The organism is Streptomyces sp. NPDC036813 (genome assembly GCF_055609245.1).
This window is the reverse complement of sequence record NZ_JBVJPV010000001.1, coordinates 95,883-152,648: the sequence shown is the minus strand read 5'-3', so window position 1 is coordinate 152,648 and position 56,766 is coordinate 95,883. Positions and strand designations below refer to the sequence as shown.

General features: G+C 72.5%; 51 protein-coding genes (2 of these 51 running past the window's edge). 30 read left to right on the top strand and 21 right to left on the bottom strand.

Annotation, left to right across the window (positions count from 1 at the left end):
- Window positions 1-866 carry the 5' portion of a LysR family transcriptional regulator gene (locus ACZ67Q_RS00590; RefSeq protein ID WP_471175959.1) on the bottom strand. 1 nt of this gene lie to the left of the window's left edge, so 866 of the gene's 867 nt are visible here — the first part of the coding sequence; it begins with the start codon at window positions 864-866; only part of the stop codon is in view: it crosses the left edge, with 2 bases visible at window positions 1-2.
- Between the two features lie 88 nt (window positions 867-954).
- Between ACZ67Q_RS00590 and ACZ67Q_RS00585 the strand changes: the two genes are divergently transcribed.
- Both ACZ67Q_RS00585 and ACZ67Q_RS00580 read left to right on the top strand, forming a co-directional pair.
- Complete coding sequence (locus ACZ67Q_RS00585; protein WP_471174701.1) at window positions 955-1,689, top strand: CTP synthase C-terminal region-related (seleno)protein; 735 nt, start codon at window positions 955-957, stop codon at window positions 1,687-1,689.
- Between the two features lie 110 nt (window positions 1,690-1,799).
- On the top strand, window positions 1,800-2,732 hold the full coding sequence (locus ACZ67Q_RS00580) for a hypothetical protein (protein WP_471174699.1): 933 nt from the start codon (window positions 1,800-1,802) through the stop codon (window positions 2,730-2,732).
- 60 nt (window positions 2,733-2,792) lie between these two features.
- On the opposite strand, the gene cyc2 is transcribed toward ACZ67Q_RS00580, so the two are convergent.
- Window positions 2,793-4,949 (bottom strand): germacradienol/geosmin synthase Cyc2, encoded by a 2,157-nt coding sequence (gene cyc2 / locus ACZ67Q_RS00575; protein WP_471174697.1) that lies wholly within the window; start codon window positions 4,947-4,949, stop codon window positions 2,793-2,795.
- A gap of 154 nt (window positions 4,950-5,103) precedes the next feature.
- On the opposite strand from cyc2, the gene ACZ67Q_RS00570 reads away from it, so the two are divergent.
- Together ACZ67Q_RS00570 and ACZ67Q_RS00565 are read left to right on the top strand one after the other, a co-directional pair.
- Complete coding sequence (locus ACZ67Q_RS00570) at window positions 5,104-5,979, top strand: alpha/beta fold hydrolase (RefSeq protein WP_471174695.1); 876 nt, start codon at window positions 5,104-5,106, stop codon at window positions 5,977-5,979.
- Complete coding sequence (locus ACZ67Q_RS00565) at window positions 5,976-7,238, top strand: cytochrome P450 (protein WP_471174693.1); 1,263 nt, start codon at window positions 5,976-5,978, stop codon at window positions 7,236-7,238. Before ACZ67Q_RS00570 ends, ACZ67Q_RS00565 begins: the two co-directional genes overlap by 4 nt.
- A 27-nt stretch (window positions 7,239-7,265) precedes the next feature.
- On the opposite strand, the gene ACZ67Q_RS00560 is transcribed toward ACZ67Q_RS00565, so the two are convergent.
- The 6 genes from ACZ67Q_RS00560 to ACZ67Q_RS00535 form a co-directional block, all read right to left on the bottom strand.
- Entirely contained in the window at window positions 7,266-8,447 is a 1,182-nt protein-coding gene (locus ACZ67Q_RS00560) for a damage-control phosphatase ARMT1 family protein (RefSeq protein ID WP_471174691.1), read from the bottom strand.
- Between the two features lie 184 nt (window positions 8,448-8,631).
- On the bottom strand, window positions 8,632-9,285 hold the full coding sequence (locus ACZ67Q_RS00555) for a ScbR family autoregulator-binding transcription factor (RefSeq protein WP_471174689.1): 654 nt from the start codon (window positions 9,283-9,285) through the stop codon (window positions 8,632-8,634).
- Between the two features lie 328 nt (window positions 9,286-9,613).
- A complete protein-coding gene (locus ACZ67Q_RS00550) occupies window positions 9,614-10,564 on the bottom strand; it encodes an ABC transporter substrate-binding protein (protein WP_471174687.1) in 951 nt (316 codons plus the stop codon).
- Between the two features lie 88 nt (window positions 10,565-10,652).
- On the bottom strand, window positions 10,653-11,321 hold the full coding sequence (locus tag ACZ67Q_RS00545; protein WP_471174685.1) for an ABC transporter permease: 669 nt from the start codon (window positions 11,319-11,321) through the stop codon (window positions 10,653-10,655).
- Complete coding sequence (locus ACZ67Q_RS00540) at window positions 11,318-12,022, bottom strand: ABC transporter permease (protein WP_471174683.1); 705 nt, start codon at window positions 12,020-12,022, stop codon at window positions 11,318-11,320. Before ACZ67Q_RS00540 ends, ACZ67Q_RS00545 begins: the two co-directional genes overlap by 4 nt.
- Complete coding sequence (locus ACZ67Q_RS00535; RefSeq protein ID WP_471174682.1) at window positions 12,019-13,149, bottom strand: ABC transporter ATP-binding protein; 1,131 nt, start codon at window positions 13,147-13,149, stop codon at window positions 12,019-12,021. Before ACZ67Q_RS00535 ends, ACZ67Q_RS00540 begins: the two co-directional genes overlap by 4 nt.
- Before the next feature lie 220 nt (window positions 13,150-13,369).
- On the opposite strand from ACZ67Q_RS00535, the gene ACZ67Q_RS00530 reads away from it, so the two are divergent.
- From ACZ67Q_RS00530 to pdxR, 3 genes are read left to right on the top strand one after another with little or no spacing between them, the layout of a single operon-like run.
- Complete coding sequence (locus ACZ67Q_RS00530) at window positions 13,370-13,966, top strand: LysE family translocator (protein WP_471174680.1); 597 nt, start codon at window positions 13,370-13,372, stop codon at window positions 13,964-13,966.
- 2 nt (window positions 13,967-13,968) lie between these two features.
- On the top strand, window positions 13,969-14,670 hold the full coding sequence (locus tag ACZ67Q_RS00525) for a B3/B4 domain-containing protein (RefSeq protein WP_471174678.1): 702 nt from the start codon (window positions 13,969-13,971) through the stop codon (window positions 14,668-14,670).
- Window positions 14,671-14,694: 24 nt separating this feature from the next.
- Window positions 14,695-16,149 carry a MocR-like pyridoxine biosynthesis transcription factor PdxR gene (pdxR, locus tag ACZ67Q_RS00520; protein ID WP_471174676.1) on the top strand — a complete coding sequence of 485 codons (1,455 nt, stop codon included), beginning with the start codon at window positions 14,695-14,697 and terminating at the stop codon, window positions 16,147-16,149.
- Between the two features lie 3 nt (window positions 16,150-16,152).
- Here pdxR and ACZ67Q_RS00515 read toward each other — a convergent pair whose 3' ends face one another.
- From ACZ67Q_RS00515 to ACZ67Q_RS00490, 6 genes are all read right to left on the bottom strand, one after another.
- Window positions 16,153-17,373: a PP2C family protein-serine/threonine phosphatase gene (locus ACZ67Q_RS00515; RefSeq protein WP_471174674.1), complete on the bottom strand. Its 1,221-nt coding sequence runs from the start codon at window positions 17,371-17,373 to the stop codon at window positions 16,153-16,155.
- Window positions 17,374-17,419: 46 nt separating this feature from the next.
- Complete coding sequence (locus ACZ67Q_RS00510) at window positions 17,420-18,169, bottom strand: PP2C family protein-serine/threonine phosphatase (protein WP_471174672.1); 750 nt, start codon at window positions 18,167-18,169, stop codon at window positions 17,420-17,422.
- A gap of 94 nt (window positions 18,170-18,263) precedes the next feature.
- Window positions 18,264-18,671, bottom strand: a complete 408-nt coding sequence (gene msrB / locus ACZ67Q_RS00505; protein ID WP_471174670.1) for a peptide-methionine (R)-S-oxide reductase MsrB — start codon at window positions 18,669-18,671, stop codon at window positions 18,264-18,266.
- Window positions 18,672-18,685: 14 nt separating this feature from the next.
- On the bottom strand, window positions 18,686-20,074 hold the full coding sequence (murC, locus tag ACZ67Q_RS00500) for a UDP-N-acetylmuramate--L-alanine ligase (RefSeq protein ID WP_471174668.1): 1,389 nt from the start codon (window positions 20,072-20,074) through the stop codon (window positions 18,686-18,688).
- A gap of 190 nt (window positions 20,075-20,264) precedes the next feature.
- Entirely contained in the window at window positions 20,265-20,738 is a 474-nt protein-coding gene (locus ACZ67Q_RS00495; protein ID WP_471174667.1) for an indole-3-glycerol phosphate synthase, read from the bottom strand.
- A 214-nt stretch (window positions 20,739-20,952) separates the two neighbouring features.
- On the bottom strand, window positions 20,953-21,741 hold the full coding sequence (locus ACZ67Q_RS00490; protein WP_471175956.1) for a pyrimidine reductase family protein: 789 nt from the start codon (window positions 21,739-21,741) through the stop codon (window positions 20,953-20,955).
- A 271-nt stretch (window positions 21,742-22,012) separates the two neighbouring features.
- On the opposite strand from ACZ67Q_RS00490, the gene zapE reads away from it, so the two are divergent.
- The 15 genes from zapE (at window position 22,013) to ACZ67Q_RS00415 (ending at window position 37,787) form a co-directional block, all read left to right on the top strand.
- Window positions 22,013-23,125 (top strand): cell division protein ZapE, encoded by a 1,113-nt coding sequence (zapE, locus tag ACZ67Q_RS00485; protein ID WP_471174665.1) that lies wholly within the window; start codon window positions 22,013-22,015, stop codon window positions 23,123-23,125.
- Window positions 23,126-23,683: 558 nt separating this feature from the next.
- A complete protein-coding gene (locus ACZ67Q_RS00480) occupies window positions 23,684-24,079 on the top strand; it encodes a hypothetical protein (RefSeq protein WP_471174663.1) in 396 nt (131 codons plus the stop codon).
- A 108-nt stretch (window positions 24,080-24,187) separates the two neighbouring features.
- Window positions 24,188-24,769: a carbonic anhydrase gene (locus ACZ67Q_RS00475; protein WP_471174661.1), complete on the top strand. Its 582-nt coding sequence runs from the start codon at window positions 24,188-24,190 to the stop codon at window positions 24,767-24,769.
- An 8-nt stretch (window positions 24,770-24,777) separates the two neighbouring features.
- Entirely contained in the window at window positions 24,778-26,244 is a 1,467-nt protein-coding gene (locus tag ACZ67Q_RS00470) for a SulP family inorganic anion transporter (RefSeq protein WP_471174659.1), read from the top strand.
- A gap of 105 nt (window positions 26,245-26,349) precedes the next feature.
- Complete coding sequence (locus ACZ67Q_RS00465) at window positions 26,350-27,312, top strand: slipin family protein (RefSeq protein ID WP_471174657.1); 963 nt, start codon at window positions 26,350-26,352, stop codon at window positions 27,310-27,312.
- Window positions 27,313-27,444: 132 nt separating this feature from the next.
- Window positions 27,445-28,812: a PhoX family protein gene (locus tag ACZ67Q_RS00460; RefSeq protein WP_471174655.1), complete on the top strand. Its 1,368-nt coding sequence runs from the start codon at window positions 27,445-27,447 to the stop codon at window positions 28,810-28,812.
- 50 nt (window positions 28,813-28,862) lie between these two features.
- On the top strand, window positions 28,863-30,383 hold the full coding sequence (locus ACZ67Q_RS00455) for an FAD-dependent oxidoreductase (protein WP_471174653.1): 1,521 nt from the start codon (window positions 28,863-28,865) through the stop codon (window positions 30,381-30,383).
- Window positions 30,384-30,608: 225 nt separating this feature from the next.
- A complete protein-coding gene (locus ACZ67Q_RS00450; RefSeq protein WP_471174651.1) occupies window positions 30,609-31,487 on the top strand; it encodes a polysaccharide deacetylase family protein in 879 nt (292 codons plus the stop codon).
- A gap of 48 nt (window positions 31,488-31,535) precedes the next feature.
- A complete protein-coding gene (locus ACZ67Q_RS00445; protein ID WP_471174649.1) occupies window positions 31,536-31,727 on the top strand; it encodes a hypothetical protein in 192 nt (63 codons plus the stop codon).
- Window positions 31,728-31,772: 45 nt separating this feature from the next.
- A complete protein-coding gene (locus tag ACZ67Q_RS00440; RefSeq protein WP_471174647.1) occupies window positions 31,773-32,489 on the top strand; it encodes a peptidyl-tRNA hydrolase in 717 nt (238 codons plus the stop codon).
- 80 nt (window positions 32,490-32,569) lie between these two features.
- On the top strand, window positions 32,570-32,893 hold the full coding sequence (locus ACZ67Q_RS00435) for an SAM-dependent methyltransferase (protein ID WP_471174645.1): 324 nt from the start codon (window positions 32,570-32,572) through the stop codon (window positions 32,891-32,893).
- A gap of 19 nt (window positions 32,894-32,912) precedes the next feature.
- Window positions 32,913-34,235 carry an MbnB/TglH/ChrH family RiPP precursor modification enzyme gene (locus ACZ67Q_RS00430; protein WP_471174643.1) on the top strand — a complete coding sequence of 441 codons (1,323 nt, stop codon included), beginning with the start codon at window positions 32,913-32,915 and terminating at the stop codon, window positions 34,233-34,235.
- 121 nt (window positions 34,236-34,356) lie between these two features.
- Window positions 34,357-35,169, top strand: a complete 813-nt coding sequence (locus tag ACZ67Q_RS00425; RefSeq protein ID WP_471174641.1) for a DUF4142 domain-containing protein — start codon at window positions 34,357-34,359, stop codon at window positions 35,167-35,169.
- Window positions 35,170-35,213: 44 nt separating this feature from the next.
- Window positions 35,214-35,993 (top strand): TIGR04222 domain-containing membrane protein, encoded by a 780-nt coding sequence (locus tag ACZ67Q_RS00420; protein ID WP_471174639.1) that lies wholly within the window; start codon window positions 35,214-35,216, stop codon window positions 35,991-35,993.
- Window positions 35,994-36,125: 132 nt separating this feature from the next.
- Window positions 36,126-37,787, top strand: a complete 1,662-nt coding sequence (locus ACZ67Q_RS00415; protein WP_471174637.1) for an alpha/beta hydrolase — start codon at window positions 36,126-36,128, stop codon at window positions 37,785-37,787.
- A 113-nt stretch (window positions 37,788-37,900) separates the two neighbouring features.
- On the opposite strand, the gene hemQ is transcribed toward ACZ67Q_RS00415, so the two are convergent.
- Both hemQ and hemG read right to left on the bottom strand, forming a co-directional pair.
- Entirely contained in the window at window positions 37,901-38,632 is a 732-nt protein-coding gene (gene hemQ / locus ACZ67Q_RS00410; RefSeq protein ID WP_471174635.1) for a hydrogen peroxide-dependent heme synthase, read from the bottom strand.
- 4 nt (window positions 38,633-38,636) lie between these two features.
- Window positions 38,637-40,082 (bottom strand): protoporphyrinogen oxidase, encoded by a 1,446-nt coding sequence (gene hemG, locus ACZ67Q_RS00405; RefSeq protein ID WP_471174633.1) that lies wholly within the window; start codon window positions 40,080-40,082, stop codon window positions 38,637-38,639.
- 149 nt (window positions 40,083-40,231) lie between these two features.
- Between hemG and ACZ67Q_RS00400 the strand changes: the two genes are divergently transcribed.
- Complete coding sequence (locus ACZ67Q_RS00400) at window positions 40,232-41,158, top strand: DUF4349 domain-containing protein (protein WP_471174631.1); 927 nt, start codon at window positions 40,232-40,234, stop codon at window positions 41,156-41,158.
- Between the two features lie 33 nt (window positions 41,159-41,191).
- On the top strand, window positions 41,192-42,586 hold the full coding sequence (locus ACZ67Q_RS00395) for an FAD-dependent oxidoreductase (protein ID WP_471175953.1): 1,395 nt from the start codon (window positions 41,192-41,194) through the stop codon (window positions 42,584-42,586).
- A 64-nt stretch (window positions 42,587-42,650) separates the two neighbouring features.
- Here the strand turns inward: ACZ67Q_RS00395 and ACZ67Q_RS00390 are convergent, their stop codons facing one another.
- Window positions 42,651-42,917 carry a hypothetical protein gene (locus ACZ67Q_RS00390; protein WP_471174629.1) on the bottom strand — a complete coding sequence of 89 codons (267 nt, stop codon included), beginning with the start codon at window positions 42,915-42,917 and terminating at the stop codon, window positions 42,651-42,653.
- Between the two features lie 125 nt (window positions 42,918-43,042).
- Between ACZ67Q_RS00390 and ACZ67Q_RS00385 the strand changes: the two genes are divergently transcribed.
- Window positions 43,043-43,867: a rhomboid family intramembrane serine protease gene (locus ACZ67Q_RS00385; protein ID WP_471174627.1), complete on the top strand. Its 825-nt coding sequence runs from the start codon at window positions 43,043-43,045 to the stop codon at window positions 43,865-43,867.
- Window positions 43,868-43,874: 7 nt separating this feature from the next.
- Here ACZ67Q_RS00385 and hemE read toward each other — a convergent pair whose 3' ends face one another.
- Window positions 43,875-44,942: a uroporphyrinogen decarboxylase gene (hemE, locus tag ACZ67Q_RS00380; protein WP_471174625.1), complete on the bottom strand. Its 1,068-nt coding sequence runs from the start codon at window positions 44,940-44,942 to the stop codon at window positions 43,875-43,877.
- Between the two features lie 118 nt (window positions 44,943-45,060).
- On the opposite strand from hemE, the gene ACZ67Q_RS00375 reads away from it, so the two are divergent.
- The 5 genes from ACZ67Q_RS00375 (at window position 45,061) to ACZ67Q_RS00355 (ending at window position 51,984) form a co-directional block, all read left to right on the top strand.
- The gene (locus ACZ67Q_RS00375) at window positions 45,061-45,732 is read left to right on the top strand and encodes a DUF3000 domain-containing protein (RefSeq protein WP_471174623.1); all 672 of its coding nucleotides are present in this window, start codon (window positions 45,061-45,063) and stop codon (window positions 45,730-45,732) included.
- Window positions 45,733-46,135: 403 nt separating this feature from the next.
- On the top strand, window positions 46,136-46,798 hold the full coding sequence (locus ACZ67Q_RS00370; RefSeq protein ID WP_361624703.1) for a helix-turn-helix transcriptional regulator: 663 nt from the start codon (window positions 46,136-46,138) through the stop codon (window positions 46,796-46,798).
- A 223-nt stretch (window positions 46,799-47,021) separates the two neighbouring features.
- Window positions 47,022-48,302 carry a ribonuclease D gene (locus ACZ67Q_RS00365; protein WP_471174620.1) on the top strand — a complete coding sequence of 427 codons (1,281 nt, stop codon included), beginning with the start codon at window positions 47,022-47,024 and terminating at the stop codon, window positions 48,300-48,302.
- Between the two features lie 335 nt (window positions 48,303-48,637).
- Complete coding sequence (locus tag ACZ67Q_RS00360) at window positions 48,638-49,858, top strand: thiolase family protein (protein WP_471174618.1); 1,221 nt, start codon at window positions 48,638-48,640, stop codon at window positions 49,856-49,858.
- Window positions 49,855-51,984 (top strand): 3-hydroxyacyl-CoA dehydrogenase NAD-binding domain-containing protein, encoded by a 2,130-nt coding sequence (locus ACZ67Q_RS00355; RefSeq protein ID WP_471174616.1) that lies wholly within the window; start codon window positions 49,855-49,857, stop codon window positions 51,982-51,984. Before ACZ67Q_RS00360 ends, ACZ67Q_RS00355 begins: the two co-directional genes overlap by 4 nt.
- Window positions 51,985-52,057: 73 nt before the next feature.
- Here ACZ67Q_RS00355 and ACZ67Q_RS00350 read toward each other — a convergent pair whose 3' ends face one another.
- The 3 genes in view from ACZ67Q_RS00350 to ACZ67Q_RS00340 are tightly spaced (each overlapping or abutting the next) and all read right to left on the bottom strand, a layout consistent with a single transcriptional unit that may run on beyond the window.
- Entirely contained in the window at window positions 52,058-52,807 is a 750-nt protein-coding gene (locus ACZ67Q_RS00350; RefSeq protein ID WP_471174614.1) for an Ig-like domain-containing protein, read from the bottom strand.
- Window positions 52,804-53,595, bottom strand: coding sequence for a rhamnogalacturonan acetylesterase (locus tag ACZ67Q_RS00345; RefSeq protein WP_471174612.1), 792 nt, complete (start codon window positions 53,593-53,595; stop codon window positions 52,804-52,806). The genes ACZ67Q_RS00350 and ACZ67Q_RS00345 overlap by 4 nt, the downstream gene beginning before the upstream one ends.
- Window positions 53,585-56,766, bottom strand: the 3' portion of a protein-coding gene (locus ACZ67Q_RS00340; protein WP_471174610.1) for a bifunctional glycosyltransferase/CDP-glycerol:glycerophosphate glycerophosphotransferase. 1,300 nt of this gene lie beyond the right edge of the window; 3,182 of the gene's 4,482 nt are visible here — the last part of the coding sequence; its start codon lies off the right edge, out of view — the gene reads right to left on this strand; it ends in the stop codon at window positions 53,585-53,587. Before ACZ67Q_RS00340 ends, ACZ67Q_RS00345 begins: the two co-directional genes overlap by 11 nt.

Genomic DNA, 56,766 nt, shown 5'->3' with positions numbered 1-56,766 from the left:
CACGGCCGTGTCCCGAGGGCGTCCGCCAGGGCCGCCGCCGCACCCCGCGGGCGCCCCGCGTACAGCAGTTCCGTCCGGTGCACGAGCCGGGGGCTGCCAACCGGCACGCCGACCGCCCCGGGCGCGGCCCCGGCCGCCGTACGGGGCAGCAGGGTCAGCCCGTGCCCGGCGGCGGCCAGCGCGGTCAGGGCGCGCACGTCGGTGCCCTCGTAGCGCAGGGAGGGGCGGAAGCCGTGGCCGCCGTGCGCGGCCCGCAGGTGGGCGAGCGGCAGGCCCGCGTCCGGCGCGTCCAGCCACCGCGCGTCGGCGAGGTCGTCCAGCCGCAGCTGCGGGCGGCGGGCCAGCGGGTGCGCCGCCGGCAGCAGCACACACACGGGCTCCTCCCCCACGCCGTACGCGGTCAGGGGCGCCACGTCGGGCAGCCGGAGCGGGTCGCTGGGCGCGGCGAGACCGTCGGCCAGGCCCAGGTCGGCCGCGCCGGTGGCGACCGCCGCGGGGACCGCGTCGCGGGGCAGCACCCGGACGGTGACGCCCGCGCTCGGCAGTGCCGCCACGACGGCCGGCCCGAGCGCGGTGGCAGTGGCCGCGAGGGTCAGCCCCTGGTCGGGGGCGGCCGCGATGCGCTGTACGTCGGCGCGGGCGGCGTCCAGGCGCAGCAGCAGGCCGCCCGCGTGCTCCAGCAGCCGCTCCCCGGCCGTGGTCGGGGCGACAGGGCGGCGGGTCAGCAGCGGAGCACCGAGGTCCTGCTCCAGCGCCGCGATGTGCTGGGAGACGGCCGACTGGGTGTAGCCCAGGTCGCGGGCCGCCTCCGAGAAGGAGGCGAGGCGGGCGACGGCGACGAAGGTGCGCAGCAGGTGCGGGTCCATGCCGCCCAGCATGGCATCAGCGTTCCTTATGGATGGTGAAGGGATCATCGTTGGACGTGAACCAGGGCGCGAACCGAGGATGAGGCCCATGACCGACACCATCAGCCCTGTCGCGAAGGTCGCCCTGGTCGGCGACCGGTCCCCCGACGTCGTCTCGCACACCCGCATCCCCGAGCTGCTGCACGCGCTCGCCGCACACGACCGGCTCGTCCTGGACGCCTACTGGATCCCGTCGCAGGACGCCGTGGCCGAGGGCGCCGTGCGCGGCTTCGACGCCGTATGGGTGGTGCCGGGCAGCCCGTACCGCAGCGAGGCGGGTGTCCTCGCCGCGATCCGCGCCGCGCGCACGGAGGGCATCCCGTTCCTCGGCACGTGCGGCGGCTTCCAGCACGCGCTGCTGGAGTTCGCCCGGGGCGTCTGCGGGCTGACCGGGGTCGCGCACGCGGAGAACGACCCCGACGCCGACGACTTCCTCATCGAGCCGCTGGCCTGCTCACTGGCCGGTCACGAGGACACCGTCGTCCTGGAGGCGGGGTCGCTCGCCCAGTCGGTGATCGGCGCGGAGCGGACGGTGGAGCGCTACAACTGCCACTACGGCCCCTCCCGTCACCTCGACACCCTGCGGCAGCACGGGCTGCGCTTCAGTGGTCACGACACGCAGGGGCAGATCCGCATCGCCGAACTCCCGCACCACCCCTTCTTCCTGGCCTCCCTCTTCCAGCCGGAACTGTCCGGCGACGGCTCGCACGCGCACCCGATGATCCGGGCCCTGGCGCGAGCCGCGGTCGACCATGCGGCCCGCAGGACCCGTCAACCCGCGTGACGTGCGGTCCCGATGAGGGACACGCGCCTCAGCGGGGCGACGAGCGGCCGCGGGGCGGCACGGAGTCACGCCGAGCGGCGTTGTCAGTGGGTCCTGTTACGTTCTGTGACATGACCGATCACGCGCTGCGGAAGCTGCGGGACACCCCGCGACTGGCCGAACTGGCCGCCTTCCCCTTCGACTTCGACGTGGACCGCGCGGCTCACGGCCATGTGGAGCCGGTGCGGCTGGCCTCGGGCGGTCCCCTGACCGTGGTGGCCGGGGACGACACGGGCGGCACCTACTTCGTGTGCGGCGACGGCTGCGTGCTGCACGCCGACTCCGAGGGCGGGGCGTGTCTGATCGGCACGAGCGTCGACGAGGCACTCGAGGTGGTCGTCGGGCTCGCCGACTGGGGCGCGTTCGCGGATCTGACGCCCGAGGACGGCGAGGAGCGGATCCTCGCGCGCAAGGCGAAGGTCGAGGAGGAGATACGCGAGCACTACGGCATCGACGACGAGCGCGAGGAGCTGCTCGCCGGGCTCGGCCTGCCGCGGCGCTCCCCGATGGAGCTGGTGGCCGTGCTGCACCGGGCGCTGACGCGCACGGAACCCGACCATGTGCTGCTCAACGCCCATGAGCTGAACGCCTACCGCTTCCTCCACGACCACGACGGCCTTCCGCCGCTGTGGGAGTACCTGGGCGTCGGCACCCAGGGGTACGCGGACCCGGCCGCGCAGCCGACGGCGACCTGGACCCGTCCGGTCCTCGCCCGGGGCGGCACGGAGGAGGTGCGGGTCGCCCTGATCCGCCGCCTGGACGCCTTCGTCACGAACCAGAGCCTGCTGGGCGTACCGGGGGCGCCCGGGCGGCTGGACCCCTCACCGCTGCGGGAGCTCGCCGAGGAGTTCGAGCACCTCGGCGACCTCCCCCAGGCGCTTCGCGCACAGCGCCTGTACACCGCGCTGCAGGACACCCCGCAGGAGCTCGCGGCCGCCACCGCGATACGCGACCGCCTGGAGGAGCGGGTGCGCCGGGCGCCCCAGGTACCGGTCGTCGGCTGAGCGGCAGGGCACGCGCGTGCCGGTCGTCTGCTGAGCGGCAGGGTGGGCCCGGCGGCGGCGTCAGCCGAGCGCCGGCACGGCGGGCGGCCGGTCGGGCAGGAAGCCGTGGGCGCGGCGGGCCAGCCACTCGGCCTTGTAGCGGTCCACGCTGCGGTGCCAGTTGAGGATGCCGGCCATCCAGTTCTGCAGGTCCGTGACATAGCCGCGCATGGCCGCGCGGGTCTCGGCGGTCAGCGCCAGGTCGTCGTACAGCACGGGCAGTTCGTGCGCGGCCACATGCTCGAACTGCTCCATGCGCTGGGTCATCAGGTCGTGGACCACGCCGAGCGCCTGCGGATAGTCGCAGCCGAAGAAGTTCTGCACGACAAGGATCGCGTTGTGGATCTCCCCCTCGTACTCGATCTCCTTCTGGTAGGAGAAGACGTCGTTGAGCAGGCACGCGTAGTCGACCGCGGCGTTCTCCAGGGAGCGCACCGGTCCGGTGGCGTACACCTCGGGCGGCACGGCGGGGCCGTACCCCGTGCGGCACAGGCTGAGAGTGAGGTCGGCACCGAAGGTCCGGCGGCGCATCTCCAGGTAGTCGACCGGGTCGGGGACGCGGTTCTGCAGCTGGTTGGACAGCTCCCACACCCAGCTCTCGGTCATCACGTCGACGGACGCTTTCATCGTGCGCCGCTGCTCGGGCGTCATCCGGGCCGTGGTGCGCGCCCACAGGTCGACGAGGCCGCGCTCGAGGGCGTTGGCCGGGGCGAGCGGTTCCCCGCCGTCGACGGGCATGCACGCCGACAGCCGGGCGGTGGTCAGCCGGGCGCCGGCCAGGTCGCGGCGGTGGCCGTGGAAAAGCGGGTAGTAGTCGTCGCCGTAGGTGCCCCAGGCGAGCCACCGGGCGCTGAGGTCGAGGGCCTCGGGGGTGGCGTCGGGGTCCAGGCCGGCCGAGCACAGGGCGAGGTCGTAGGCGCGGAGCTTGTCCTCGTCCCAGACGCCCTCGCTCAGGATGCCCATCGCCCGGCACCAGTCGACCAAGCTCACACGCGTTCGGTCCAGATGCGGGCTGAGTGCGAGCGGGAAGGGCATGTACAGGTCGGGGATGCGGGACGGTCCGACCTTCTGGAAAGGCACGTTCCGGTAGGCGCGCAGCCGGTCCTGGGCGGCGGAGGCGAGCAGCGCGCCCACGTCGGCGGCGGAGGTGCCGCGCCCGGTCAGGGCCTGCCACGGCGGGTCGGTCCGGGCGCCCTTGTTCATGTAGCGGCTGGAGCGCATGTGCCACTCGTGGCCGCCGGACTGCCAGTCCTGCAGCCCCTTGGTGTAGGCGGCGACGGCGGCGACCTCGGCCGGGGTCAGCCCGTGTTCCAGGGCCAGCGGGGGCACCTCGGTGAGCGCCGTGTGCTCGAACTGGTGCAGCCGCGAGGTGAGGATGTCGTTGACGATGTCGGCGGCCTCCTGGGTCGTGCAGCCGAAGAAGGTCTCCAGCACGAGCACGCCGTTGCTGTTCTCGCCCTCGTCCTCCACCTCGCGCTGGTAGGAGAAGAGGTCGTTGCGCAGATGCACGGCGTCGGAGAACGTCTCCATCAGCACCCGCAGCGGCCGCGCGAGCGCCACCGACTCCGGGACCTCCGCCGCCGCGTACTCCACGAGCCCGGCCGACCAGGGCGCGCCGCCCACCTTGCGGCGCATCTCGATGTACTCGACCGGGTTGGCGATCCGGCCCTCGTTGATGTTGGACAGCTCCCACATCGACTCGTTGAGCAGATGCTCGGTGGCGACGGAGAAGCGGCGCCGCCAGTCGACGGACATGGACGGCACGGTGCGCTGCCACAGGTCCTTGAGCCCGGCCTCCACCGGGTTCTCCGGCGCCGGCACCTCCGCGGCGGTGTCCAGCGGCATGAACAGGGGCAGCCGGTCGAGGTGGGCCTTCCCGGCGGCGCGGTCCTGGGTGCGCTTGAACATGTCCAGGAAGTGGTCGTCGAAGAAGAACACCCACACGTACCAGTCGGTGATCAGCGACAGGGCGGGCCCGTCGCAGTCGGGGTGGGTGTAGGCGCAGAGCAGCCCGTAGTCGTGCGCTTCCAGGTCGGACTGCTCCCAGATCCCCGACCCCTCCAGCATGCCCATCTCGCGCGCCCACAGCGTGGAGTGCGCCCGGGCCTCCTCCAGGTGCGGGTTGAGCCGCGCGGGATACGGCATGTAGAAGTGCGGGAGTGCGAACGGCTGCGTCATGGCCGGGCCCTACCCAGGGCCCTCGGGAGGCATCCGGACGGGCGGACATGATCACACCATCGCGTGAACCAGAGCCCGAACAGGCCCGAACGAGCCATGGAGTTGCCCCCTCACGCCCCTGGACGCCGCGCGGCCTTGCGTCCACCGTGGTCGCATGACGACGTTCACGCTCCCGCACGAGCTGCTCGGCGACGGCGCCCACAAGGTGTTCGCCGTGCACGGCTGGTTCGCCGACCGCTCCGCCTTCGCACCCGTACGCGCCGACCTCGACAGCGCGTCCTTCACCTATGCCCTGGTCGATCTGCGCGGCTACGGCGGGGCGCGGGACGCCGACGGCCCGTTCACCACCGGGCAGGCCGCCCGGGACCTGGTGGCGCTGGCCGACCGGCTCGGCTGGGACCGGTTCTCGGTGGTGGGCCACTCGATGGGCGGCGCGGTCGGGCAGCGGCTGCTCCATGTCGCCCCGCACCGCCTGCGCCGGCTGGTCGGGGTGTCCCCCGTGCCCGCCTCGGGGCTCGCGCTGCCGCCGCAGCAGTGGGAGCTGTTCGCGGACGCCGCGCACCGGCCGGAGAACCGGCGCACCATCATCGACATCACCACCGGCGGACGCCGCCCGGCGGCCTGGCTGGAGCGGATGGTCGAACGCTCGCTGGAGCGCAGCGACGACAAGGCGTTCCGGGCCTGGCTGGACTCCTGGGCCGGGGAGGACTTCCACGCCGAAGTGGAGGGTGCGGAACACCCCGCGCTCGCCGTCGCCGGGCAGCTGGACCCGGCACTCTCGGCGGACCTGCTGCGCCGGACGTGGTGCGCCTGGTATCCCCGCGCGGAGGTCCACGAGCTGCTGGGCGCCGGACACTACGCCATGGACGAGACACCGCTGGAACTGATCCGCGTCGTCGAGGACTTCCTACGGGCCGACGACCCGCAGCACGGCAGCGCCACGCGGGACGACTCACAGGACGGCGACGGCACGCGGGACACGAACGGCCCCCGCGCCGCGGACGCGGCCGGCGAGGGCGAGGACGCGTGACCGCGCCCACCGCGCCACCCGTGCCCGACGTGTTCGATCCCCGGCAGTACGCGGACGGCGTTCCGTACGCCGCCTACCGCGTACTGCGCGACCACCATCCGGTGGCCTGGCAGGCGGAGGCGGAGGTGCTGGGCTGGCCCGCGGGCCCAGGGTTCTGGGCGGTGACCCGGCACGCGGACGTGGTGCGGGTGCTCAAGGACGCGACGACGTACTCCTCGCACCTGGGCGCCACCCAGATCCGCGACCCCGACCCTGAGGATCTGCCGTTCATCCGGCGGATGATGCTCAACCAGGACCCGCCCGGGCACGGCAGGCTGCGCCGCCTGGTCAGCCGGGCGTTCACCCCCGGCCGGGTCGAACGCTTCACGCACGTCGCCCGGGACCGGGCCCACAAGCTGCTCGGCCGGGCGTCGGCCGAGGCCCCGGCCGGCGGCGGCGCCGTTGATCTGGTGGCGGCAGTGACCGACGACTACGCGCTGCTCAACCTCACCGATCTGCTGGGTGTACCCGAGAGCGACCGCGGGCTGCTGCTGCACTGGACGCAGCGCGTCATCGGCTACCAGGACCCCGACGAGGCAGGCCCGGCCGTGCGGGACGCGGCGGGGCGCCCGGTGAACCCGCGCTCACCGGCGATGCTCGGGGACATGTTCGCGTACGCCCGGCAGCTCGCCGCGTACAAGCGCCGCCATCCGGCCGACGACATCATGACGACCCTCGCTCACGACGCCGAACTCACCGGGCCGGAGCTGGAGATGTTCTTCTTCCTGCTCACGGTCGCCGGCAACGACACCGTACGCAGTGCGGCCCCCGGCGGCCTGCTGGCGCTCGCCGGGCACCCGGAGCAGTACGAGGCACTGCGCACCGGGAAGGCCGGTCTCACCACGGCCGTGGACGAGTTGCTGCGCTGGCACCCGCCGGTGCTCACCTTCCGCCGAACCGCGCTGCGGGACACCGAGCTGGCCGGGCGGCGCATCCGCGCGGGCGAGAAGGTGGTCGTCTTCCACGCCGCCGCCAACCGCGACGAGCGGGTCTTCGCCGAGCCCGACCGGCTGGACCTCTCCCGTTCCCCGAATCCGCATGTGTCGTTCGGGAACGGCCCGCACGTGTGTCTGGGCGCGCACTTCGCGCGGCTGCAACTGCGGGTGCTGTACGACGAGGTGGTGCGGACGCTGCCCGTACTGCGCACGGCGGGGCCCGAGAAGCGGCTGGTGTCGAACTTCATCAACGGCGTCAAGGCGCTGCCGGTGCACACCGGTTGAGCGCCCCTCGCACCCTCGGCCCGCGCGTCACCGCCGGACCTGGATCAGCGCATGCGTACCACTGGTCCGCCATCCTGGCCCCTCGGCCGAGTCGAGCGCGGCCACGGTGGCGGCGTCGAGTCCGGTCACCACGTCCGACTTCAGGGTGCGCAGAGCGGCGACCGGCCCCGGGAAGTGGGCGGTGACCTCGGCGAACGCCGTGGTGGCGGGCCACATCCGGTCACCGACCAGGCGCCGGTAGTTGAGGTCGCCCTTGACCACGGTCACGGTGCAGGCGGCGAACTCGGCGCGCAGGTCGGCGGGCATCAGCCCGTACGGCAGCGGACCGGAGGAGAACGGGTGGGCGCGCACGGCGAGGGTGCCGTCGGTCATGGCCTGCCACAGCCGCCGTCCGTGTTCTCCGGCCGCGCCCGGGGCGGCGGTGAGCCGGCGCAGGGCGTCGACGACATCGGCGGTGGTGGCGTCGGAGACGTAGTACGGATGCGGTTTGACGTGCAGCAGGACGCGCGCGACGTGGCCGTGGGCGAGCAGGTGGGAGATCAGCAGCAGGTCAGGGACGAGTTCGCGGCCGGCGTTGTCGGCGACGAGGCAGAGGGTGCCGTCCGCGCGGCCGGGCGGGAGCAGCGCCCACAGGGCCGCGCTGTCGTCGGCGAGCAGGGCCGGGGTGGTGTCCCGGGCGGCACCGGCGGCCGTCTGGAGACGGAAGCTCAGGTCGGCGCGGTTGCCCCACAGGGAGCCGTGCAGCAGGGCGGTGGCCTGCTCGTCCGGGGGCAGGCCGGCGAGCCGGTCGAGCGCGGCGAGTTCCTCGTCGGTCTCAGGGGCGTCGAGTTCGGCGCGTTTGGCGGGCCGGAACGGGTCGATGCCGCGCCAGGGGCCGTCGCCGAAGTAGCCGACGGCCTCCAGGAGCAGGCGGTAGAAGTAGCTCTCCGACCACAGCCACGGCACGTCGAACCAGGACCGGCCGGAGTACGTGCGAAGTCCCCAGGCCAGCCAGCGGTCGCGGTCCGGGGCGTGGGCCGGGAGCGGTTCGATCACGCCGTCCGCGCACTGGGCGAGCAGCGCGTCGAGGGCGGCGTGCAGGTCGGGGCCGTAGGGGAAGGAGTCGCGGACCTGCCGGACGATCGCTGGGTGCCGTTCGGCGAGCACGCTGTGCGGGAAGGAGCCGGGCTCGTCGGCGCGCAGCTCCGGGGGCTGCGGGGTGTCGGGCATGCCGCTCACCGTACCTCCGGCCCCCGGCCGGGCCGTACGCGCCGCACACCGTGCCGCCGGGTGCCGGCGGTCCGGCACTGCGACGGCTCGGCAGTCCGGCACTGCGACGGCTCGGCGGTCCCGCACTGCGACGGCTCGGCACTCCGGCATTCCAAGGGTCACGCACTCCCGCCGGGGGCCGGTGTCAGACCGCGGCCGCCGCGGTCTCACGCTCCAGGCGGGTGACGAGCGTCAGATAGCGCGGGCGGCGCGGTACGGGCACCAGGCCGCGGATGAGAAGGTGCCACATCTCGGCCATCCGGCGGGGCAGCCGGGTGACGGGCTCCAGGGAGCGGCCGACGACTCGGGTGCCGACGAAGAAGGAGACCAGGGAGTGGGTGACGGCATCGATGTCGACGTCCGGGTGGAGGTCGGACTCGCGGACCGCGCCGCGCAGTCGCCGGGAGACCAGCTCGCGCCACTCGGTGAAAGGGTGACGCAGCGGCGGGCGGACCGGGACGGAACCGGTGGCGAGCCGGAGACCGGCCCGGGCGATCGGGCCCTCCAGGGACAGCCGGGCGAAGCCGAAGGTGATGCGCATCAGGGCTTCCAGGGACGGATAGCCGTGAGTGTCGACGTCACCGGCGACTTTGCGGGATGCCTCGGACTGGATCTCCAGGATGGCGTGGGCGAGGTCTTCCTTGGCGGCGAAGTGGAAGTAGAGGGCGCCTTTGGTGACCTTGGCGTGCTCGACGATGTCGCTGAGGCTCGTCGATTCGTAGCCCTGCCGGTCGAACAGGTCGGCTGCGGCGGTGAGGATCGTCGCGCGGGTCTGTTCGGCGCGTAACTGCCTCGGCATCGACAGGTCACTCCTGGGGGTACGGAAGAGAGAACGGACCATGCCGTTTGTTTACGGGGTACTCACTCCCCGTACATGCTAGCTCACCGGCCACCCGAGCCCACACGGCCCCAGATCTGCACCGGCCCGAGCCCCGACGCGAGCCCCGGCTCCCGCGCAGAGCACGGAAGACACAACCGCCCTCAACTCCCTCTGACCGCACGGTATTCCGTAGCAGAAGAGAAGGGGGCGGCATGCCCACGCATGTGCCGCCCCCAAGCTGATACCCACTCAACTCCCGGTCGAACATCGCCGGAAGTACGGGGCGGAAGGTCTGTTTCCGGGCCGCTCAGCCCAGCCCCACCGACTTCAGCCAGGCCTGCGCCACGTCGAGCGGGTCCTTCTTGTCCAACTGGACCTGGGCGTCCAGGGCGAGCAGCGTCTTCGTGTCCAGCTTGGCGGAGACGGCGTTCAGCGCGTCGACGCCCGGCTGCGGCAGGCCCTTCTTGTAGACGAGGGGCTGCACGTTCTGGAAGCCGAAGAGGTTCTTCGGATCCTGCAGGACGACGAACTTCTCCTTCTGGACGGTGGGGTCGGTGGAGAAGAGGTCCGCGACCTGGACGTTGTTCTGCTTCAACGCCGCCTGGGTCAGCGGGCCGCCCGCGTCGAGCGCCTTGAACGACTTGAACTCCAGGCCGTACACCGACTTCAGGCCCTCCAGGCCCTGCTGCCGCTTCTGGAACTCCGGCGAGGCGCCGACGACCAGGTCTCCCGCGATGTCCTTGAGGTCGGCGATGGTCGAGGAGGACGTGAGGTGGTACTTGGCCGCCGTTTCGGCGTTGACCGCCAGCGCGTCCTTGTCCTCGGCCGGAGAGGGCTGCAACAGCGTCAGCTCCGGGTCGAGCTTGGCCGCGATGGCCCGGGTGGTCTCCTCGGCCGTCTTCGGCGTGGCCTTGCGGTCGAGATAGGCGAGCAGCGCGCCGTTGTACTCGGGCAGGACGGTGAGGGAGCCGTTCTTGATCAGGCCGTACGTCGTCTCGCGGGTGCCGATGTTGGGCTTGTAGGTGACCTTGACGCCCTTGGCCCGCAGGGCCTCGCCGTAGATGTCGGCGAGCAGCGTGGACTCGGGGAAGTTGTTGGAGCCTACGACCACCGTCTTGCCGTCGGAGTCGTTCTCCGCGAGCGGGTTGTCACCCTTGCTGTCGGAGGAACACCCTGCCAGCAGCACGGAGGTCGCGGCGAGCACGACGGCGGCGGCGAGGGTCCTGCGGGCCTTGCGGTGCTGGGCGGTAGTAGTCACCCACTGATCCAATCCAGCCACTTCTCCTCCGTCAAGGGCATTTGTGTTACCAATGCGCTTCGTCACGGCGCCCGTTGGGGGCGCCCTCTCAGCCCCGTCGGCGCACCCCCGGCGACACCGCGTAGCGGCCGGCGGCCCAGAACAGTGCGAGGGTGACGAGGGCCAGCCCGGCCACCAGGGTGGCGCCGCCGACGACCTTCTCGTAGTCGTGCTGGTACAGGCCGTCGATGACGTACCGGCCGAGCCCGCCGAAGCTGACGTACGCCGCGATGGTGGCCGTCGAGACGATCTGGATGGCCGCCGAGCGCAGACCGCTCAGGATCAGCGGGAGCGCGACGGGCAGTTCGACCCGCAGGAGGATGCTTGTCTCGGGCATGCCCATGCCCCGTGCCGCGTCCACCGGGGACGGGTCGACGGAGCGCACCGCCTCGTAGGTGGTGACGAGGATCGGCGGGATCGCGAGGACCACCAGCGGGATCATCACGGGCAGCAGCCCGAAGCCGAGCAGGATGAACATCAGCACCAGCAGGCCGAAGCTGGGCAGGGCGCGGGCGGCGGTGGCGATCAGTGCGAGCGCGTTGCCGCCCCGTCCGGTGTGCCCGGTGAGCAGCCCGGCCGGCAGTCCGACGGCGGCGGCGATCACCAGCGCGAGCAGCGAGTACTGCACGTGTTCGCGCACGCGGGTGGGGATGCCGTCGTAGCCGTGCCAGTGCGAGCTGTCGCTGAAGAAGGCGTTGACGAAGTGGAGGATGTTCACCGCGCGGCCTCCTCGGTCGCTGACACCGCCGGTTCGGGGCGCGGTCCGGCGACCGAGCCGGTGCCGCGCGGCATCCAGGGCGTGAGCAGCAGGCGTACGGCGACGAGGACGGCGTCGGCGAGGACGGCGAGGACGGCGGTGCCGATGACCGAGAGCCACACCAGCCGGGGCTGCTGGTAGGTCATGCCGTCGTTCAGCAGGTTGCCGAGGCCGCCCTGGTTGCCGATCAGCATGCCGACGCTGACCAGGGAGATGCTGGAGACCGTCGCGACGCGCAGCCCGGCGAGGATCGCGGGCACCGCGATCGGCAACTGCACGGTCAGGTAGCGGCGCACGGGCCCGAAACCCATGGCGGTCGCGGCGTCCAGGGTCTCCTGCGGCACCGAGCGGACGCCGTCGACGACGGCCGGGACGAGGACCACCAGGCTGTAGAGGCCGAGCGGGATCATCACGGTCGTCTCGCTCTGGCCGGTGTAGTCGATCAGGAAGACGATGAGCGCGAGGGAGGGGACGGCGTACAGCACGGTCGCCGCCCCGAGCACCGGCGGGTACAGCCAGCGCAGCCGCACGCACAGCTGGGCGAGGGGCAGCGCCACCAGCAGCCCGGCGAGGACCGGGATCAGCGCCTCGCGCAGATGCATGCCGACCAGGCCGAGGTAGGTGTTCTGCAGGTCGCTGGGGAGGTGGAACAGCCCGTTCACCGCAGGGCCTTCGGTGCGCTCGGGGTCTGGGCGTGGGCGGCCCGGATCGCCGCCCCGATGGCCTGCTGCGACACGACACCGCGTACGCGCCCGGTGTCGTCCACGGCGACGGCCCAGCCGGTCGGCGACAGCACGGCGCAGTCGAGCGCGGCTCGCAGCGAGTCGGTGCCGGCGACGAACGGCCGCCCGTAGGGCAGCAGCCGGGCCGGGTCGACGCTCCCGGCGGTCAGCTCACCGGGCTCGCCCCAGCCGAGCGGCCTGCCGTCGGCGTCGGTGACGAGGAGGTAGGGCGACTCGCCCCCGTCCGCGGCGGCGATCTGCTCCGCTGCGGCGTCCAGGGCGACGACCGGCTCCGTGAGCAGCCCGAGGCCGGCGGAGGAGAAGAAGGACAGGCGCCGGATGCCGCGGTCGGCGCCGAGGAAGTCCTCGACGAAGGCGTCGGCCGGGTGGGACAGCAGCTCGGCGGGCGGCGCGTACTGGGCGAGCCGGCCGCCGGTGCGCAGGACGGCGACCATGGTGCCGAGTTTGACGGCCTCGTCGATGTCGTGAGTGACGAAGACGATCGTCTTGCCCAGCTCGTCCTGCAGGCGCAGCAGTTCGTCCTGGAGGCCCTTGCGGACCACGGGGTCGACGGCGGAGAACGGCTCGTCCATCAGCAGCACCGGCGGGTCGGCGGCGAGCGCCCGTGCGACGCCGACGCGCTGTTGCTGGCCGCCGGAGAGCTGGTGCGGGTAGCGCCGGGCGAGCGAGCCGTCGAGGCCGACGCGCTCCATCAACTCCCGGGCCCGTTCACGGGACTTGGCCTTGCCCCAGCCGAGCAGGCGCGGGACGGTGGCGATGTTGTCGACGATCGTGCGGTGCTGGAAGAGCCCGGCGTGCTGGATGACGTATCCCATGGACCGGCGCAGGGTGTGCACCGGCTGCTGCTGGAGGTCGGTGCCGTCGAGAAGGATCCGGCCCTCGCTGGGCTCGACCATCCGGTTGATCATCCGCAGAGTCGTCGTCTTGCCGCAGCCGGAGGGGCCGACGAGGACGGTGATCGCCTTCTCGGGTATCTCCAGCGTGAGCCGGTCGACCGCCACCGTGCCGTCCGGGTACCGCTTGGTGACTGATTCCATCCGTATCAAAACGCCGAACGCCCTTCGGTTTGGCAGCACGTGCCTGGCGGCGGGCGCCTTTCCGTACGTGCGTACGGACGCCCGCTGCCGGGAGAGTCTAGACGTCGTGAACTTCCCTACCCCGGAAGGCCGCTGTTATGGACCGGTGAACGGTGCCGCCTTTGGCCCTGTCCGGCGGGCCAAGGCGCGGGCAGGGTGGGACACCTCGCCCTTCTCGCGGAGGTTTCCTTTGAGCGTCACGTTCCTGCTGACCACCCTGGTCGTGGTCGTCACTCCCGGCACCGGCGTGGTGTACACGCTGGCCGCCGGGCTCACGCACGGCCGGCGGGCCGGTGTGGTGGCCGCGTTCGGCTGCACCCTCGCCACCCTGCCGCACCTGCTGGCCGCGGTGACCGGACTGGCCGCCCTGCTGCACGCGGGCACCGTCGCCTTCACCGTGGTGAAGTACCTCGGTGTCGCCTACCTGCTGTACATGGCGTGGGCGATGCTGCGCGACAGCTCGGCCCTGGTGGTCGACCGGGAGGCCGCACCGCGCTCGGCCTCCCGCCTGATCGGCTCAGCGGTCCTGGTCAACCTGCTCAACCCCAAACCGGCCCTGTTCTTCCTGGCGTTCCTGCCTCAGTTCGTCGCGCCGGGCGACGTGGGGGCGATGCTCCGGCTGGGCGCCGTGTTCATGGCCCTGACCTTCGTCGTCTTCACCGCGTACGCCCTCGGCGCCGCCGCGCTGCGGGAGCGGCTGCCGGAGCGGCCCGGACTGCTGACGGGGATGCGCCGGGGTTTCGCCGCCTGCTTCGTCGCCCTGAGTCTGCGGCTGGCGGTGGCGTGAGCATGCGTTTCCGGCACGCGGACGCGATCTGGTCGGCCCACCCGCGGCTCGCCGCCGGCGTGCTGTACGCCGACGGGGTCGACGCCCGCGTGGACACGGGCCCGCGGGCTGCCACCCACACCGCCCGGGCCGCGGCCCGCCTGGCCGGGGCCCCGGAGGGCGAGTTCCCGGAAGTGGCGGCCTGGCGCCGCACGTACTCCCGGCTGGGTCTGCGACCCACGCAGTACCGATGCGCCGCGGAGTCGCTGCTGCGGCGGCTGCGCAAGGAGGGCGGCCTCCCGCGCATCCATCCGGTGGTGGACCTGTGCAACGCGATCTCAATGGCCCACGCCGTCCCGGTCGCCGCGCTCGACGCCGACCGCATCGCCGGCCCCCTGCTCGAAGTACGGCCCGCCCGGGGCGACGAGGTGTACACGGCCTTCGGCGGCGCCACGGAGCATCCCGCGCCCGGCGAGGTCACGTTCGTCGACTCAGCCGGACGTGCGCACGCCCGCCGCTGGACCCACCGGCAGAGCGGGTACTCCGCCGTCGGCCCGGACACCCGCCGCATCCTGGTGGTGACCGAGGCGATGCACGACGGCGGCGCGCAGACCGTGCGGGCGCTGCTGAAGACGGTCGCGGAGGAGCTCGCCGCGCACTGGCCGGTCCTCACCACGGACGCCGTACTCACCGCCGGGGAGCCGGAGTTCGCCTTCGGAGGCTGAACGGCACGTGACAGCATGAGTGCGATGAACGCAGCGCCTGGCGGCTCCGACTTCCTGCAGCTGGACATCGGTACGGCACCGGCCGGGGGCAAGGCTCAGTGGCTGACCGAGCGCCTGCGCCGGGCCATGGCCGACGGCCGGCTCACGGTGGGCAGCACGCTGCCGCCCACCCGGGTGCTCGCCGCCGAACTGCGCGTCTCACGAGGCGTGGTGACGGAGGCGTACCGGCGACTGGCCGAGGACGGCCACCTGGAAGGACGGCGGCGCGGTGGCACGGTCGTGGTCGCGGTCCCCCACGAGCGCGTACGTGGCGAGACCCCCGGCACGGCCGGCCCGGGCACGGCTCCGTTCACCGGCGAACCGGGCCCGGAGGTCTTCGACGCGCTGCGCGCGGCCCCCGCCCCGTTCGACTTCACCCCCGGCCGGCCCGACCTGACGGCCTTCCCGCGCGCCGCGTATCTGCGCGCCGAACGGGCGGTGCTCGCCGGGCTGTCGGCCGACGGCCTCGGCTACGGCGACCCGCGTGGCACGCTGACCCTGCGCCGGGCCGTGGCCGACTGGCTCGCGCGCAACCGGGGGGTGCGGGTCGCACCCGACGACGTACTGATCGTGGCCGGGACCGCGCAGGCGCTCACCCTGCTGCACGCCGTCCTGCGAGCCGACGGCATCGACGCCGTCGCGCTGGAGGACCCCGGTTCGCTCGGCTCCCGCCAGCATCTGCGCAACGGCGGGCTGGCCACACCCCCGGTACCGGTGGACGAGGCCGGGATCCGCGTCGACGCCCTGCGCGCCTCGGGCGCCCGCGCGGTCCTGCTCACCCCGGCCCACCAGTTCCCCACCGGGGTCGTCACGAGCGGCGAACGCCGCCGTGAGCTGCTGCGCTGGGCGCAGGACGGCGGGCTGATCCTGGAGGACGACTACGACGCCGAGCACCGCTACGACCGGTCGCCGGTGCCGGCGCTGCGCGAGCTGCTGGCCGACCGCGTCTGCTACATGGGCAGCGTGTCGAAGCTGCTCGCGCCCGCACTGCGGATCGGCTGGCTGATCCCCCCGCCCGCCTACCGGGGCGCCCTCACCACCGCGAAACGCTTCACCGACCTGGGCAACGCGGTGCTCCCCCAGCTCACCCTGGCCCGGCTGATGGACTGCGGGGACCTGGAACGCCACCTCCGGCTCCTGCGCGGCCGTCACCGCCGGCGCAGGGACACGATGATCGGCGCCCTGGCCGCCCACCTGCCGGGCGCGGTGGTGCACGGTGCGGCAGCCGGCCTGCACCTGACGGTCACCTACGCCGCGGACGTCCCGGACACCGACCTGGCCCGGGTCGCACTCACCCACGGCGTCAAGTGCCACCCCCTCTCCTGGCACCGCCAGCGTCCCGGCCGCCCCGGCCTGGTCCTCGGGTACGCGGCGACACCGACGGGAGTGATCACGCAGGGAGTGGCGGGGCTGGGCAGGGCACTGCGCGAACTGAGCTGACGTCTACTCCCCGCCCCGCCCCCGCGGCCGGGCCCCCAGCACCGCCACGTCGTCCTCGGCATGCCGTGCGTCCATCCGGACCAGAACGGTGTCCAGAATCTCCTCCAGGGTGGCCCCGGCAGGGAACCGCACCTGCGCCAACCGCTCCAGCCCCCGGTCGATGTCCTCCCCGCGCCGCTCCACCAGCCCGTCCGTGAACAGCAACAACGTGTGGCTGCTGTCCAGGTCGTAGGTGGCGGACTCGTACCCGCCGAGCCCGGTCCCGAGCGGCGGCCCGACGGGCAGCGGCAGCAGTCGGCTGCCGGCGCCCTCGTCGATCACGACCGGCGGCAGATGTCCGGCCCCGGCCAGCGTGACCTGCCCGCGCGCGGGATCGACGCGGGCGATCAGGCACGTGGCGGGCCGCATGTCGGGCTCCCCGGCGGCGAGGTCGTCCATCTGCCGCAGTACCCGGTGCGGCGGCAGATCGGTGGCGGTGATCGACCGCAGCGAGGAGCGGTACGCGGCCATGTCGACGGCGGCCTCCACTCCGTGGCCCATGACGTCGCCGACGACGAGCAGGGTCCGGCCGAAGGGTAGCCGCACGGTCTCGCACCAGTCGCCGCCGACCAGGGCACGCCGCCCGGCGGGCAGATAGCGCACGGCGACGTCGAGGTTCGGGTGCGGCCGTCCCGGCTCGGCGAGCAGCGCGCGCTGCAGGTCGCCCATGGTGCGGCTGACGCGCGCGTATTCGTCGGCGTGCCGCAGATACGGTCCGACGGGTGCGGCCAGCAGCGCGAGCAGTTCCGCCTCCTGCGAGGTGAGGGGCGGCGCCGACCGGGCGCACACCAGGACGCCGTACGTCTGCTCGGGCGTGGCGAGCGGGAGGCAGACGACGGCCCCAGCGAAGACCGCTCCCCGCAGGAGCGGCCCGCCCTCCCGCACCGCCTCGGTGATCCGGCGTACGTCCGGCAGCGCGTCGGCGTCCCCGCTGATCGCCTCGTACCCGGAGACGGTCCCACCGGTGATCCGGACGACCGCCGCCGTGCACCCGGCGAACACGCTCGCGGCGTGGGTCAGCTCCGCGCAGGTGAGGTCCGCGTCGAGCGTGGTGCCGACCCGGGTCAGCAGCGACCGCAGCCCGGCGAGCCGCCGGTCGGCGGCGCCGGTGCCCCGGGCGGTCGCGGGCCGGCCCGGGGAGGCCGGCCGGCCGAGCGCTCTGATCCGTCGCACAACGCTGAACACGATCAAATCGTGACAGCGCCCGCCCGGCCACGCACAACCGGGATCATCACGGGCCCCCGTCCCCTCCCACGCGCACGACCGCCAGGGTGATGTTGTCCGGTCCGCCCGCCTCGATGGCCGCGCGCCACAGCTCGAAGGCTGCCCGGCCGTCGTCGCTCTCGCGCAGCACCGCCTCGAGCACGTCCTCGGGCACCGGGTCGGTCAGCCCGTCGGTGCACACGAGGTAGCGGTCGCCGGGGCGCAGGGGCACGGCGGTGACGTGCGGCCGGACGTCACGGTGGGCGGCGGAGCCGCCCAGGCACTGGGTGACCAGGGACGTGGTGCGCTGACCGGGTTCGAGGGGCGGGCTGTCGTCGACGCTCACCTGGCGCAGCCCGTCGGAGGAGGTCGAAAAGACCCGGCTGTCGCCGACGTTGAAGACGAGCACCGAGTCGTGCAGCAGGACCAGACCGGCGACGGTCGTGCCCATGGCGGTGAGGTCGCTGCCCTCGGCGGCCTGGTACACGGCGCGGTTGCAGTCGTTCAGCGTCTCCCGTACGGCGTCCTCGTCGTCCAGCACGGGCCCGGCCCGGGCGAGCAGGCGGGCGACGAGGGCGCTGGCCACGTCACCGCCGGGGTGACCGCCGAGCCCGTCGGCGACGGCGACCACCACGGGCGAGCGCAGCGGGAAGACCAGCGTCTGCGGGCTCTCGGTGACGGTGGCGCACAGGGTCCACGGTCCGGCGACGAGACTGTCCTCGTTGCGTTCACGCAGCAGCCCCGGATGGCTCAGCGCGCTGACGGCGACGTACGGCATGCAGGTCCACCGCCTTCCCGCTTCGGACCATGCCGGTCTGCGCCGGCCGTGGGCCGGGCCTTCCTTGTCAGTCTAGGTCGGCCCGGTGACGCGCTCAGCCCTCCTCGGGCTCCAGGCGCAGCGCGATGCTGTTGATGCAGTAGCGCTGGTCGGTGGGGGTCGGATAGCCCTCCCCCTCGAAGACGTGCCCGAGGTGGGAGCCGCAGCGGGCGCAGCGCACCTCGGTGCGGACCATGCCGTGGGAACGGTCCTGCACCAGCTCCACCGCGTCGGTGTCCTTCGGGTCGTAGAAGGACGGCCAGCCGCAGTGGGATTCGAACTTGGTCTGCGAGGTGAACAGTTCGGCGCCGCAGGCCCGGCAGGAGTAGACGCCCTTGGTCTTGGTGTCCGTGTACTCACCGACGAACGCGGGCTCGGTGGCGGCCTGGCGCAGCACCGCGTACTCGGCGGGGGTCAGCTCCGCGCGCCACTGCTCGTCCGGCTTCTCGACGTCGTACGACATGTCGGCCAACCCCTTCACTTCTGCGCGAGACGGTCCAGGATGCGCGGTCCGAGGTCCGTGACGTCGCCCGCGCCCATGGTGAGAACGAGATCGCCGGCCTGTGCCATTCCCGCGACCACGTCCGGCACCTCCACCTTGTCGTGGACGGCCGTGACATCGGCGCCCGCGGCGCGCGCGGCCTCGATGATCAGCTCGCTGGTGATGCCGGGGATCGGGTCCTCGCGGGCCGGGTAGATGTCGAGGACCACGGAGGCGTCGGCCAGGGACAGCGACTGGCCCATCTCCTTGCCCAGCTCCTGCGTGCGCGAGAACAGGTGCGGCTGGAAGACGACGAGGATGCGCGCGTCTCCAGCGGCTGCCCGCATGGCCTCCAGGTCGGCGGTCATCTCGGTGGGGTGGTGGGCGTAGGAGTCGATGACCTGGACGCCGGCCGCCTCGCCCTTGAGCTGCAGGCGCCGCTTGACGCCCGTGTACGCGGCGATCGCCGGGGCCAGCTCGGCGGCCGGGATGCCGAGGGCGGCACCCGCGGTGAGCGCGGCGACCGCGTTGAGGGCGTAGTGACGCCCCGGGACGGAGACCTCGAAGGTCAGCTCCTGACCGTCGAGGACGACCGTGACCTGGCTCTTGAGGCCCTGCGGGACGATCGACAGCACGCGTACGTCGGCGTCCTCGGCCTCGCCGTAGGTCACCACGCGCACGTCCTTGACGCGCCGGGTCAGCTCACGCGCGCCCTCGTGGTCGGCGGAGATCACCAGCGTGCCGCCGGGCACGATCTTCCCGGCGAAGGTCTCGAAGGACTCGTAGATCTCGTCCATCGAGGCGTAGTTGGCGTGGTGGTCCAGCTCGACGTTGAGGACGATGGCGACCTCGGGGGCGTACTTGTGGAAGCTGCGGTCGCTTTCGTCGGCCTCGGCGACGAAGATCTCGCCGTCGCCGTGCAGCGCGTTGGAACCGGGCGCGTCGAGGTCGCCGCCGATGGCGTACGACGGGTTCAGACCCAGTGCGGTCAGGGAGACCGCGAGCATCGACGTGGTGGTCGTCTTGCCGTGGGTGCCGGCGACGGCGATCGGGCGCAGGCCCTCCATCAGCGCGGCGAGCGCGTCGGAGCGGTGCACGACCGGGACGCCCAGCTCGGCGGCGCGCAGCAGCTCCGGGTTGTCGCCCCGGATCGCGGAGGAGACGACCACACAGCTCGCGTCGTCGGCGAGGTGCTCGGCGGCGTGCCCGATGTGCACGGTCACGCCCAGCGCGCGCAGCGCCTCGGCGGTGGCGGAGTCCTTGGCGTCGCTGCCGGCCACCTTGGCGCCGCGCTGCGCGAGGATCTTGGCGATGCCCGACATCCCGGCGCCGCCGATGCCGATGAAGTGCGGTCGGTCCATGGCGGTAGGAAGGCCGGGTGCCATGCGTTCTTCTCCCAGATACGGTGCGGACTGGAGCGTGCCTAGCCTATGTGCTCAGGCACCGGGCTCCTTGCAGCGCGGGCCACCGGTCCGACGCAAGGGGCGCGGGGAACTGCGCGACCAGCCACAACGAGCCCGCACCCGGACAGGCGCCGCGCCCGAAACGGCGCGGACCGGCCACACCCGCGGAGCGCTACGCCTTGCTGTGGGAGAAGAGCTTCAGTACCGGCACGCCCACCTTGTGCCGCGCCCGCGAGGCCCAGTCACGGTGGAAGAACTCCTCCACGTAATGCGGATCGGTGAGCACGATCACCTCGTCCGCGGCGATCTCCTCCACCAGCGTCCGCAGCGCGTCCAGCGGGTGGTCCTCGACGAGCCGGCCCTCGGCTGCGCTGCCGGACGAGCGCAGGGCGGTCAGGGACACGTCCAGGGCCTGCCGGCCGACGCTCTTGGCCTCGTCGCCCTCGGGTGTCTCACCCTCGCGGGCGGCCACGTCGATCTCGCCGAGCGCGATGTCGTCGATGGCTCTCAGCAGCCGGTCGGCCTGGTCGCCTCTGGGCTGGAGCAGGACGTGGAAGGTGACCGGCTCGTCCCCGTGCAAGCTGGTGACGAACTCCACGTCGGCGGACGTCAGGGCCTTCTCGATCATCAAAACGCTTGTGAACACCAGGCGCCCCTTCTGCTGCGGGGGCCCGGGCCCCCTGTCCTCCGTGGGCCGTACCAGGCCCTGCGGAAACCATCCTGCCCCGTGATCGCACGGGTACTGCCGGATTTAGTGTGCCCGCCCGGAGGGAAACGGAACGACTGATTCCGTTGATGTCGGCCCCCCGGGCCGCCGCCCGCCCGCAGGGGGCCCGGCGAGCGGCTCCCCGGCGCCGTACTCAGGGCTGTGACCTGCAATAACGACTGTAGAGGAAGCCGTCCTCCTCCAGTAGGGACACCAGTGCGAAGCGGTGCGGAACGGTGACGGAGGGCCCTCCGGCGATGCGCTGGGCGTCTCCGGCGGTGAGCATCGGGGAGATCGTCAGACACAGCTCGTCCAGCACCTCGGCGGCCACCATCTGCCCGAGCAGCCGCGGCCCGCCCTCGGTCAGCAGGCGGGTGTGGCCCAGCTCGGCGAGGGCCTGCACGACGCGGACCGGATCCACGCCGACGCCGTCGCCGGCGATGACGACCTTGGCGCCCGCCTTCTCGGCCGCCGCCCGGCGCTCCGGGGAGGACGCGGCGCCGGTGAGCACGATCGTCGGCACCGCGGGCGAGGTGAACAGGGGCAGCGAGAAGTCCAGGTCCAGGCTCGCGGTGATCACGGCGATCGCGGGTACCGGGTCCTGCCCGGCGGCCTCTCGCATCTGAGCGAACTCCGCACGCACGCGTGCCGGGCGGTAGCCCTCCTGGCGCACCGTCTCGGCCCCGACGACCACCACATCGGCCAGGGCCCGCAGCGTGCCGAAGATCCGCATGTCGGTGGCGTTGGAGATGGGCTGGGAGCGGCCCTCGTGCTGGGCGGCTCCGTCGAGGCTGGAGACCATGTTGGCCCGCAGCCAGGGCTGGCGCTGCCCGGCGGGCGGCTCGGGGTAGGCGTAGGCGGCGGCCAGCTCTGCGAAGCTCCACTCACGGCCGTCGGCCCCACCGGCGAACGTCGGGAGCCCTACGGCGCCCGCACCGGACACGGGGCCCTGACCGGACACGGGGGCACCGGAGGGCCCACCGTCCGCGCCGTCCGCCGCCGCGCCCTCCACGACCGCCCCGCCGGCGATCGCCGCGGTCGCCCTCGCCGTCCCGGGAGTCCCTTCACCATCAAAGGCCCCGGGCACCCCCGAAGCCCCGGCGACCACCCCCTCCTCGGAAGCCCCCCGCAGGGTCTGGACTGCTGTTTCTTCGGTCACAGGGAACAGGCGTCGCATGTCGTGCAGTCTGGCACGCCCCTTAAGCTGGGGAACCGTGTCGTCCTCCACCTCCGCCTCCGGCCTCGCCCCGATAGCCGACGCGGCCCCGCTGTCCCTGTGCGCACGTGAGCCGCATGTCCCCGCGGACCGGCTGGTGGCCGAGATGGTGCCGCCGCCGCGGTTCGACTCGGTCCGCTTCAGCACGTACATCCCGGACCCGAACCAGCCCAGCCAGACCGAGGCCGTCCAGGTCCTGGAGGGCTTCGCGGCCGGGCTCGACGGGGCGGGCCCGGGCAGCGGCGCCAAGCGCGGCCTGTTCGGCTTCGGCAAGGCGAAGGCCAAGGCGGCGAAGGCCCCGGCCGGCCCCCGCGGCGTCTACCTCGACGGCGGGTACGGCGTCGGCAAGACCCACCTGCTCGCGTCCCTGTGGCACGCCACCCCGGCCGAGCCGGAGAAGAAGGCGTTCGGCACCTTCGTGGAGCTGACCAACCTCGTCGGCGCCCTCGGCTTCCAGCAGACCGTGCAGACCCTCTCCGGTCACCGCCTGCTGTGCATCGACGAGTTCGAGCTGGACGATCCGGGCGACACCGTCCTCGTCTCCACGCTGCTCGGCAAGCTGGTCGACGCCGGTGTCGCGCTCGCCGCCACCTCCAACACGCTGCCCGGCAAGCTCGGCGAGGGCAGGTTCGCGGCCGCCGACTTCCTGCGCGAGATCCAGGGCCTGTCCGCCCACTTCCGCCCCCTGCGCATCGACGGCGAGGACTACCGCCACCGCGGCCTGCCCGAGGCACCCGCGCCGTTCACCGACGAGCAGGTCACGCGGACCGCCCACGCCACCGCGGGCGCCTCGCTGGACGCCTTCCCGCAACTGCTGGACCACCTGGCCAAGGTGCACCCCAGCCGCTACGGCGCGCTGACCGACGGACTCAAGGCGGTGTGCCTGACGGACGTGCGCCCGGTGCCGGACCAGTCCACCGCGCTGCGGCTCGTCGTCCTCGCCGACCGGCTCTACGACCGCGAGGTGCCCGTGCTCGCCTCGGGGCTGCCGTTCGACCAGCTGTTCAGCGAGGAGATGCTGAACGGCGGCTACCGCAAGAAGTACTTCCGGGCCATCTCCCGCCTCACGGCCCTGGCGCGCGACGCCAAGGGCCTGGTCGAGAAGCCGTAGCGCCCGGCCGGTACCGGTCCTCGCCGGCCTTGCCGCACCCGCGGCCCGGCGGCGATGCCGGGCCGATGCCGGGTCAGCGCGAGAGGAAGCAGCGGCAGCGGGCCGGCAGCCGGCGAGCCGCCGCCCGATTCGCACCCGAGGCGGGGCACTGGGAGGTGCTCCCGGAGACCCGGAACGAGTCGGAGCTGCACGCCCGCCTCGACCGCCTCCGCGCCACGGACCCGCACATCGACTGTGTCGCCGACGCGCGTCGACATCCTGTACGGGCGTCCGGCGCAGCCTACGACGTACCGGCTGAGCCGCTTCGTGCCACGCGACCCCGCGATGCCCTGACCGGGACACCCTGACACCGGACGGAAGAGCCGCCGGCCGGCCGGGGCAGCCTGACCCCTGGCCAGCAGCCGGTTCGCGCCAATCCACCTCTCTTTTCAGGCTCTCTCCGGTTCGTAACGCGCAGTTAACCTTGCAAACGCCCCGGTACCGCTACCGTGCTACTTGACCATTCGTTGACCAAGCGTTGGTCCGCACATGACGCGTGAGCCGAGCGGGGGGAGGGGCATGTTCCGAGGTACGACGGGCCGGACCGCCCTCGCGGTGCTCACCGCGCTCCTGCTCGCCCTCCCTTTCTTTGCCCGCACCCAGTCCTTCGCACAAGCGCACACGGTCCGTCATGCGGAGGCCAAGGCTCGCCCCGGCGCCGCGCTCCAAGTCACGGCCCTGCGTGAGGAGACCGTCGCCTCCCGGGACTGCGGACACCTCCCCGACCCGGCCGACCCGCTGCGCCCCCGCGACCGTCAGCGCACGGCCGATTCGGCGCCCCAGGCACCCGAGCGCCCGCTGTCGGCGCCGGACCCGGCCGCCCCGCGGCACTCCGCGGCGGGCAGAGCCCCGCTCAACTCCCCCAGACCCGCCACGGCCCCCACCCCGGCCGCGCTCCAGGTCTTCCGCTGCTGAGAACAGAGCAGTACCCGGCAACTCCGCCCCACGCGGAGGCAGTACACCCCACCTCTGTCCTTGAAGCCCGACGCGCCCCCCACGGCGCGCCAGGAGGAGTCACCACACATGCAACCCCTCATCGACCACGCCCGTGCCTTCGGCCAGCGCCCTGAGGAGTTCGCCCCGCTGGCCCAGGGCCAGTCGCCGCAGGTCCTGTTCATCACCTGCTCCGATTCCCGGGTCGTCCCGGCCCTGATCACCGGCGCCCGCCCCGGTCAGCTCTTCGAGCTGCGCACCGCGGGCAACATCGTCCCGCCGTACAGCCCGGGCCGGCCCACCTCGGAGGCGGCCACCATCGAGTACGCCGTCAACGTGCTCGGCGTCCGGGACGTCGTCGTCTGCGGCCACTCGCACTGCGGTGCCGTCGGCGCCCTGGTGCGCGGCGACGACCTCGACGCCGTACCGGCCGTGCGGGACTGGCTCGCGCATGCCGCCGAGGGCCCCGGGGCGGCCGATCCGCAGGACCCCACCGTGGCCGAGGCCGTGCAGCACCACGTGCTCGCCCAGCTGCTGCGGCTGCGCTCCTACCCGTGCGTGCAGCAGCGTCTGACGGACGGTCGGCTGAACCTGCACGGCTGGTACTACGAGGTGCACACCGGTGCGGTGCGCGAACACCGCGTGGCCACCGACTCCTTCGAGGCGCTGTGAGGTCCGGCATGCGCGCGTTCCCTCATCTGCGGCAGGACTTCCTCGCCTCCATAGTCGTGTTCCTGGTCGCGGTGCCCCTGTGCGTGGGCGTCGCGGTCGCCTCGGGCGTCCCGGCCGAACTGGGCCTCGTCACCGGCATCGTGGGCGGTCTGGTCACCGGGCTCATGCCCGGCAGCAGCCTTCAGGTGTCGGGGCCGGCCGCCGGCCTGACGGTGCTCGTCTTCGAGGCCGTCAGCGAGTTCGGGGTGGGCACCCTCGGGGTGATCGTGCTGATCGCCGGCCTGTTCCAGCTCGCCATGGGCTTCTTCGGGATCGGCCGCTGGTTCCGGGCGATATCCGTCTCGGTCGTCGAGGGCATGCTCTGCGGTATCGGTCTGGTGATCATCGCCGGGCAGATCTACGCGGCCGCGGGACTCACCGCCCCGAAGACCGGCATCGGCAAGATCGCGGGCCTGCCCGGGGCGTTCGCCGACGCGCTCGGCAGCGCCGAGGCCCTCGCCTCGCTCGCGATCGGCGCCGGCACCGTCGCCGTCATCGTGCTGTGGAAGAAACTGCCGAAGGCGGTGCGGTCCGCGCCCGGCGCACTCGCCGCGGTCGTCCTGGCCACGGTCGCCACCCTCGCCCTCGATCTGCCGGTCGCCACGGTGAAGGTGGAGGGTCTGCTCGGGGTCGTCCAGCTGCCGGGTGCCGACGCCTTCGGTGACCTGGCCCAGCCGGCCATCTGGGGCACCATCGTCGCGTTCGCGCTGATCGCCTCGGCCGAGAGCCTGTTCAGCGCGGCGGCGGTGGACCGGCTGCACGACGGTCCGCGCACCCAGTACGACAAGGAGATGATCGCCCAGGGTGCCGGCAACACGGTGTGCGGTCTGCTGGGCGCGCTGCCCATGACGGCCGTGATCGTGCGCAGCTCCGCCAACGTGCAGGCGGGCGCGAGGACGAAGGCTTCACGGGTGCTGCACGGCGTGTGGCTGCTGCTGTTCGCCGCCGCGCTGCCCGCCGCACTGGCGCTGATCCCGATCCCGGCACTGGCCGGCATCCTCGTCCACGCGGGCTGGAAGCTGATCCCGTTCCGCCAGATCTCCGACCTGTGGCGCGGCCACCGGGGCGAGGCCCTGATCCTCGTGGTGACGGCCGTGTCGATCGTCGCGGTGAACATGTTCGAGGGCGTGCTGATCGGTCTGGCCCTGTCCGTGGTCAAGACCGCCTGGGAGGCCTCGCACATCCGGCTGGAGATCATCGACAAGGGCGCCGGACCCGTCCAGGCGCATCTCGCGGGTAACGCGACCTTCCTGCGGCTGCCCAAGATCCTCGACAGCCTGGAGGCGCTCCCGCAGGACCGGCCCGTCGAGCTGGACCTCTCGGGGCTGCACCATCTGGACCACGCCTGCCGTACGGCGCTCGAGTCGTGGGCCGAGCGGCACAGCGCGGTCGGTACGGAACCGGTGAAGCTGGTGAAGGTGACGGCGGCGGCGTAGCGCGTGCCGTTGTCCGGCCTCCGGTCATGGGCGTGGCCCGCGACCGGAGGCCGGGCATATCGTTGCAGGAGCAGACGAAACGGACCTCTCGGTGAGGAGGTCGCCATGCTCCAAGAGCTGCTGGGAGCGATCGTGGGGGCCGGCGTGGTGGGCCTGGTGTACCTGACCGCGGCAGCCCGGGTCGTCAAACAGTACGAACGCGGAGTGGTCTTCCGGCTCGGCCGGCTGCGCGGTGACGTGCGGCCCCCGGGGCTGACCCTGATCCTCCCCGGGGTCGACCGGCTGCGGAAGGTCAACCTGCAGATCGTGACCATGCCGGTGCCGGGTCAGGAGGGCATCACCCGGGACAACGTCACGGTGCGGGTGGACGCCGTCGTGTACTTCAAGGTCGTGGACCCCACCGCGGCGGTCGTCAACGTGGAGGACTACCGCTTCGCGGTATCCCAGATGGCGCAGACCTCGCTGCGGTCGATCATCGGCAAGAGCGAACTGGACGACCTGCTCTCCGACCGCGAGAAGCTGAACCAGGGGCTGGAGCTGATGATCGACAGCCCGGCCGTCGGTTGGGGCGTGCAGATCGACCGGGTCGAGATCAAGGACGTCTCGCTGCCCGACACGATGAAGCGGTCGATGGCCCGGCAGGCCGAGGCCGACCGTGAGCGGCGCGCGCGGATCATCAACGCCGATGCCGAGCTGCAGGCCTCGAAGAAGCTGGCCCAGGCCGCCCAGGCCATGGAGGACACGCCCTCCGCGCTCCAGCTTCGGCTGCTGCAGACGGTGATGGCGGTGGCGGCGGAGAAGAACTCCACGCTGGTGCTGCCCATTCCGGTGGAGCTGCTGCGCTTCCTGGAGAGGGGCGCCGAGCGGAACGAGCAGACGCCGAAGGACCACGTCGACGATCAGGTGCCGAAGGGCCTCACCGGCGAACAGGTACCGAAGGGCCTCATCGACAGACGGACACAGAACGGCCTCGCCGACGAACCGGTACCGAACGGCCTCGCCGACGAACCGGTACCGAACGGCCTCGCCGACGAACGAGTACCGAAGGACCACGTCATCGAGCAGTGAGGCCGGCGGCGTCACGCCCGGTGACACGAGCTACACGCGTGGTTCCCGCGCACGGCGGCAGATGGTAGACACGGCGGGGTCAGTAGTAGTTCCTGTGCATCTCCTGTCCGCCAGCAGGAAGGTTGCTGCCGCATGTCTGCAACTCGACGTCAGGTCCTGGCCCGAGCGAGTGCCCTGGGAGCGGGCATCGCCTTCACCGGGGCCCTGTCCGAGCTCTTCGCGGGCACCGCCGCCGCGCAGAACCTGGGCCACACCGGCTACGGCCCGCTCGTCCCCGACCCGAACGGACTGCTCGACCTGCCGGAAGGTTTCCGCTACACCGTGCTCTCCCGCGAGGGCGACCCGCTGCGCTCCGGCGAGGGGCCGGTCCCCTCCCACCACGACGGCATGGCCGCGTTCGCCGGTCGAGCGGGCCGTACCCATCTCGTGCGCAACCACGAGAACCGTGTCACCGCGGCCGTCCCCGTGCCCACGATCGATGGCCTCACCTACGACCCGGCGGGCAAGGGCGGCTGTACGGCCCTGACGCTGGACCCCCGCGGTCGCGTCCTGGCCGAGCATGTCGCCATCGCCGGCACGGCCGTGAACTGCGCCGGTGGCCGCACCCCTTGGGGCACCTGGCTGACCTGCGAGGAGACCGAGGACAAGGCCGGCACCAACGGTTACGCCAAGGACCACGGCTTCATCTTCGAGGTCCACCCGAGCGACCCGCACCGCACCGGCGCCGTCCCGCTGACCGCGATGGGGCGCTTCCAGCACGAGGCGATCGCGGTCGACCCGGGCAACGGCGTCGTCTACGAGACGGAGGACGCCTTCCTCAAGCCGTTCGGCCTGTTCTACCGCTTCCTGCCGGACAAGCCGCTGGGCGGCGTCGGTTCACTGCGCGCGGGCGGCCGGCTCCAGGCGATGCGCGTGCCCGGCGTACCGGATCTGTCCACGATCCAGGAGACCGGCGCGCGCTTCGACGGCGTGGAATGGGTGGACGTACCCGACCCGCTGGCCGCGTCCACCCCGACGCGGCTCCAGGACTACGGCCGCGGGGGCATCACCCACGCGCAGAAACTGGAGGGCTGCTACTGGGGCGGCTCGTGCGTGTACTTCGTGTCGTCCTTCGCCCGCAGCGCGGACGGTTCGGGCGCCGACCACTACGGCCAGATCTGGCGCTACGACCCGAAGCGACGCCGTCTGACGCTGGTGGTCGTCTTCGGTCCTGACACCGACGTACAGCTGCCCGGCGAGTCCCCGGACAACATCTGCCTGGCGCCCAGCGGCGGGCTGATGGTGTGCGAGGACGGCAACGGCGCGCAGCACGTCTTCGGCGTCACGCGCGCGGGCGAGGTGTACGCCATGGCACGCGGCCGCCAGAACATCGGCACCCCCGAGCAGCCGGAGTGGGGCGAGTTCGCCGGGGTCACCTTCTCGCCCGACGGCGACACGATGTACGTCAACTGCTACACGCCGGGCACGACGTTCGCGGTCACCGGCCCCTGGCGCCGATAGCGGGACGGTCCGCAGCCGTGATCATGCCGGGACGGGGTACCCGCCCCGGCATGACGCGGAAAGAGCAGGTCAGCGGCTCGTACTGGCTGCAGACGGAACCCGGCGGCAGCCCTCGGCCCACCCTGACGGAGGACCTGACGGTCGACGTGGCCGTGATCGGCGCCGGGATGGCCGGGCTGAGCACGGCGTGGGAGCTGACCCGCGCCGGGCTCGGCGTGGCCGTGCTGGAGGCCGACCGGGTCGCCGCCGGGGTGACCGGCCACACCACCGCCAAGGTCACCGCCCTGCACACCCTGATCTACGACAAGCTGCGGCGTACCCGCGGCGACGAGGCCGCGCGGCTGTACGCCCGCTCGCAGTCCGAGGCGATCGAGCGGGCCGCCGGGACCGTGGCCGAACTGGGCATCGACTGCGACTGGGAGGAGCGCAGCGCCTACACCTATGTGCGCGACGCCGGCCGGGTCGAGGAGGTGCGCGCGGAGGCGCGGGCGGCGAAGGAGGCGGGGCTGCCGGCGTCGTTCGTGACGGAGACCGGGCTGCCGTTCCCGGTCGCGGGCGCGGTGAAGGTGACCGGGCAGGCGCAGTTCCACCCGCGCAAGTACCTGCTCGCCCTCGCCGAGGATCTTCAGGCGCGCGGCGGACGGATCCACGAGTACACGCGTGTGACGGGGCTGACCGAGGGCGAGCCGTGCCGGCTGACGACCGACGCGGGGGTCACGGTGACCGCGCGGAAGGTGGTCGTCGCCACGCACTACCCGGTGTTCGACCGGGCCCTGCTGTTCACCCGGCTCTCCCCGCGCCGCGAGCTGGTCGTGGCCGGGACGATCCCCGCCGACCGCGACCCGGACGGCATGTACATCACCCCGGACGAGAACACGCGGTCGGTGCGGACGGCGCCCTACGGCGACGGACAGCGGTTCCTCGTGGTCACCGGGCAGCACTTCACGCCCGGCACCGGTGACACCCCGGCGCTCTTCGAGGAGCTGGCGGACTGGGCGGCCACGCACTTCCCCGGCGTGTACGTCACCCACCGCTGGGCCACGCAGGACAACGACCCCACGGACACCGTGCCGATGGTCGGACTGATGCACCCCGGCGCGCGGCACACCTACGTGGCGACGGGCTTCGGCGGCTGGGGACTGAGCGGCGGGATGATGGCCGGGCGGCTGCTGACGGCGCTGATCCGGGACGAGAAGTGCGCGTGGAGCGGGCTGTACGATCCGCGCCGGCTGGGCACTGTTGTGCGTGAGGCGCCGACGTTCCTGAAGACACAGGCCAAGGTGGCGCGGCACTTCGTCGGCGACCGGCTGCGGCCGGCGAAGTCGCTGGAGGACGTCGCGCCCGGCGAGGGGGCGGTGGTCCGGGCGGGCGGCGACCGGGTCGCGGCCTACCGCGACGAGGACGGCGAGCTGCACGCCCTGTCCGCGCGCTGCACGCACCTGGGCTGCCTGGTGAACTTCAACGCGGCCGAGCGGTCGTGGGACTGCCCCTGCCACGGGTCCCGGTTCGGGATCGACGGGGAGATCCTTCAGGGGCCGGCGCTGCGGCCGCTGAAGCGGCACAAGGGGTGAGGACGGGGCGCCTCAGGGGGTGGGGGCGTGTGCGCGTCGGCGGCCGCGGGTGAGTGGGGGCTGGTCGCGCAGTTCCCCGGGCCCTTTCCGATGGCCGGCTCGCCCTGGGTGTTGCCCGGCCCTTGCGCCTGGGGGCTTGGTCCGGTGGCGCCGGGTGGGTGATGTGGTGTCGCGTCGGGGGTGGGTGGGGCGGGGGCGTGGCGCGTGCAGTCATATCGTCGTACTGTGATCGTTCCCCTTCGCCGTCTCACCGCGCTGTGCGCCCTCGGCGCCGCCCTCGCCGCCTGCGGGACCGCGCGGACCCCCGCCCCGCACACGGCGTCCCCGCACGCCGCCCGGCCGGCGCCCAGCGCGGCGTCGCCGTCGCTGTCGCCTGCCGTGTCCCGGCCGCCGACGCTCGCCCCCGGCCCGGCCGGGCTGACGCCCGTCTTCAAGAACGGCCCGCGCACCGGGCACGGCAAGGTCGTCGCGCTGACCTTCGACGCCGACATGACCGCCGACCAGGGACCGCGCGCCGCGCGGGGCGAGCACTTCGACAACCCCGGGCTGATCAACGCGCTGCGCACCCTGAAGGTCCCGGCGACCGTGTTCATGACGGGCCGGTGGGCGCAGCAGTACCCGGCGCAGGCGCGGGCCATCGACCGCGACCCCCTGTTCGAGATCGCCAACCACTCCTACAGCCACTACGCCTTCACCGGCGACTGCTACGGGCTGCCCACGGTCGACCCGGGCCGGATGCGCGAGGACGTCGAGCGCGCCTACACCGCCTTCCGCGCGGCCGGCGTGAAGGACGCGCGGCCGTACTTCCGCTTCCCGGGCGGCTGCTACGACCGCGACGCGCTGAAGGCGCTCAGCGGCACCGGCGTGACGGCCGTGCAGTGGGACGTGGTCAGCGGCGACGCGTTCGCGACGGACGCGGACGCGGTCGTGCGGCAGGTGCTGGACGGCGTGAAGCCGGGGTCCGTGGTCGTGATGCACTGCACCCGCAGCGCCGCCCCGACCACCGAGCGGGTCGTGCGCGCCGTCGTGCCCGAGCTGCGCAAGCGCGGCTACACCTTCGTCAAGGTGTCCGAGCTGATCGGCGAGGCGAGCGGCCGGCCCTGACGCCCGTACGAGCGCGTGAGCCCTCGCACGCTCTCGTACGCTGGACGCATGAGCGACGACGACACGCCTGTCGACTACTGCCTCATCGACGCGGCCCGGCCCCCGAAGGCCGACGGCCCGCCGTACGCCGAGTGTGTGCTGTGCCGCGAGCCCACGGAGTATCCGGAGTCGTACAAGGGCATCACGCTGTGCCCGGTGTGCGAATGGCAGGAGGCGCAGCGCACCGCCTGCTCGGGCTGAGACGCGCGGGCGGGCGCGCCGGAGCCGCTTGGCAGACTGGACGGCGTGAACAGTGAAACCACGCCCGCGCAGGACAGCCCCTTCCGCTCCGAACCCGGCGACCGCGACCTCGCCCCGCAGTACGTGCTGCCGCTGGTCGTGCGGCTGGAGAAGGCCGCGCCGCCCGCCCGTACCGACGCCCTGGAGACGGCGGCCCGCGCGGTGCTGGTGATGCTGAGCGACGAGCGCTCGCTCGGCGACGGCGAGTGGGCGCAGGTGATGCGGGACTGGCAGGACGCGCGCATCCGCAAGGTGGTGCGCCGGGCGCGCGGCGCGGAGTGGCGGCGGGCCCAGGCGCTGCCCGGCATCACGGTCACCGGGAAGTCGGCCGAGGTGCGAGTGTTCCCGCCGGTGCCGCTGGACGGCTGGCCGAAGGATCTGGCCAAGTTGCAGGTCTCCGGCACCGAGTTGGACGACCCGGAGCCGCCCGCCGAGCCGGACCCGGCCGGCCCGGTGCTGTGGATGAGCCCCGGCGTTCAGATGTCGGCCGGCAAGGCGATGGCACAGGCCGGGCACGGCGCCCAGCTGGCCTGGTGGGAGCTGTCGGACGAGGAGCGGGCCGCCTGGCGGGACGCCGGTTTCCCGCTGGCCGTGCGCACCGCCGAGCCCGCGCACTGGCGTGAACTGACCCGCGCCGGCCTGCCGTTGGTGCGCGACGCGGGCTTCACCGAGATCGCACCGGGCAGTTGCACCGTGGTCGCGGACCATCCGGCGCTGCGTTGATCACCCGTTGCGGTGGGTGTGCAACGCACGGGCCGTGAGCGGCCGTCGGGGACACGGCGAGTCGGGATGCCGGTGGACCGATGATCAACAGCACGATGCCGCACTCGGCGCGCATCTGGAACTACTGGCTGGGCGGCAAGGACTGTTACGAGATCGACCGGCAGGTCGGCGACCGGATCCGCGAGGTCGATCCGGAGATCGTCGACATCGCGCGCGGTCGCCGAGTGGCGCCCCGAGCCGGCCTGCACCGACCGGCGGGACGTGGACTGTTTCGGCGGCGTGGGCGTCAAGCGCTGAGCTGGCGGCCGCCGCCCAAGCTCAAATGTTGCTCTGAACCCCGGCCCGGCGCGGTTCGCCGTCCGCTGCCGGGGCCATACCCCCGTCACATCGACCGCCCGCGGTGAGCGACGAGGAGGGGGACCCATGGAGCGACTGGGCACGGGCATCGGCTGGCGGCCCGAGATCGCCGAGGCCGTCGAGCGCATGCCGGGCATCGACTGGGTCGAGGTGGTGGCGGAGAACGTCTGCCCCGGACACCTGCCCGACTCGCTGCGCCGGCTGCGCGAGCGCGGTGTCACCGTGGTACCGCACGGTGTCTCGCTGGGTCTCGGCGGCGCCGACCGCCCCGACCCGCACCGGCTCCGCGCGCTCGCCGAAGGGGCCGAGGCGCTTGGATCACCGCTGGTGACCGAGCACATCGCGTTCGTGCGCGCCGGCGGCGAGCTGACCGCCTCGCCCCGGCTGGAGGCCGGCCACCTGCTGCCGGTGCCGCGTACCCGGGACGCCCTGGACGTGCTGTGCGAGAACATCCGCATCGCCCAGGACGCGCTGCCGGTGCCGCTAGCCGTCGAGAACATCGCCGCGCTGATCGGCTGGCCCGGCGAAGAGCTGACGGAGGGCCAGTTCCTGTACGAGCTGGCCGAGCGCACCGGGGTGCGGCTGCTGATCGACGTGGCGAACCTGCACACCAACCACGTCAACCGCGGTGAGGACCCGGCCAAGGCGCTGGCCGACCTGCCGGTGGAGGCCCTGGGTTACGTCCATGTCGCGGGTGGCGTCGAGCGGGACGGCGTATGGCACGACAGCCACGCGCACCCGGTGCCGCAGCCGGTCCTGGACATCCTCGCCGACCTGGCCTCCCGCACCAGCCCGCCGGGCGTCCTGCTGGAACGGGACGACAACTTCCCCGAGCCGTCGGAGCTGGAGAGGGAGCTCGCGTCGATACGCGCGGCGGTCGAGCGAGGCCGGGCGTCGGCGATCGCGCCGGACGCCTCCCCCGCCGGGCGTCAGTCGCGGCCGGCGAGCCTTCCCGAGCTGCCGGCCGTCCCCGACGCCGCCCGGGCGCGGCTCGCACTCGCCCAGACCGCGCTGCTGTCCGCGCTGGTCGCGGGCACGCCGGTGCCGGAGGGTTTCGACCGGGCGCGGCTGACCGTGCAGGCGCGGGCGCTGGCCGGGAAGCGGGCGGACGTGGTGGCCAAGGTCGCCCCGGAGCTGCCGGGCATCCTCGGCGCCGCCTACCGTCCGGCGTTCCTGGCCTACGCCCAGCACCACCCGATGAGCGGGGGATACCGCCTGGACGCGCTGGAGTTCGCCGGGTCGCTGCTGCGCACCGGCGCGGTGACGGACGACAGGGCGCGGCGCGAGCTGCACGAGTGGTGGCGGGACCGGTCCGGGCCCCGGCCGCGCGCCCACCGCCCGGCGGTCCGGCTGGCCCGCGCCACCCGACGGGTGCTGCTGCGCCGGTGACGCCCCTCCGCGATCGACGACCGGGCAGTACGACCATCCGCTTTTCGCGGCGCAGTACGATGCCTCTCCCCGCACCCGGGAGAAGCCCCCGGCCGTGCGGTGCCGCAAGCAGGAGAGCACCATGCGACCGCGACCCCCCGTCCAGGGCCGAGGCATTGTCAGTGGCACCGGTCTGATCATCGCCGGCCTCACCGCCACGCTCCTGGCGCTGATCGTCCCGATCTGGTCCTACGCCGACCGCCCCACGGACGACGGCAAGGACAGCACGGCGGACACCTTGAGCACCGGATCGGCCGCGGGAACAGACGCAGGCACAGGAGCAGGAACAGGCACAGACGCAGGAACAGGCACAGACGCAGGCACAGGCAGAGAGGACATGCTCACGCAGTACGGCGTGCTGTCCGCGCTGGACCGGGACTTCGTCTTCAAGGTGCGGCTGGCCGGCCTGTGGGAGCTGCCCGCCGGCCGGCTCGCGCAGGCGAAGGGCACCACCGACGCCGTACGCACCGCGGGGCGGCATCTGGTGGAGGGGCACACCTTCCTCGACGAGCGGGTGCGCGGCGTCGCCGCCCGGCTCGGGCTGCCCCTGCCGAACCAGCCGAACGAGCAGCAGCAAGCCTGGCTGCGGCAGTTGCGGGCGGCGCGGGGCGCCGACTTCGACCGGACGTTCGCGAACATCCTGCGGCTGGCGCACGGCAGGGTGCTCACCCTGGTCGCCGAGGTCCGCGCCGGAACACGCAACGCGCTCGTGCGCGAGCTCGCCGACGACGCCGGCACGACCGTGCTGGACCACATCCGGGTGCTCGAGGCCACCGGGTACGTCGACTTCGACGCCCTGGCCCGCGACCTGACGGCGTCCGCGTCCCCGCCCGCATCCGCGCGACAGCCCGGAAACGGAACGTCACATACCCACAACACTGTGTCCGGATGGTGAACCACCCATGGCGGACCGCGGATCCCGTGACATAGAAACGCGGCATGTTCTGGGTCCTCTTCCTGCTGCTCGCCTGGGTCGTCACCGCCGTGGCGTGCACCCGGCTGTGCCTGGCCGCGGTCCGCGCGGCCGCCACCGAGGCGCAGGAGACCACCGAGGTACGCGCACACGATCTGACGCTGTACGAGGCCGCGTTCCTCGCCGGAGGCCCTGACCGGGTCGCCGATCTCACGCTGGTGTCGATGGCCCGCCGGCGCCGGCTGCTGCTCGCGCACACCGGCTGGGCGACGGTCGTCGACCCGCGCGGGCGGGACGAGATGGAACGGTCGGTGATAGGGGCGATAGGGCCCGAGGGCCAGTCGCGGATCGCGCCGGTCCGCGCCGCCACGTCCGCCGCCGACGCGGTGCGCCACCTCGCCGACCGGCTCGTGCGGGCGGGTCTGGCCGTACCGGACGGGGCGCGCACGTCGGTCGCGGCCGGAGTGCGCCGGGTGCGGCTGGCCGCGCTGGCCGTGACGGGCCTGGGGGCGGCCGCGCTGCTGACGCCGGGGCCGACCGGCGTGCCGCGCACCCTGGTCGCGATGTGGTTCGGGCTGCCCCTCGCCCTCGCCCTCGGCTGTCTGGCCCTGGCCCGGATCGAGGCGCACCCCTACTCGCGCTGGGCCTCACCGGCCGGGCAACGGCTGCTGAGCGCCCTGGCGCAGGGAGCCGGCAGGGCCGGGGACGACCTGGGATACCTGATCAACGTCGCCGTACGCGGCATCCGTGCCGTCGGCGAACCGGATCTGCGCGCCGCGCTCGCCCACCGCGACCGGACCGGCTGAGGACCAGGTCCGGGACAGGCCCTGGGGGGCGCACGGGGGCATTGGCGCCGACACCAGCAGGGTGGTGCTTGCCTTCACCGCCAGGCGGACGAACATCCCTTGTGTTGCAGACGCGCACGAAAGGGATACGCCATGAGAGCCGCCGCCCTCTGCTCGGCCGCCGGGTCGCTGCTGCTGACCGCCCTGGCCGCCGCCCCGGCCGGCAGCGCGCCGGGCGTACCACCGGCCGTGCCACCCGCACTGGCCGGGACCACCGCCCGGGCCGCCGACACCCGGGGCGCCGTGACCGCGCGGGCGGAACGCGCCGCCGAGACCCGCGGAGTGGTGGTGGCGGCCGCGCGGGCCGCCGCGCGCGGCATCGACTTCGGCGCCTGCTCGGACGCGTCCGACATGCCGGGGAGCATGCAGTGCGGCACCGTGACGGTCCCGCTCGACTACGCCCACCCCGAGGGCCTGCAGATCAAGCTGGCGGTCAGCCGGGTCCAGGCCACCCACCGCGACCCGCGCAACAGCAAGCGGCGCGTGCCCCGCCAGGGCTCGCTGGTCTACAACCCGGGCGGACCCGGCGGCGACGGGCTGTACTTCCCGCTGGTCGGCCTCACACCGCAGTGGAAACGCATCGCCGCCGCCTACGACCTGATCGGCTACTCGCCGCGCGGAGTGGGCCGCTCCGCTCCCCTGTCCTGCCAGGACCCGGGGCACTTCCTCAAGGCCCCGTCGCAGGCGCCGACGTACCCCTCCGCCGCGTACAAGCAGGAGCGGATCACGCAGGCGAAGGCTTACGCGCGCGGGTGCGCCGAGCGGGCCGGCAGCGCGCTGGCGCACTACACCTCGCTGAACAACGCCCGCGACCTCGACGTCATCCGCGCCGCGCTGGGCGAGAACCGGCTGACGTTCCTGGGCGCCTCCTACGGCACCTACTTCGGCGCGCTGTACGCGACGCTGTTCCCCTCGCACGTACGGCGGATGGTGTTCGACTCGGCGGTCAACCCCGACCCGACGAAGATCTGGTACCGCGACAACCTCGACCAGTCGGCGGCGTTCGAGGGCCGCTGGGCGGACCTGCGGGAGTGGATCGCCCGGCACCACGACGTCTACCGGCTCGGCGACACCCCCGAGAAGGTGCTCGCGAGCTACGAGCGGGCCGCGACGATGCTGGCCGCGAAACCGGCCGGCGGGAAGGTGGGCCCGGCGCAGTTGCAGAACGCGTTCCTGCAGGCCGGGTACTTCGACGACTACTGGCCGCAGCGGGCGCACGCGCTGTCGGCGTATCTCAGGGGTGACGCCGAGCCGCTGATCGAGCAGGCGGCGCCGGTCACCCAGGCGGCGGCCGAGGCGGAGAACGCGAGCGCCGTCTACACGGCCGTGGAGTGCAACGACGCGCCGTGGCCGACCGACTTCCGCGTCTGGGACCGGGACAACACACGGCTGGCGCGGGTGGCGCCGTTCGAGACGTGGGACAACGTGTGGGCGAACCTGCCTTGTGCGTACTGGCTCGCGCCGCGTCAGCGGGTTCTCGATGTGCGGACCGGGCCCGGTGAGTTGCCGCCCGTGCTGATCCTCGCCGCTGAGCGGGATGCCGCGGCGCCTTATGAGGGGGCGCTGGAGTTGCAGCGGCGGCTGTCGGGGTCCGTGCTGGTGACCGAGCGGGACGCCGGGACACACGGGGTGGCCGGGGGGCCCAACCAGTGCGTCAACGGATACCTGGAGGCGTATCTGCTCGACGGGCGGCTTCCCGTGCGGCGGGCGTCGTGCGCGCCGCACGCGGAGCCAGAACCGACGGTCGCTCCCTGACGCCGGGTGCGGGGCGTTCGTGGCTGGCCCCGCTCACGCGGCGGAGCCGCCTGTCGAGCAGCGCCCCACACCCTTCGGGGCGCGGGGCGCACCCGGCGCCCGACGGGGCAGCCTTACGCCAGGCCCGCGATGAGGTCGCTGATGTCCTTGCGGCGGCCCGTGAAGAACGGGACTTCCTCGCGGACATGCATGCGGGCCTCCGAGGCGCGCAGGTGGCGCATGAGGTCGACGATGCGGTACAGCTCGTCCGCCTCGAAGGCGAGGATCCACTCGTAGTCGCCCAGCGAGAACGAGGCGACCGTGTTGGCGCGCACGTCCGGGTAACCGCGGGCCATCTTGCCGTGGTCGGCGAGCATGCGGCGGCGGTCCTCGTCCGGCAGCAGGTACCAGTCGTAGGAGCGCACGAACGGGTAGACGCTCACGTAGTTGCGGGGCGTCTCGTCGGCGAGGAACGCCGGGATGTGCGCGCGGTTGAACTCGGCGGGGCGGTGCAGCGCCATGTTCGACCAGACCGGCTCGAGGGCGCGGCCCAGCCTGGTGCGGCGGAAGAGGTTGTACGCCTCCTGGAGCTGGTCGCTGGTCTCGGCGTGCCACCAGATCATGAGGTCGGCGTCGGCGCGCAGGCCGGACACGTCGTACGTGCCGCGGATCGTCACGTCCTTCGCGGCGAGCTGGTCGAACAGCTCCTGGACCTCTTCCGCGTAGCCGGCGCGGTCCTCGGGCAGCACGTCCTTCAGCTTGAAGACGGACCACAGCGTGTAGCGGATGACCTCGTTGAGGTCCTTGGCCAGCTTGCCCTTGTTCGGAATCCGGTCAGGGGCAGTGGTGGGGGCGTCGTCACTCATGGCCCTATTCTCCCGCTCCGCTGTGCAGGCTCTGCACCGGGTGGGCGGTGAGCTCCTGCACAGCCCGAAGATCGCCGCCGAGCTGGTCGACGGCGGCGTACGCGCTCGCGATGCACGCGGGGATGCCGACGCCGTCGTACTGGGCGCCGCAGACCGCGAGGCCGGGCAGGCGGGAGACGTGCTCGCGGACGCGGGCCACGCGCGCGTGGTGGCCGACGGGGTACTGGGGCAGGCCGTCGTCCCAGCGGGTGACGCGGGTGGCGAGCGGGGTGGCGTCGAGCCCGGTGGCCTCCTTGAGGTCCTGCCGGGAGACCTCGACCAGCTCGGCGTCGTCGCGCCGGAGGATCTCCGTCTCGCCGTGCCGGCCGACCGAGGTGCGCAGCACGAGCACCTCGGGGTCCTCGTCGGCGATCCAGCCCCACTTGTTCGACGCGAAGGTGGACGCCTTGATCGTGCGGCCGTCGACCGGCGGGACGAGGAAGCCGCTGCCGTCGGGCAGCCGGGTCTCGGCGCGCCGGTAGGCGAGGGTGATCAGGGCCATGGAGGCGTACTCGATCGTGCGCAGCTCGGCGGCGGCCTGCGGGGACTCGGCGGCCAGCAGGCGGGCGGCGGCGGGTGCCGGGACGGCGAGGACCACGGCGTCCGCGTGCAGGGTCCGCTCGCCGGCCGTGACGCGCCAGCCGCCGGGTTCCCGGCGCAGCTCGGTCACGGGCGTGCCGGTGGTGATCTCGCCGCCGCGCGCCCGTACCGCGTCCGCGACCGCGAGCGGCAGGGAGCCGACGCCGCCGGCGATGCCCATGAACACGGGCCCGGTCTGCTGGTGCGCGGCGGCCCTGGCCTGGATCTCGCGGACGGCCTCGGTCAGTGAGGTGTGGGTCCGCGCGGCCTGGAAGAGCTGGGGGACGGCCGAGCGCAGGGAGATGCGGTAGGCGTCACCCGCGTAGACGCCGCCGAGCAGGGGCTCGACAAGGCGGTCGACGACCTCGCGGCCGAGGCGCTGCGCCACGTACTCCCCCACCGCCACGTCGTCGCCGACCTCGGTGCGCGGCAGCTCGGCGTCCCGCTCGATGCGGGCCAGGCCCTCGTCGGACAGGACGCCCGCGAGGGCGGAGGCGGTGCCGGGGACGCCCATGACGTGGCCCTTGGGCATGGGGCGCAGGGCGCCGCGGGTCCAGATCGAGGCCGTCGCGGTGGACGGGGGCTGGAGGCGGTCGGCGAGGCCGACCTCGCGGGCGAGGTCCACGGCCTCGGGGCGGCGGGCGAGCATCGACTCGGCGCCGAGGTCGACGCGGACGCCGGCGATCTCGCCGGGCAGCAGCTTGCCGCCGACCCGGTCGGAAGCCTCCAGGACGGTCACGCGGGCGCCGCGGTCCAGCAGCCGGTGGGCTGCGGTCAGCCCGGCGATCCCGGCTCCGATGACGACGACCTGCTGCGTACCCGTTGCGCTCATGTCCCCACTCTCTCAAACGCCACTGACAGCGCCGGTGTCCGGGCCGAGTCCGGACCGTGACCGCTTCGGAACCGCCTACCGCGAACGCCGCACCCCGCCCGGGCGTCGAAGGAGCGTTCCGTTTCGATGACCCGGGGGGTTCGACCCTGATGCGCTCACGACACTCCGTACGACGGCCCGTGCCCGTCCTGGCCGGCCTGCTGCTGGCCGCCGCGCTTGCCCTGACCGGGTGCGGCGGCGCCGGCGACGCGGGCGACGCGAAGAGTGATACCGCGGCCGGTCCCGCCGCCGGGCCGCAGGACGCCGCCGGTTCCGCTCAGGCGGCGGACAGCGCCGCGGGTGACGCCCGAGGGGCCGGCGACGGCGCCCGCAGGGCCACCGCTCCGCCGCAGCCGACCGCGGACCGGATCATCCGGACGGCCACACTGACCGTGCAGGTCAAGGATGTGCCCAAGGCCCTCGACGGGGCGCGGACCGCCGCGGAGAACGCGGGCGGTTACGTCGGCGACGAGACGACCACCCGGGACGAGGACGGGGGCGAGCAGACGCGTGTGGTGCTGCGCGTGCCCGTCGAGAAGTACGACACGGTGCTCGCCGCGCTCCAGGGCGCGGGCCGCCTGATGGAACGCGAGTCCAAGGCGCAGGACGTCACGGACCAGGTCGTCGACGTGGAGAGCCGGATCCGGTCGCAGCGGGCCAGCGTGGCGCGGGTGCGGGAGCTGATGGACCGGGCGACCAAGCTCAGCGACGTGGTGGAGCTGGAGGGTGAGCTGAGCCGCCGGCAGGCCGATCTGGAGGCGCTGCTGGCACGGCAGGCGTCGCTCAAGGACCGCACGAGCCTGGCGACGATCACGCTGTCGCTGCACGAGAAGCCGGTGCCGAGCACGCACGAGGACGAGGACTCCCCGGGCTTCGTGGACGCGCTGGCCGGCGGCTGGGGCGCGTTCGTGACGATGGTGCGCTGGATCGCGGTGGCGCTGGGCGCGGCACTGCCCTTCCTCGCGGTGGCGGCACTGCTCCTGGTGGCCTGGCTGCGGCTGGTGCGACCCCGGCTGAGGAACCGCGGGCAGGACTGAAATGCCCTGTGCGTCTAGCGTGTTCGCATGACCATGACGGGTGTGGCACGGGGTGCGCGAGAACGACTGGTGGTGATCGGCGGCGACGCCGCGGGGATGTCCGCGGCGTCGCAGGCCCGTCGGCTCAAGGGGCCGGACGAGCTGGAGATCGTGGCGTTCGAACGCGGCCATTTCACTTCCTATTCGGCGTGCGGCATCCCGTACTGGGTCGGCGGTGACGTCGCCGAGCGGGACGAGCTGATCGCCCGCACCCCCGAGGAGCACCGGGCGCGCGGCATCGATCTGCGCATGCGGACCGAGGTCGTGGAGATCGACGTGGCCGGGCGGCGGGTACGCGCGCGTGACGTGGACTCGGGGGCCGAGTCGTGGACGTCGTACGACAAGCTCGTGATCGCGACCGGGGCGCGGCCGATCCGGCCCCGGATGCCGGGGATGGACGCGCCGGGGGTGCACGGCGTGCAGACCCTCGACGACGGGCAGGCGCTGCTCGACACGCTGGCACGCACGCGTGGGCGGCGCGCGGTGGTCGTCGGCGCCGGGTACATCGGCGTGGAGATGGCCGAGGCGCTGATCAACCGCGGGTACGAGGTGACCGTCGTCAACCGGGGCAGCGAACCGATGTCGACGCTGGACGCCGACATGGGCCGCCTGGTGCACGAGGCGATGGTGGGCCTGGGCATCACCATGGTCGACGACACCGAGGTCACCAAGGTGCTCACCGGGGACGACGGCCGGGTGCGCGCGGTGGCCACCGAAACCGCGGAATTCCCGGCGGACGTGGTGGTGCTCGGCATCGGCGTGCGCCCCGAGACGACGCTGGCGCGCGCGGCGGGCCTGCCGCTGGGGCGGCACGGGGGGCTGCTGACCGACATGTCGATGCGGGTGCGCGGGCACGAGGACATCTGGGCCGGCGGCGACTGCGTCGAGGTGCTCGACCTGGTCTCCGGGCAGGAGCGGCACATCGCGCTCGGCACCCACGCCAACAAGCACGGGCAGGTCATCGGCACCAACGTGGGCGGCGGCTACGCCACCTTCCCCGGTGTGGTCGGCACGGCGGTCAGCAAGGTGTGCGATCTGGAGATCGCGCGGACCGGACTGCGGGAAAAGGACGCCCGCAGGGCCGGCCTGCAGTTCGAGACGGTGACGATCGAGTCGACGAGCCGTGCGGGCTACTACCCGGGTGCCTCCCCCATGACGGTGAAGATGCTCGCCGAGCGCCGCACGGGCCGTCTCCTCGGGGTGCAGATCGTCGGCCGCGAGGGCGCCGCCAAACGGGTGGACATCGCGGCGGTGGCCCTCACGGCCGGCCTGACGGTGGAGCAGATGACGGCGCTGGACCTCGGTTACGCGCCGCCGTTCTCCCCCGTGTGGGACCCGGTGCTGGTGGCGGCGCGCAAGGCGGCGCGGGCGGTGGGGCAGCCCACCTGAGGGGCCCGGGGCCCGGTTCCCTGGGGGCTCCGCCGCGAGGAACGGTCCCACCCCGCGACGTCCCTCAGGCCGTTGTGCTGATCCTCGGCAGCGCAGACACCGCCGCGGCCGGCTGTTCACCGGCCGGCTTGGCGTGCGCGGCGACGGGCCGGGACCGCAGCCGGTGGCTCACCGCCTCGTCCAGCGTCACCGGCCGCTGCGCCTGGGCGGCCAGCCGCCCCGCCTCCTGGCCCAGCCGGGCGACGTCCTCCCAGGGCAGCCGGAGCACCACGGCCAGTTCCGCCTCGCCGTCGGGCAGCGCGTGCATCGCGGGAGTGACTCGGTCGTTCATCTGTGTGTCCCCTCGTCGGCCCCGCGGCGTGCCTTCCCCGCACCGCGGGCGGTTGAGCAGACATACGCGGGAACGAGCGCGCACGTTCACCGATTCGCCCGCCGCTGCGCGGGCAGTAGTGTCACGTGGTCATCCCCGTCCATGACGTGAACCCCGTGCGCCGCACCCCCTGGGTGACGTACGCGCTGATCGCCGCCAATGTCCTCGTGTTCCTCTTCACGCCCGGCCTCGCCGGGTCCGTGGCGGGCGAGAGCAGCCAGGCGCAGTTGTGCCATCTGCACGCGTTCCTGGATCACTGGGCGGCCGTGCCGCGCGAGCTGATCCACCACCAGATGCCGCAGCTGGTGCCGACCGGGGACGTGGGCATCGGCCCGCACGGTCCTGGCTGTGTGATCGCTCCTCCGCACTACGGCAAGTCGCCCGTGCTGAGCGTGTTCACGGCGATGTTCCTGCACGGCAGCTGGCTGCATCTGCTGGGCAACATGCTGTTCCTGCTGATCTTCGGCAACAACGTCGAGGACCGCATGGGGCACGTGCGTTTCGCGCTCTTCTACGTCGTCTGCGGCTACGCGGCCGGCTACGGCTTCGCCCTGCTCAACTCCGGCTCCGGGGACCCGCTGATCGGCGCGTCGGGAGCGATCGCCGGGGTCCTCGGGGCGTACCTGGTGCTGTACCCGAAGGCCAGGGTGTGGGTCCTCGTGCCCTTCCTGATCTTCCTGCCGCTGCGGCTGCCCGCCTGGCTGGTGCTGGGCTTCTGGTTCGTGCTCCAGGCGGTGTACTCCGCCGGCGAGGGCGTCTCGGCGGCCGGCACCGTGGCCTACGCGGCGCACGTCGTCGGTTTCCTGGCGGGCATGCTCGTCGCCCTGCCGCTGCGCCCGGGCACCCCACCGCCGCCGGAGCCGCGCGGCCTGCTGTTCGGCAGGAACGCGCGGCCCCGTCAGACGTGGTGAGCGCCCGTCAGCGGGCGGTCTGCGTGTGGACGTACTCCACGAGCCGGGTGAGGGCGTCGGGGTCGGTGGACGGCATGACGCCGTGACCGAGGTTGAACACGTGGCCCTCCAGGGAGGCGGCCGAGTCCAGCACCTCGCGGGTCTTGGCCTCGACGGCGCCCTGCGGGGCGAACAGGACCGTCGGGTCGAGGTTGCCCTGGAGCGCCTTGCCGGGGCCGACGCGGCGCGCGGCCTCGTCGAGCGGGACGCGCCAGTCGACGCCCACGACGTCCGCGCCGGCCTCGCCCATCAGTCCGAGCAGCTCACCGGTGCCGACGCCGAAGTGGATGCGCGGCACGCCGTAGGACTCGACGGCGCGGAAGACCTTGGCGGAGGCGGGCAGCACCGAGCGGCGGTAGTCGACGGGGGCGAGGGCGCCGGCCCAGGAGTCGAAGAGCTGCACGGCGGAGGCGCCGGCCTCGATCTGCACCTTCAGGAAGGCGGACGTGATCTCCGCGAGCCGGTCCAGCAGGTCGGCCCACAGCTCGGGGTCGCCGTACATCATCGCCTTGGCGTTCTCGTACGTGCGCGACGGACCGCCCTCGACGAGGTAGCTCGCGAGGGTGAACGGGGCGCCCGCGAAGCCGATCAGCGGGGTGGCGCCGAGCTCGGCGGTGAGCAGCCCGATGGCCTCGGTGACGTAGGGGACGTCCTCGGGGGTGAGGTCACGCAGCTGCGCGAGGTCGGCGCGGGTGCGGATCGGGTGCTGCACCACCGGGCCGACGCCGGGCTTGATGTCGAGGTCGACGCCGATGGCCTTCAGGGGCACGACGATGTCGCTGAAGTAGATCGCGGCGTCCACGCCGTGCCGGCGCACCGGCTGCAGGGTGATCTCGGTGACCAGGTCGGGCCGCATGCAGGAGTCGAGCATGCCGACGCCCTCGCGCACCTTGCGGTACTCCGGCAGGGAGCGCCCGGCCTGCCGCATGAACCACACCGGCGTGTGCGGCACGGGCTCGCGCCTGCACGCCTTCAGGAAGGCGCTGTCGTACGTCGCTGTCGGCTGCTTGCCCGAGGGGCTTCCGTTGGCACTCACGACGGCAAGTCTCGCATGGCGCACCAGGGCCGCCGCCCGCACCCGCCCCGCAACAGGGTGGGCCGACGAGGGGTGTCTTGCCCTGCGCGAGGGCCCGCTTCCCCTTACTCTTCCCCGCATGGCTGCGGCTCAGGGACGACTGTCGGACGGCGCTGACGGAATGGACGACGCGAGGGACACGGGGGAGGCACCAGGGGGGACGGCGGTTCCGCTGCCCTTCCGGGCCGCCGTCGACGCGCTGCGCACCGCGCGGCTGCGCCCCCAGGTGGAGATCGAGCCGACCCCTGCCCCGCAGCGGCTCGCGCCGTTCGCGTACGCGCTGGAGGCCGCGGTGGTCGACGGCGAGCAGGACCTGGCGGACGGGCGGCTGGTGCTGCTGCACGACCCTGCCGGGCACGACGCCTGGCGCGGCACGTTCCGGCTGGTGACGCTGGTGCGGGCGGAGCTGGAGCCGGAGATGGCCGCCGACCCGCTGCTGCCCGAGGTGTGCTGGTCGTGGCTGACCGGGGCGCTGACGGCACGCGGCCTGGCTTTCGGCGAGCCGAGCGGCACCGTCACACGGGCGGGCTCCCACTACTTCGGGGGGCTGTCCAGCCGTCCGCCCGCGTCGCAGATCGAGATCCGCGCCTCCTGGACGCCCCGGGAGGGGCTCGGTGGGGTGCCGGACACGGCGGCGCATCTGGCGGCCTGGTGCGATCTGCTGGCCCAGGTCGGAGGACTGCCGCCGGCCGGTCCCGGCGACGCGTCGGTGGTCACGCTGCCGCAGCGGCGGGGGCCGCAGTCGCGCTGAGCCGCGCTGCGTCCTGCTGCCTTCTGCTGCTCGTATTGCGTCCTGCTGCGTCCTGCTGCTCGTGCTGCGTCGGGCTGAGCTGCGCCGAGCCGATTCGCGCCGAGTCGCGCCCAGCCGCGCGGAGTCGCGCTGAGTCCCTCCTCTCCCGGCCGGTGACTCGGCCCCCCTCGGTTCACCCACGGAACGGGTTTGCGGTGCCCGCTTGACCGTCACTTTGTCGATACGGCCACTTTCAGTCACGAGAACCACTCGAACGAACCGATTCGTTCACCGAACGATCGACCGCATGTCCGAATTGCACAGATTGTTACTCACTAAATCGTGATCTTTCTCTAAAGGGCCCGGGCTTCGCTGCCGAAGACGACTGTGACCTTGAAAGCCGTCCCGCCCCTCAGGAGGCCTGGTGTCCGTTCTCCTCGAGCAGCCCTCAAGCCTGGTCGCCTACCGTCCGAACAAGCCCACCGCCATGGTCGTCGTCGCCGACCCGCGCGTCCGTTCCACCGTCACCCGCCACCTGTGGGCGCTCGGCGTCCGCGACGTCATCGAGGCCTCGTCCATCGCCGAGGCCCGCCCCCGAGTCGGCAACCCCAGAGACATCTGCGTCGCCGACGTCCACCTGCCGGACGGCTCCGGCCTCACCCTGCTGTCCGAGACCCGCGCCGCGGGCTGGCCCAACGGGCTCGCCCTGTCCGCCGCGGACGACATCGGCGCCGTGCGCAACGCCCTCGCGGGCGGAGTCAAGGGCTACGTCGTCACCGGCACCCGCACCGCCGTCGGGCTCCCCACCCGGCCCGGTGCCGCTCCCATCGGCGCGGCCGCCGCCCGCCTCCACCGCCGCCCCCCGGGTGCCCCGAGCCACCCGGGCGGCTACCGCGAGCTGTCCGGCCGCGAGGTGGAGGTGCTGCGGCTGGTGGCGGAGGGCCAGTCGAACAAGGCCATCGGCGTGTCCATGGGCCTGTCCGCGCTGACCGTCAAGAGCCACCTCGCCCGCATCGCCCGCAAGCTGGGCACGGGCGACCGCGCCGGGATGGTCGCCGTGGCCCTGCGCACCGGCATCATCCACTGACCGACCCCGACCGATCGTGCACCGCTCCCGCCGCACCGATCACCCTCCCCGGCCGCACCGATCATTCACCGGCGTGAACGGGACCGCCCCCCGCTCCCGGACCACGCCCCCAGCGGATCGTGAACCCGGCATGACAGCCAGCTGACCGGTTTACGACCCTTCGGCGCCCGTCGACGGAACGTTCCGTCGACGGGCGCCGTCCATGCATGGATACCCTTGACACGTGACCGACGCCCACGACACCGCAGCAGACACTTCACTGCGAACCACCGGAGGCGCCCCTCCGGACGACGGCGGATCTTCTGCTACGGAGGCGCCGATCCCATTGCTGGAGCCCCGCGAGGGCATTCCGCCCGTCGTCGCGGACCCCTCGGCGCTCGCCGAAGTGGTCGCCGCCTTCGCGGCCGGCTCCGGACCGGTCGCCGTCGACGCCGAGCGCGCCTCCGGCTACCGCTACGGCCAGCGCGCCTACCTCGTCCAGCTGCGCCGCGAGGGCGCGGGGACGGCCCTGATCGACCCCGTGGCCTGCGGCGACCTGTCGGAGCTCGGCGCGGTGCTGGCCGGCACCGAGTGGGTGCTGCACGCCGCCACCCAGGACCTGCCGTGCCTGCGCGAGATAGGCATGGTGCCGACCAGCCTGTTCGACACCGAGCTGGCCGGCCGGCTCGCCGGCTTCCCGCGCGTCGGCCTCGGCGCGATGGTCGAGAACGTCCTCGGCTTCAGCCTGGAGAAGGGCCACTCCGCCGTCGACTGGTCCACCCGCCCGCTGCCCGAGCCCTGGCTGCGCTACGCCGCCCTCGACGTCGAGCTGCTGGTCGACCTGCGCGACGCCCTGGAGAAGGAGCTGGAGCGGCAGGGCAAGCTGGAGTGGGCCCGCCAGGAGTTCGACGCGATCGCCTCCGCCCCGCCGGCCGAGCCGCGCAAGGATCCCTGGCGGCGCACGTCCGGCATGCACAAGGTCCGCCGCCGCCGGCAGCTGGCCGTGGTGCGCGAGCTGTGGCAGGCCCGGGACCGGATCGCGCAGCGCCGCGACGTCTCGCCGGGGAAGGTGCTGTCCGACGCGGCCATCGTGGAGGCGGCGCTGGCGCTGCCGTCCAACGTGCACGCGCTCGCCGCGCTCAGCGGCTTCGGGCACCGCGTGGGGCGGCGCCAGCTCGAGCAGTGGCAGGCGGCCGTCGACCGGGCGAAGGCCCTGCCGGAGGCGGAGCTGCCGCAGCAGGGGCAGCCGGTGACCGGGCCGCCGCCGCCGCGCGCGTGGGCGGAGAAGGACCCGGCGGCCGCGGCGCGGCTGTCGGCGGCGAAGGCCGGGGTGTCGGCGCTGGCCGAGCGGCTGAATCTGCCGCAGGAGAACCTGATCACGCCGGACACGGTGCGGCGGGTCTGCTGGGAGCCGCCCAAGGCCGTCGACGCGGATGCCGTCGCGGCGGCGTTGGCGGGGTACGGGGCGCGGGCCTGGCAGGTGGAGCTGGTCACGCCGGTGCTGGTGGAGGCCCTGTCCGCCTAGTCGCCGGGGCCTGTGCGTCGGACGGCGGCTGCGGGAGCATGTGGTCGCATGGCGGCCGCGGGGGCGTGGTGGTTGCTCGCGCCCACGCGGCGGTGGCCGCGCATCGACACGGCCCCCGCGTCTCTTCGGGGGCGCGCACCCCTCGGGCTGCAGCGAATACGCCGTCGGGATCTCGCCAAGCTCGGCCCTCTAGCAGTCGCCCCTCGGTGTGACCTTCACCGCTCCGGTCGTGGGGACTGGGCAGCTACGTTACTCATAAGTAGCATGGGGCTGAGCGCGCGCTCAGTGCATGCGTGCCGCAGCAGTGCCACCCCGCACCCTGGAGGAGAGCCATCGTGCCTCGTACCGTCAGGGACGTCGTCTTCGTCGACGGCGTCCGCACCCCGTTCGGCAAGGCGGGCCCGAAGGGCATCTACCACGAGACCCGTGCCGACGACCTCGTCGTGAAGGCGATCCGGGAGCTGCTGCGCCGCAACCCCGGCCTCGACCCGAAGACGATCGACGAGGTCGCCATCGCCGCGACGACGCAGATCGGTGACCAGGGCCTGACCATCGGCCGCACGGCCGGCATCCTCGCGGGCCTGCCGCAGTCCGTCCCCGGTTACTCCATCGACCGCATGTGCGCCGGCGCCCTGACGGCCGTCACCTCGGTCGCCGGCTCCGTCGCCTTCGGCGCGTACGACGTCGCCATCGCCGGCGGTGTCGAGCACATGGGCCGCCACCCGATGGGCGAGGGCGTGGACCCGAACCCGCGCTTCGTGAGCGAGAAGCTGGTCGACGAGTCCGCCCTGTTCATGGGCATGACCGCGGAGAACCTGCACGACCGCTACCCCTCGATCACCAAGCTGCGCGCCGACGAGTACGCCGTGCGCTCGCAGGAGAAGGCCGCCAAGGCCTACGCCAACGGCAAGATCCAGGCCGACCTGGTGCCGATCTCGGTGCGCCGCACCAACCCCGAGGGCGGCGAGACGGGCTGGGGCCTGGTCACCGCCGACGAGCCGATGCGCCCGGGCACCACGCTGGAGAGCCTCGCGGGCCTGAAGACGCCGTTCCGCGTGCACGGCCGGGTCACCGCGGGCAACGCGGCCGGTCTGAACGACGGTGCCACCGCGTCGGTCATCGCGAGCGAGGAGTTCGCCCGCGAGCACGGCCTGCCGGTCAAGATGCGCCTGGTCTCCTACGCCTTCGCGGGCGTGGAGCCGGAGGTCATGGGCTACGGCCCGATCCCGGCCACCGAGAAGGCCCTCGCCAAGGCGGGCCTGTCCATCTCGGACATCGGCCTGTTCGAGATCAACGAGGCCTTCGCCGTGCAGGTGCTGGCCTTCCTCGAGCACTACGGCATCGCCGACGACGACGCCCGCGTCAACCAGTACGGCGGTGCCATCGCGTTCGGCCACCCGCTGGCCTCCTCCGGCGTCCGTCTGATGACGCAGCTGGCCCGCCAGTTCGAGGAGCAGCCGCACGTCCGCTACGGCCTGACCACCATGTGCGTCGGCTTCGGCATGGGCGCGACGGTCATCTGGGAGAACCCGCACTTCGACGGAGGCGACAAGTGAGCACCACCGCTGAACTCCTGAAGGGCGCGGCCGAGCTGTTCCCGGACGAGGTCGTCACGCAGGCGCACGTACGCCACTTCGACCTGCCGCTGGGTGCGGGCCGCTTCGCCCTGATCACCCTGGACAACGGCCACGACCACACCAAGCCGACCACCTTCGGCCCCCAGTCGCTGGCGAACCTGAACACCGCCATCGACCAGGTCGAGAAGGAGGCGGCCGAGGGCGCGATCGTCGGTGTCGGCATCACCGGCAAGCCGTTCATCTTCGCCGTCGGCGCCGACCTCAAGGGCGTCGAGCTGCTGAAGGAGCACAAGGACGCGCTCGCCATCGGCAAGGGCGGCCACGACGTCTTCAAGCGGCTGGCGGGCCTCGCGGTCCCGACCTTCGCCTACTACAACGGCGCGGCCATGGGCGGCGGCGTCGAGGTCGGCCTGCACTGCACCTACCGCACGGTGTCCGCGGCGCTGCCGGCGTTCTCCCTGCCCGAGGTCTTCCTCGGTCTGGTCCCCGGCTGGGGCGGCTGCACGCTGCTGCCGAACCTGATCGGCGCCGAGAAGGCCGTCACGGTCATCATCGAGAACAGCCTCAACCAGAACAAGCAGCTCAAGGGCAAGCAGGTCTACGAGCTCGGCATCGCCGACGCGCTGTTCGAGGGCGCGGACTTCCTGGAGCAGTCGCTGATCTGGACGGCTGCCGTCCTCAAGGGCGAGATCGTCGTCGAGCGCCCGGCCGTCGACCGCGGTGAGGCCTGGGACCAGGCCGTCGCCAAGGGCCGGTTCGTCGCCGACTCCAAGGTGCACGGCGCGGCCCCCGCCGCCTACCGGGCCCTGGACATCATCGGCGCCGCCAAGAACGGCGACCTGCAGCAGGGTTACGACGCCGAGGACCAGGCGCTCGCCGACCTGATCATGGGTGGCGAACTGCGTTCCGGCATCTACGCCTTCAACCTGGTGCAGAAGCGCGGCAAGCGTCCGGCCGGCGCGCCGGACAAGTCGCTGGCCCGCCCGGTGACGAAGGTCGGCGTCGTGGGCGCGGGCCTGATGGCCTCGCAGCTCGCCCTGCTCTTCCTGCGCCGTCTCGAGGTGCCGGTCGTGCTGACCGACATCGACCAGGAGCGCGTCGACAAGGGTGTGGGCTACGTCCACGCCGAGATCGACAAGCTGCTCGGCAAGGGCCGTATCAACCAGGACAAGGCCAACCGCCTCAAGGCGCTGGTGACCGGCGTCCTGGACAAGGCCGAGGGCTTCGCGGACGCCGACTTCATCATCGAGGCCGTGTTCGAGGAGATGGGCGTCAAGCAGAAGGTGTTCGCGGAGGTCGAGGCGGTCGCCCCGGCGCACGCGATCCTCGCGACCAACACCTCCTCGCTGTCGGTGTCGGAGATGGCGTCGAAGCTGAAGAACCCCGAGCGGGTCGTCGGCTTCCACTTCTTCAACCCGGTCGCCATCCTGCCGCTGCTGGAGATCGTCCGCGGCGAGCAGACCGACGACGCCTCGCTGGCCACGGCCTTCGCCGTCGCCAAGAAGCTGAAGAAGACCGCGGTCCTCACCAAGGACGCCCCGGCGTTCGTCGTGAACCGCATCCTCACCCGCTTCATGGGCGAGATCCAGAACGTCATCGACGAGGGCACCCCGGTCGACGTCGCCGAGAAGGCGATCGAACCGCTCGGCCTGCCGATGTCCCCGCTGGTCCTGCTGGAGCTGGTCGGCCCGGCGATCGGCCTGCACGTCTCCGAGACGCTGCACGGCGCGTTCCCGGACCGCTTCAAGGTCTCCCCGAACCTCAAGGCGGTCGTGGAGGCGGGCAAGCGCGGCTTCTACGTCTACGACAGCGGCAAGCCCGAGCTTGACCCGGAGGTCGCCGCGCTGCTGAAGCAGGGCGATGTCGTCCTGACCGAGGAGCAGGTGCGCGCCCGTGTCCTGGACGCGGTGGCGCAGGAGATCGGCCTGATGCTCGAGGAGGGCGTCGTCGCCGAGGCCCAGGACATCGACCTGTGCCTGATCACCGGCGCCGGCTGGCCCTTCCACCTGGGCGGCATCACGCCGTACCTGGACCGCGAGGGCGTCTCGGAGCGGGTGAACGGCAAGAAGTTCCTGGCTCCCGGGGTCGCGTCGCTCCCGGCGTGACACCCGACAGCTGACGAGGGCCCCCGCGCTGTGCGGGGGCCCTCTTTGCGGTTTCTTACGGCGTGGTCGGCTCTCAGCCGCCGAGTACACCGGGTGTCGCCGGCAGCTCGCCGATGAGCACCGTGACCTGACCCCGGGTCAGGCGGCCCTCTCCGTCGTCGAGGGCATAGGCGAAACGGTCGTAGCCCGACTGGCCCGGGAACGGCGTGTAGACGACGGAGCCGTCGGGCTCCACGGTGGTGACGCCGCGCAACGCGGGTCCCACACCGACGAGTCGCACCCGCTCCCCCAGCCCGTGCGTCAGCCCGCGCAGCACTCCGGGGTAGCCGGGGGCCACCTGGAGCACCCGGCCCTGCGCGGGCAGGGAGGCGACCCGGTAGCCGTACTGCTTCACCGAATGTGTGCTGCTGGTGAGACTCGATCCGCCGTGGGCGATGATCCCCGCGCGCACCTGTGGGATGAGGAAGGCGCCCGGGGGCACATCGTGGTGGACGACCGCGGTGAACCGGGCGACGCGGGTGGCGCCCGCTTCCACGGAGGTGGCGTAGCGGTCGCCGGCCGGCAGCAGGCTGATGCCGGCGAGCCCGTCGACGCGGGTCACGCGCGCGAAGGGCTGCGTCATCACATAGCCGTAGTAGCGATGACCGGGGCCTGCGGGATGCAGGGCAACGGCGAAGCGGACTTTCTGACCCGGGATCAGCGGCAGGCTTGGATCGGCGTCGGCAGTGAGCTCCATGGTCAGCCGGATGTGTGGCGCATCGGGCTGGACGCAGTGCACCCGGGCGAGCGAGAACGGCTCGGTCTGCCGCTGTTCCTCGGTCACAGGGTGTCCCCCTGCCCCTTGGTCCGGCCCCGGAGCATGGCGGCGTGCTCTGCGTCGTCCATCCATCCCAGCGCGGTCGGCGGGAAGGTCGGCACGTCGAGTGCGGTGATCCAGTGCGGGGGCACGATCTGCCGGGCGGCGAGCTGATGGGCGACGAACCGGGCACAGGCGACGGCCCCTTCGGGCTGCAGGTGCGTGCTGTCCTCGATGCCCTCGGGATAGTTGGGGTGCCGGCCGGGGGCGAGGTACAGGAACAGTTCCCGGGTGCCCTGCGGCCCGAGCTGCGTCCACCACTCCAGGCTCTGGGCGTACAGGTCGATGTAGGGCGTGGCCGTTTCCACCGCGAGTTCCCGCATGGCCATCGGATACTCCGCGAAGACCTGCCCGAGGTTCCCGTGCTCGTCCCACGTGCAGCGCTCGTGTGAACTCACCAGGACCGGGTGGGCCCCCCGGTCACGGGCCCCGTCCACGAAGGCCCGCAAGTGGCGCTGGTAGTCGTGGAACGCCTCGGTGCGCCACTCCTTCTCCGGCATGTGGTCCCTCAGGCCGAACGAGGTGATCAAGTAGTCGTCCGGCCGCAGGTGGTCCAGGATCCAGCCGAGCCGGCCCCGTTCGGCGAAGGTCCGCGAACTGGCCCCCGCCCGGGCACAGTTCACGATCTCCACCGCGGAGGTGAAGAACAGCGGCAGCACCTGGCCCCAGCCCGTCATGGGCGCCCTGGAGACCTCGCGGGTGCAGACGCTGGAGTCACCGGCGACGAAGATGCGGGGGGTCCCGTCAGGCAGCATCGGTCCACCTCGTCGACGCGCTCACGTCCGGTTGCAGCGCACCGACGGGTCCGGCGGGGGCGAGTTCGGCCGCGGGGGACGCGCCGAGGGCCTCGATCGCCTCGTAGACCCGCTCGCAGTTGCCGCCGCCGCGGTGGTCGAAGAAGTTCTCCACGCGCTCCCGGTGCACCGGCTCCACCGTGAACCCTCTTTGTACGGTCGCGATGATCTCGTCGACAGCCTCGTCGACAGTGCGGCAGACGGGACCGAAACCGTCCTCGGAGAGGGTGAAGTAGCCGCGCTTGTAGTGGCGGCCGTAGAAGTCCTCCTCGTCGAACGGGACGTACACCAGCGGGATGCCCATGTAGGCCACGTCGAAGAAGACCGAGGAGTAGTCGGTCACCATCAGCGAGCACTCCTTCATCGCCTGCTGAACGTTGCGGGTCTGCGGGTCGGCCACGTGCATGGACGGCGAGGACAGCTGGAAGGTGTGCAGGTAGGGCCGGATCTCGTAGTGCGGGAAGAACTCCAGGTCGACGCCGAAGTGCTCAAGGGCCCGGCCCAGGCGCGGGTTCGCCAGCAGGGACCGGTAGAAGCGGTAGTACTCGGACTGCGTGAAGCTGGTGCGGGCGGGACCGGAAGCCTTCTTGTAGGAGGCGGTGACGATCCACTGGCGCCAGGTCGGCATCAGCAGGATGCGGGGACGTTCGGGACGCTCGCGCTTCAGTGCGTCGAACCGGGGGAGCCCCGCGAGGACCGCGCGGTCGCCGTAACCGGCCTCCAGCGCCAGGAACTCGCGCTCCTGCCGGCCGGTGGTGACGATCATGTCGTAACTGGTGATCCGCTGGTCGACACCGGTGGTGACGTCGTTGTAGATGATGCCGTGCTGCAGGAACACCCGCTGGTAGTTGACGAGTTCGCCGAAGCGGTGCAGGAACAGCACCTTCCGGTACCCCTTGGGCAGCAGGTAGGACTCGGAGTCGTACGAACCGATCAGTTTGGTCGCGTGCAGCAGGTACATGCGGTGCTTGAACGAGTCGAGCTTGATCACCTGCCCGTAGCGGGCGACCTTCGCGTAGTCGGCGGAGTCCCCGTCGATGACGTAGTAGACCTTGCGGCGCCTCCGGTTCGTCCGCATCCACTTGAAGAAGTGGTACGAGTTGTCCTGCGCCGTGTCGGAGCGCTCGCCGATGAGCCAGATCTGGCGGCCGTTCAGGAACGGGAAGGTGAGCCAGTACGCCAGACGCATCCGCCAGCCGGGATTGCGCAGCTTGAGGATGCGGAGTTCACGCTGCGTACGCCACAGGGTGTGCTTGAGGCGTGCTCCCACGCCGCGGTTCACCATGCGCAGGTTGAGGGCGTCGCGCGCGCCGATGGTCAGCATGTAGCGGTAGGCGCCGACCCGTCCCTGGCCCTTGAGCCGGTGCAGCGGCAGACGCGCCTTCATCACGATGTTGCGTTCCCGGCTGCCGTCGACGCGGTGCACCCGTAGCCGGAAGTCACCGACGCCGAAGCCTCCTTCGGCCAGCACGGTGGCGGGTATCTCCGCGTACCAGCCGGCGTACAGGTCGCGCTGGTTCCGGGCGTTCCACAGGTCACGGCGATAGATCTGCCGCAGGGGCACGGACACCTTGTTGTCCCGCGTCTGGTAGACGAACTCCAGGCGGTTGAGCAGGGGGCCGGTTATGTTCATGCCGGGGAAGGACATGCAGCCCTCGACGACCAGTACGTCGTCCCGGCTGCGCACGGACTCGACCACCACGTTGGGGTCGGCGACGCGTGCCGTCCGGGTGGCGAGGGATCCTCCGGGGAAGGTCCGGTAGAAGCCCTCGTCGTCGATCTCCACCGCGAGCGGCGCGGCTTCCAGGGCGGGTGCCGGGTCGCAGAACAGCTCGAAGTTGGCGCTCTTGGCGGCGTAGTGGTCGAGCTGCTGGGCGGCGTTGGTGGCGAACTCGAGGATGACGTCGTCGGGAATCTGCGCGTAGTGGCGGTGGATGTCCGCGAACATCTCGGCCAGCTGCGAGCGGTTCATGACGTTGCGGGCGTTGCACAGGAACCCCTTGTACGTGCGGGTCACGTACCGGTGGAACATGTGCCGGATCCCGTCGCGTTCCTCGGCGGTGTAGTTCAGCAGGAAGTGGTTCAGGCGCAGGTGGTCCCGGTAGTTCGCGGGCTTGCTCCACAGCGAGTCCATGATGGACGAGCCGTCGGGCCGGCCGCGGTAGTAGTACACCGGGGCATCGACCAGGCTGATGCGGTGGGAGCGGAGCATGGCCGGCAGGGTCAGCCACGAGTCCTCGAAGTGGACGCCTTCTCCGAACCGCAGACCGAGGCGGCGCAGCAGGTCGGTGCTGAACAGCTTGTTGCAGGCCGAACCGCTGAAGATCAGGTCGGGGGTGTCGGCGAGATCGGTGACCACCCGGTCGCCGTCGCCGAAGTACTTCTTCCAGGGACCGTAGGGCCGGTCGGGGAAGTTCACCAGGTCGCCGACGGCGATCTCGGAGTGGTCGCGGCGAACCGCCTGAAGCATCAGGTGCAGAGCGTCCGGGCCGAGGATGTCGTCGGAGTCCAGGAAGGTGACATACGGAGCCGTGACATGGGCGAGGCCGTTGTTGCGGGCGTTGCCCAGGCCGCCGTTCTGCTGGTGGACGACGGTGACGTTGGCGTAGTAGCGGGCGAAGTGGTCGAGCATCCGCGGGGTGTCGTCGGTGGCGCCGTCGTCGACGAGGATGACCTGGGTCGCCTCGAAACCCCGCTGCGCGGCGATGGAGCCCAGGCAGTCGTCCACGTACTTGGCGACGTTGTAGCAGGGCACGACCACGGCCAGCTCGAAGGGATGGGCCAGCGCGGGGATCGGGGGGTGGATCCGGTCCCGCCACCACATCCAGGGGGCGTTGGGGTCGTTCTGCTCGGACTCGAAGGTACGGCGACCGGCCGCGGACGAGCGGAAGGCGAGGTTGCCGCTGATGGTGCGGTAGCCCTCGAACTCCTCGTCGTCGCGGGTGAAGTCCATCCCGCGCAGGTCGATGTCGCGCACGTTCAGTGCGGAGCGGGAGCGGCTGCGGTTCCACTCGACGACGATCGACACGTTCCACACCGTGTCGTCGGCGGCGTCGTCTCCGAGCAGCATGGACAGGTCGGCGGTGCCGGTGAAGGTGACGTGGCGTTCATCGACGGAGACCTTCGGAACCG

Excerpts from the sequence above, each read along its gene's own strand:
- ACZ67Q_RS00510 (WP_471174672.1), bottom strand. The coding sequence starts at position 18,169 with ATGCCGTACGTCGCCGTCAGCGCGCTGAGCCATCCGGGGCTGCTGCGT.
- hemQ (WP_471174635.1), bottom strand. The coding sequence starts at position 38,632 with ATGAGTGACGACGCCCCCACCACTGCCCCTGACCGGATTCCGAACAAG.
- ACZ67Q_RS00420 (WP_471174639.1), top strand. The coding sequence starts at position 35,214 with ATGTTCTGGGTCCTCTTCCTGCTGCTCGCCTGGGTCGTCACCGCCGTG.
- msrB (WP_471174670.1), bottom strand. The coding sequence starts at position 18,671 with ATGTCGTACGACGTCGAGAAGCCGGACGAGCAGTGGCGCGCGGAGCTG.
- pdxR (WP_471174676.1), top strand. The coding sequence starts at position 14,695 with ATGAACGCAGCGCCTGGCGGCTCCGACTTCCTGCAGCTGGACATCGGT.
- murC (WP_471174668.1), bottom strand. The coding sequence starts at position 20,074 with ATGGCACCCGGCCTTCCTACCGCCATGGACCGACCGCACTTCATCGGC.
- hemG (WP_471174633.1), bottom strand. The coding sequence starts at position 40,082 with ATGAGCGCAACGGGTACGCAGCAGGTCGTCGTCATCGGAGCCGGGATC.
- ACZ67Q_RS00470 (WP_471174659.1), top strand. The coding sequence starts at position 24,778 with ATGCGCGCGTTCCCTCATCTGCGGCAGGACTTCCTCGCCTCCATAGTC.
- ACZ67Q_RS00435 (WP_471174645.1), top strand. The coding sequence starts at position 32,570 with ATGATCAACAGCACGATGCCGCACTCGGCGCGCATCTGGAACTACTGG.
- ACZ67Q_RS00585 (WP_471174701.1), top strand. The coding sequence starts at position 955 with ATGACCGACACCATCAGCCCTGTCGCGAAGGTCGCCCTGGTCGGCGAC.
- ACZ67Q_RS00475 (WP_471174661.1), top strand. The coding sequence starts at position 24,188 with ATGCAACCCCTCATCGACCACGCCCGTGCCTTCGGCCAGCGCCCTGAG.
- ACZ67Q_RS00400 (WP_471174631.1), top strand. The coding sequence starts at position 40,232 with ATGCGCTCACGACACTCCGTACGACGGCCCGTGCCCGTCCTGGCCGGC.
- ACZ67Q_RS00425 (WP_471174641.1), top strand. The coding sequence starts at position 34,357 with ATGCGACCGCGACCCCCCGTCCAGGGCCGAGGCATTGTCAGTGGCACC.
- ACZ67Q_RS00525 (WP_471174678.1), top strand. The coding sequence starts at position 13,969 with ATGCGTTTCCGGCACGCGGACGCGATCTGGTCGGCCCACCCGCGGCTC.
- ACZ67Q_RS00555 (WP_471174689.1), bottom strand. The coding sequence starts at position 9,285 with ATGCCGAGGCAGTTACGCGCCGAACAGACCCGCGCGACGATCCTCACC.
- ACZ67Q_RS00430 (WP_471174643.1), top strand. The coding sequence starts at position 32,913 with ATGGAGCGACTGGGCACGGGCATCGGCTGGCGGCCCGAGATCGCCGAG.
- ACZ67Q_RS00445 (WP_471174649.1), top strand. The coding sequence starts at position 31,536 with ATGAGCGACGACGACACGCCTGTCGACTACTGCCTCATCGACGCGGCC.
- cyc2 (WP_471174697.1), bottom strand. The coding sequence starts at position 4,949 with ATGACGCAGCCGTTCGCACTCCCGCACTTCTACATGCCGTATCCCGCG.
- ACZ67Q_RS00455 (WP_471174653.1), top strand. The coding sequence starts at position 28,863 with ATGACGCGGAAAGAGCAGGTCAGCGGCTCGTACTGGCTGCAGACGGAA.
- ACZ67Q_RS00570 (WP_471174695.1), top strand. The coding sequence starts at position 5,104 with ATGACGACGTTCACGCTCCCGCACGAGCTGCTCGGCGACGGCGCCCAC.
- ACZ67Q_RS00375 (WP_471174623.1), top strand. The coding sequence starts at position 45,061 with ATGGCTGCGGCTCAGGGACGACTGTCGGACGGCGCTGACGGAATGGAC.
- ACZ67Q_RS00465 (WP_471174657.1), top strand. The coding sequence starts at position 26,350 with ATGCTCCAAGAGCTGCTGGGAGCGATCGTGGGGGCCGGCGTGGTGGGC.
- ACZ67Q_RS00415 (WP_471174637.1), top strand. The coding sequence starts at position 36,126 with ATGAGAGCCGCCGCCCTCTGCTCGGCCGCCGGGTCGCTGCTGCTGACC.
- ACZ67Q_RS00460 (WP_471174655.1), top strand. The coding sequence starts at position 27,445 with ATGTCTGCAACTCGACGTCAGGTCCTGGCCCGAGCGAGTGCCCTGGGA.
- ACZ67Q_RS00390 (WP_471174629.1), bottom strand. The coding sequence starts at position 42,917 with ATGAACGACCGAGTCACTCCCGCGATGCACGCGCTGCCCGACGGCGAG.
- ACZ67Q_RS00560 (WP_471174691.1), bottom strand. The coding sequence starts at position 8,447 with ATGCCCGACACCCCGCAGCCCCCGGAGCTGCGCGCCGACGAGCCCGGC.
- ACZ67Q_RS00345 (WP_471174612.1), bottom strand. The coding sequence starts at position 53,595 with ATGCTGCCTGACGGGACCCCCCGCATCTTCGTCGCCGGTGACTCCAGC.
- ACZ67Q_RS00580 (WP_471174699.1), top strand. The coding sequence starts at position 1,800 with ATGACCGATCACGCGCTGCGGAAGCTGCGGGACACCCCGCGACTGGCC.
- ACZ67Q_RS00395 (WP_471175953.1), top strand. The coding sequence starts at position 41,192 with ATGACGGGTGTGGCACGGGGTGCGCGAGAACGACTGGTGGTGATCGGC.
- ACZ67Q_RS00480 (WP_471174663.1), top strand. The coding sequence starts at position 23,684 with ATGTTCCGAGGTACGACGGGCCGGACCGCCCTCGCGGTGCTCACCGCG.